Below are 57,671 nucleotides of genomic sequence, written 5' to 3' on the forward strand. Positions count from 1 at the left end.
ATGGCGCCTCGACTATAATGGAAGGTGATAGGCGTATTCCATCACCCCCGGAGGCCCGGCCCCATGGGTTTTGTCTTCAGACTCCTTCTGGGAAGTCTGCTCATCATCGCGAGGCTCTCAGCCGCGGACGCCCCCAAACCATCCCGACCCTATGCGGTCGACGATGAGAGCGCAGCTTTTCAAAAAAAGCAGATGCAGGAAGCGGAACGCCTCAAGGAAGCCAGCCCCAAACAGATTCGCCTCTTCCATGAAGTGCTCGACGAGCTCTTGAATGAATTCGCCTATGATGTGAAGAGCGGGCAAATATCGGGTCTGAAGAATCTTTCCATCCGCAAGGTCTCGGTCAGTGAAACCCTGCCCCGCACCTATGAAAACTATGTGGAGCTTCTGGTCGCCGAGCGCATCCGGGAAAACTCGAAGATCCGCATGATCAGCTGCCTTCCCTGCAAAACGAAAAACACCCGCATCGTCGATGATAAACTTCTGATCAGCTCGCCTACGACCAATACGGATGATATGAATCGAGCGGCCAATCAGCTCGGCATCGAAAACTTCATGGATGTGGTGCTGGTCTATCACACCACGCATATGGTGCTGGCACTGCAGATCTTTGAAAGCAGTAACAAGGAAATGGTCTGGACCCGCACCTATAACAGCGAAACCCTGAAGACCCGTTTTCAGAAGCTCGCCGTCGATTACAGCCAGATCGAAGCGGCCCGCACGGGTGATGAATATAAGCCGGATTTCCGTTACCTGATCGGCTTCGGTGGTGGTTCCATCCCGAATGTGGAGGCCGATGCTCGCGAAAAAAGCGTTCTGACCCTGCACGTGCGGGGCACCGAGAAATTCGATAACAGGCGCAACGAATTCGGCCTGCTGCTGACGCTGAACATGGCGGCCAGCGCCCTGCTCAGTGATTATCCTTCCGAAGGTCCTGAACCCACGGCCAGCGCCAGCACGGAGCCCACCGAACGCAAGGCCACGCCCTTCACCAATTCGCTGGGGCTCTTCGCGCTCTATGCTCACAATTTTCTGGGTACGCTCGAATCATACAATGATGTGCGTTACGGCGTGAACGTGGCCCTTGGACTTCATCTGGCTTCGGGCTACATGGCTCCGACGCTGCGCACGGGCCTTGATACCTACTTAGGGCGGCGCTTTTCAGTGAATACATCTTTGATCCTGGTGGGCCCGGCCAATATTCTTTTGGATGGCAAATTCACGAAAGTCTCGGGAGGAGTCGGCGCGGATGTGGCGGTCAGCTACAACATGTAAGGGGGCTCTGCCGCTCCTGGCCCTGCTGCTGACCCACTGTCGGCAGTCGAGTGATCAGTACCAAACGCTGGTCGAAGGCCAGATCTCGTATCCCTTTGCCGATCAAACCCGCCCCATCGGCAAGGACGCCGCCAGCGAGCGCTTCGTCATTCGTTCCATCAAAGGCGGGGCGGAATATATCGTGGAAATACCGCACGGCGCTGAAGACTATGATATCAGCATACCGATGACCTCCCTGCCCCAGGAAGAAGGCAAAATCAAAGTCCAAAATCCCCAGCTGACCGATCGTGAGCTGCTCGCGACCATGCCCGGCCCCAGCCAGGATCAGGAGCGTGATCGTTCCATGCTCGAAGACGCGATGGGCGTGGGAACGCCCGATGGCCCCGAACAGGGCCCCAGCTATTCACTCGGCCTGGCCAAGATCATGGAACTCTATAAAAAGCGGGACTATGAATACGCTCTGATTGAAGTCAATCAGCTTCTGGCCTATTACCCGAATGCGGCGCGGCTTTATAAAATGAAGGGCACGATACTTTTGAAAACCGGGGATTTGAAGCTGGCCGAGAAAGCCTGGCTTCGAGCTGCGGAACTCGATCCTGATGATCGGGGCATTCAGAAAGGCATCGAGCGTTTAAGAAAGCGGCAGGAGCTGCAGCAAAAAGCGGCTCCGGGCAAGCCGCAATCCAAAACGAAATCGAAGAAATCCATTACGGCCCAAACACCTGGCCGCATTCTCTTTTCGGGCGCAGGCCCTCGCAACGCTCTCTGACCACCGCTTTTTCATCTTCGCTCAAAACCTTGGCCGCATTCACCTGAAGCCGAAACCTGCTGCGGCCTTCCGGGACCATCTGCGCTTCCACTTCATAAAGCTTCCGGCCCGGTTCCCAGGCATTTTCCCGACCATAGAGACGAAGCTTCAAAGGTTCGCCCTTGGTCGTGAACTTTTGCCAATTTTGGGTGATCGCGTCCGGGGTGTAGATCTCGGGGCGATAGCCGACATCCGCTTCCGGTGTTTCAGCGAATTCCCAGTAATCGACGGATAAAGGATAATACGCAATCAGACGGGAATCACCCGGGATCGGTAGTTTCTGGCGAACAGCGGCTTCCACATCCTCGGTGCGACCAGGCTGCATCGGGCAGGAGTTCTGCAGGTGGAAGGTCACCACACTCGGCGTGTTATCCCCTTTTTTGTCGATGCGGCCGCGACCTGCGGTGCAGGGAAATCCCATCGCGGTCCAGCTGCTGCCGCGCTGAAATCCTTCGCTCCCGTCTTCGGTCTGGCAGGTTTTCAGAAAACCGATCACCACCACCGAGGCGCTGCTGATGTAGTAAGGCAGCTTGATACCCGCCGGCAGACTCTGGCAATCACTGCTGGGGTGTGGAATGGGAGCTTCACGCACAGCCTCGGCTGCGGGAGCGCCATTTTTAGGGGTATCCGACGCCGCGGACTTTTCCGGGCTTTGCGGAGATGCAGGTACGTCTTCCAAAGGCTTTTCCGAAACACACGATACGGCCACACAGCACAAAAGAACGAGCAACAACTTGGACATGAATCCTCCGCCTCCTTCAGGCCATTCCACTGCTGGTTCATTCTATCACCCGGTCCCAACCGAGTTGAAGCCGCAAATCGCGGAAGGTGACAGGGAGGAGATCCCCCCTGCCACTCCACAAACATCACAACTGACTGCCCTAAGACAATACAGCTTACTGTGCTTACAGAAGTTTGAGGGCCAGTTCAGGCACCGAGCTTGCCTGAGCCAAAACAGACGCTCCTGCCTGACCGAGGATACGGTTCTGCGTAAACTGCGCGGTGACTTCAGCAAAATCAACATCGCGGATACGGCTACGGCTTGTAGACATGTTCTCGATCTGAATACCAAGGTTATTGATCGAAGAGGTCAGACGGGACTGCTTGGCACCCAGAGTTGCACGGTTACCAGCCACAGTTTTGATCGCGTTATCAATCGTCGTCAGTTTTTCAGCGGCTGTTTCACGGCTGAAATCACCATCCGCTTCCATCGGACCAATTTCAGCTTCTGAATTCAAACCAAGGACCTCTTTGGCGTTCAGCTTGACGGAATCGATGTCAATGTCGATGGTGTCGGTGTTTTCCACAAGGCCATCACCCGCACCGACATGGATCGTGAGACTGCCGATGCCGTTGTTGGCATCCGAACCGCCGAGCAGGTTCAAACCGTTGAACTCTGTGGTGTTGGCAATACGATCGATCTCGTCCACCAGCTGCGTATATTCCTTGTTGGTGTAAGAGCGTTCCAGGTTGCCAATCGTATCGGAAGCGGACTGCGTAGCCAGCTCGCGCATACGGATCAGGATGTTGCTGATCTCGTTCATGCTGCCTTCAGCCACCTGAATCAGCGAGATACCATCATTGGCGTTGCGCTGGGCCTGGGACATCGAACGGATTTTGCCGGTCATGGTTTCCGAGATCGCAAGACCCGCGGCATCGTCAGCCGACTTATTGATGCGTTGGCCACTCGACAGCTTTTCCATGTTGGACTGCATGTCAGAAGTGGTGTTCGACAGGCGACGCTGAGCGGTAAGCGAAGGAACGTTGGTCTTGATGCGCAAACCCATGATAAAAACCTCCAGAAAGTCAGTGTGGATGATTGCGAAAATTCATAACCCTCCTATCGTCGACACCAAAATGTTTTTGAGTGATTCCCCAAATTCCGACTTGATTTTTCATCACGCTTGCATTGATGGAATTGAGAAAACAAAAAAAGTCCGCAGTGATTCCTGAGGCCTGAAAAAGTGGCTTTTTTAATCGGGAAGCTTGAAAATTATGGCAAAGGATTTCCTATTTTCATCAAAAGCGGGTCTGATGAATTCACAAGGAAATTTATTTGGAATCACAAAAAGAAAGGCATTAGTCTTCTATCTTAACGCCTTAAGGAAGCGGGTCAGACTCGGAATGCGGTCCAGGCGGGCGAGCAGGCTCAGAAGCATTTGATAGAAGGCCAGCATGCCCAAGGTCATGAGCACCGGCTCCCAAAGGATAAGGATGCGGGTGCCCTGCCAGAGCCTCTCTGCCGGCAGCGGCAGATAAATAAGGTCCATGATTCCAGCGCCCAAAGCGCTCAGGATGATCGCCAGCCCCACGAGGTTCACAAGCGGCCTGAGGTAAGGAAGCCAGCGCGAGCGCCATGTTAAAGCCAGAACCATCATCATGATACCCAGGCCCGAATCCCGATCCAAAGGACTCAGGAAGTCATGAATCCACATGCGGACAGCCGTTCCGCTGAGAGCTTGCAGCGGCAAGGGACCATATTTACGTAAAGCGAACTGCACGAGCAGGACGATCAAAAGAATAATGAAGCCAAGACCGGTGACGTTCTTCAAAGCCATCTGAAAGCGAGGCTGACCCACGAGGGTCCGAATGCCATCCGGCAAAGGCCGAAAGAGTCCACCCGACAAAGGCGCGTCGGGCGCAGGCCCAAGGGACAGATTCAAAAACTCGCCCCAGCGTTTCCAGAGTTTCACATCACGACTGATGGGTTCCACGGGCGCAGGCACACGCTCATGCTTGCGCCGCAGAATCGGACGCCAGGCCGCCAGGACCAAAGGCGGCGCAAATCCGATGAGCGCGGTCCCAGGATCCAAAGTCATCAGCGCGGCCACGATTCCATAGGATACGAGATAAACCCACCAGGATCCGGAGCGCAGCCAATGCCCGATGCACATGGCCCAGAATGCAAAACCCACGGCGATCATCGCATCCCCCGAGATCTGTCCATTCGCAGCGATCAAACGTCCGCGACTGAGCAGAGCCACGGCCACGATCAGGCCCACGACCCATGACCTCGCCATCACGCGGGTGAGCAGCACGCAGAAAACGAGGCAGGCTATCAAAAGCCCCTGGTTATAGCGCACGAATCCAGCTTCATGAAACACACCATTGCGGCAGCTGGCCAAAACCAGAGACTGGTAGAGTCGCGCATCGGCCCAGCCCGGCCGCTCCCAGCTTCCCTGCGTGGGTTTTTCCGGCCCCAGCTGTCTTAAACTGAAGGAACGTCGGCAGCTGACGCTCGTCTCGCTGCGATCAAAAGCATAACGATTTTGTGGAGCATAGGTGATGACATAGGATCGCAAATCCATCCAGACCAGCCGCAGAAGGATCATGCTGAGGAGAGTCACGATAAGAGCGCTTTTGAATTCCGACGCACGCATGCAGAGTTTCCCGCTGGAGTCCGAATCCCCTATCCTACCGGGGATAGCCGCTATCGTCCACGGGATCTTGGGATTTTCATGGACCTTTCTCAAGGGCCGAAGGTAACATGAGGAAAACAAATTTCATTCCTGGCGGAGACTGAACGTGACCCGAGCCCTCGTTTCTCTCTTTGCGGCTTTTGTGCCCCTTTTAGCCATCATGATGGGGCAAAGCCCTCTCCTGCAGATTCAGAGCCAGTTTCAGCAGGCCCGTTTTCAGTATGAGCAGGCCCTGCAAACGACGCGTCAGCAGCTGATGGAGTTGGGCCGCGAGCTGAAGGGCAATCCCGTGCTGACGCAGGATCTGAATGAGCAGGCATACAGTGCCGCCAGTCGCATCCTCGGCGGTTATGTCTCGCCTGGCCGCGCGGATCAGCTGGCCATTCTTGATCAGGACTGCAAATACCTCGCGCATTCGGAGCAGGGCGTGCTGCTCAGCACCGACTGCCCTTTGCAGGATCGAGGCCTGACCCAGGGCGCTTTTCAGTGGCGCATGACAGGTGAGCATCCCACTCTGGAATGGGTGATGCCGCTGGGCTCTTTTGGCGAGCGGCGCGCGTTCCTGCTCGTTTCCACGACGCTGAAGGAAAGCTGGATTTTTTCCATGAATGGTCTGCGCGAAAAATTCCGCAGCCTGGAGCTGGGCATCGGTGAACCGCGCTCTGGCCGGCCGTCCCGTGTGGTCTTTGAAGCGGGTCCGGCGACTCTTTATTCCCAGCATGTGCTTCTGCGCTTTTATCCGGCTGTCCTGCAGAAAGAGCCGGTCTCGCTCTTCAATGCCACGCTGGTGGCTTTTACGTTGGTGGTCCTGGCCTTCGGTCATGCGATCCGGCAACTGAAGCAGCGCGATGCCAGGATAAAAAAATCTGTCGCTGGTTTGAAACAGTGGGCCAAGGATCTGCAGGCGGAATCCGCGGATGATGAAGGCGGCGGTGAGTCCGATCCCATTCCTTCGATCCAGGAGAGTTTGAATCGCCTCGTGAGAAAAAATTATGATCAGTTGCAGGCCTGCCGTCAGCATAGCCACAGCCTTTCCCAGCAGATCGTAGGGCTCGAAGCGCGCCTCATGGATCAGCAGGTGGAACAGGCCTGGATGCAAAAGGCCCGTTCGCTGCATCAGCAGATGAATGGTTCCGCCCAGGCCCATCTGCAAAAGCTGCAGGACATTCATAGTCTCGGCGAGGATATTTCCCATCTTGCCGCCAAACAGCTCGTGCGTCCCGCGCAAAAACTTTTTGAGCTGGGTCAACGCTGGGCTGTGGAACTGCAGACGGTTTCCCCGCGAAAACTCGTGCGCTCCATGGCCGAGCGGGTCGATGCCCAGGGTGAGTCGGAGCTGGAAAAAACCGTGAGAACCCTGATCGAATCCAGCCACGAACTCAGCAACAGCGCGATCAACGTCACGCTCCTTTCCCAAACCATGCTGCAGCAACTCAAGGACAACGTTCAACTGGCCGAACACTGGCATCGCCTCATGGGCGGGGCGGACAAGGGCAGCAAGTCTTTGCATCAGCTGATCGTCGATAGCCAGGGCCTGATTCACATGCAGGAGAAAGATCTGCAGCTGCAGTATGAAAACCTGGTGGACGATCATGAGATGCATCATCTCAATATTCCCCAGAGCACACTGCATTCCGTCCTATATCACTGTCAGATGGCTTTGATCGAACTCGCCCGTGAACGCGGCTGGGCCAACCCCACCCTGCATTACCAGTGCAAGAAGCGGGATGATAAGATGATCCTCGTCCTCTCTTTGCGTGGGCCTCATGATGATGACACCATAACCCAGCAGCTGCCGCGGGCCGGTGAACAGCACCAGCACCTTGCCATCCAGCTTTTGCAGGGTTATGGGATGAAGATCACCCGACTGCCCGCTTTGCAGGGCATCCAGGCGATGGCTTTGATCTGGGACGATAAGCCCCTTGTGAAGCAGGATCAATCAGGGACGGACCGGACTGCGCACCAGATTTAAAAATTCCTGGCGTGTTTCATTCTTTTGAAAGACGCCCTGCATGCAGCTGGTGGTGGTGAAGCTCTCGCGTTTTTCCACCCCGCGCATCATCATGCAGAAGTGAAAAGCCTCGATCACCACGCCCACGCCCTGTGGCTCCAGAACAGTTTGAATGGACTCGGCGATCTGCCGGGTCATGCGTTCCTGGACCTGCAGGCGGCGGGCGTAAGCCTCCACCACGCGCGGGATCTTCGACAGTCCGACCACCTTTTTGGTGGGGATATAGCCGACGTGAACCTTGCCATAAAAAGGCAGAAGGTGATGTTCGCAGAGGCTATAGAATTCGATATTGCGGACGATGACCATATCCTGAAAATCGACATCGAAAAGAGCCTGTTTCAGAATCTTGGGCACATCCTTTTCATAACCGCTGGTCAGGAATTGAAAACTGCGCAAAAAGCGATGTGGAGTTTTCTGCAGTCCATCACGATCCGGATCCTCGCCGAGGTCGCGCAGAAGATGCCGCAGGGCTTCCTCATGCTTCGCGTCATTCATATTGCGTGTCATATCTATCCCACTTTACCAATGTCAGCCAGTACATCATCGAGTTGTACTTCATCCTCCTGGTCCGTGCCAACATCAATCGTCGGCATCGTCGTGGTGAAGCGTTCTTCAAGACCATCCAGAAGTTCGTGCTGATCCTCTTCCGTACTCACCGGCGAAGCTGGCTGGGGACTTTGCGTCGCTATCTTCAAAACCTTGATATTATGCGTGGCATCAGTGAATTCCGGATCGGCCTCGGCGGATTTTTCAAAGCACTTGAGGCCCTTGTCCGGCTTGCCGAATTTCACATAGCCGATGCCCATGTTGTAAAGAATGCGCGACACGAGTTTCGGTTTCTTGGCCAGGATCTGCAGCGCTTTCTGATAAAGCTCAAAGCCCGCATCATAACGCTTCTGGCGAATGGCGAGAATCGCGGCGGTATTGAACACCGCACTCAGTTCGCGGGGGCTGGCGAATTCGTTCAAAAGACCAAGCGCCTCGTTCACCTCGCCCATCAGCATCTTGCTCGTGCTCTTGCCGACCTTGGCTTCCTTCGAACCCGGGGCGAAACTCAGGACCTCCTCGAAGGTCGCTTCGGCTTCCTCGGGCTTGTCGATCTTCAGGAAAATATTCCCGAGTTCGATGAGGCGCTCGACGTTATAGGGGCTGATGAGCTGCGCGCCCTTCAGCGAGGCGATCGCGCCGTTGTGATCGCCGTTTTTCAGGCGGCAGCGCGCATAAAGATGCTTGATGCGCGCATAGCAGTCCTCGGTATTGATGTAGCGTTTCAAGAGCGTTTCCGCCCGGCCCCAATCGTTCTGCAGAATGTAGCATTCCGCCAGCTCCACGGCCACGCGCTGATTGTCGGGCTGCTTTTCGCTCAGGCGCTCCAGCATCTCAATCGCCTGCTGCACGTTATCGGTCTGCCGCGCGGATTCCACGGCCATCAGCATTTTCCGCACCGGCGAAACATGCTGGTAGTCCTTCACGAGGCCTTTGATCTGAGTGCGGATCGTATCCATGTTCACTTCACCGATGGCCACATACTGAACGAAAAATTCCCGGGCCATGGATACGATATTCTCGTCTTCATGGGCTGCAACCAGAAAGACGGGATGCGATTCCAGGCGGCTCTTCTTGCGATTGCCGCTCAGGATCGCGCTGATTTTATCGGGACCGTATTCCCAATCGAGCACGAGCATGCAGTAGCCGGTCTCTTCGAGCTTTTCGCTGCATTCCTTGTCCTCGGTGGTGGAGACGATGGAGCCGGGCTTGATGCCCTGGGCTTTGAATGCCTGGCGAACTGCATCGCGAATATCCGCACGCTTGGTCAGTATAATCGCGTTGACTTCTTCGTTGTTTTCCACGGGACTCTCCTTGCCGCCTGCGCCCAGTATCAAAGTATAAGTATACCGGAATTGTGGAAAGCAGCAAAACGCCCCGTTCGCTAAAGGAAGACTCCGGGCATCACCCGTGCTTTGGTCAGGATCTCGGCCAATTCCTCGGCCGGATCGCTGTGAATCACAAGGCCGCTGCCGGCTGCGAATTCCCATCGCTTCCGATGCACCGCCGTGCGAATCAGAATCGAGGAATCCAGAACTCCGGTCCACGCATCTTTATATACAATATTACCCATAAACAGGCCGCGAGGACGAGATTCTTTTTCGCGAATCGCAAGCATCACTTCACGTTTCGGAGCGCCTGTGATGGAACCGCCGGGGCATAAGGCTTTCAAAAGCTCGCCCATGGCAAGGCCGGGACGCAAAAGCCCCTGGATACGGGCAATGCGATGATGCACGTTGGAAAAGCTGTGCAAAGACCCGGGATCCAAAACCTTGACGCTGGATGCTTGACAAACGCGGAAAAGATCATTGCGCAGAAGATCGACGATCATATTGAGTTCCGCCGCATCCTTGCTGCTCGCCATGAGCGCTTCCTGCTGCTGACGATCTTCCCGAGGATCCTGGGACACGGGACGGGTGCCTTTGATCGGCTCGCTTTCGATGCGTGTTCCTGCCTCATCCGTGCTCAGGCGGAAAAAACGCTCGGGGCTGAAGGACACCAGCTTAAGATCCGGCAGATCCAAAAACGCGGAAAACGGCCCACCCATGTGCGCGAGCTGCTGGAGCCAGCGGGACCGCGGGATCTCAGCATCGGTTGACCAATAACGGAGCAGATTGATCTGATAATAGCGGCCGCGTCGGATATCCTCCAAAGCCCCGCGGACAGCATTTTGATATTCAGCATCCGTCCAGCTGCTTTGCCAACGCGGTGACGCAAGATCCTCAGGGGAAGGTCCGGGCCTCGTGCGGCTCAGGTCCACGTGATGGGCGCAGCCCTCCCAACCATCTTCCTCGTAAATCACAGCGTCCTTAGTCTCGTGATCAAAAATCAGAGTCCGCTTCATCCGAAAGGCGCGTGAAGCGGCGCCCTCGTCATCGTAAGCAACGACGGCCAGATGGCCTGTCGTCCATGTGTTTTCGGGCGAACGGCGCGGCGCTGATGGTGATTCCTGAAGGAAGCTTTCCCAGGGCACTTCATCCCAGCTCAAGGCCACCATGGATTGACGTGATCCGCGCCCACCAAGGACCAGAAGGTTCTGGTCAGGACTGAGCTGATCCAAGGCCGACCAGATCGTCCCGAGTCCCAGGTCGAAACCTGTGAATTTCCGCTTTTGAAGGGCCATGCGCAGAGCCTCCGCCATGAATTCAAGCGAGGAAACTTTGCCCAAGAGTCAGCCGGAAGTCGAGCAGGAAAAGCCGGGAAAAGAGCCTTAGTGGCGGGCTTCAGCTCGGCTTTGCATTTTCGCTTGCCCCGAGTATCATGAGGCCCTCGTGAATCCCCATTTTGTATAGGATTTTCTATGAGTATTGCAGGATTTGACAAGGTCGGCGTGATCGGCTCAGGTCAGATGGGCAGTGGCATCGCCCAGGTTTGCGCCATGAAGGGCCTTCAGGTGACCCTTATTGATATTAAAGAAGCGCAGCTCGAAGGCGCGAAAAAAGGCATTTCCAACTCCCTCAGCAAACTCGAAAGCAAGGGTCTGCTCGGCAGCGAGACAGCCAGTGCCGTGCTCGCCCGCCTCCAGTTTTCGACACAGATGCAAAGCCTGAAAGAGGCCGATATCGTGATCGAAGCCGTGAGCGAAAATGAAACTTTGAAAATGAAAATCTTTCGCGAATTGGATGAAATCACGCAAGAGCGCTGCGTTCTAGCCAGCAACACCTCGTCCATTCCCATCACGCGCCTCGCGACCGCCACCCGGCGGCCGGATAAAGTCATCGGCATGCATTTTATGAATCCCGTGCCGATCATGAAGCTGGTCGAGGTCATTCCCTCGATGACCAGTTCGGAAGAAACCATCAGCCGGGTTGTCAAACTTGCCGAGGGACTCGACAAGGACGTGACCCGCTCGCAGGATTATCCTGGATTCGTGATCAATCGCATCCTGATGCCGATGATCAATGAGGCCTTCACGGTTTTGATGGAAGGCATAGCGACCGCCGAGGACATCGACAAGGGCATGAAGCTCGGCACCAATCAGCCGATGGGTCCTCTCACTTTAGCGGATTTCATTGGCCTTGATACCTGCCTTGCGATTATCAAAGTCCTGCATGAAGGCCTGGGCGATCCACGCTATCGCCCGAGCCCCCTGCTCGTGAAATATGTGGAAGCAGGCTATCTGGGTCGTAAAGCCGGCCGCGGTGTTTACAACTATTCGCAGAAATAAGGAGCGCCCATGACTCAAGCTCAATTCGAGACCCTGCTGTGGTCCCGTGAAGGCGATGTCGCAACCGTCACGATCAATCGCCCGAAAGTTTTGAACGCACTCAACGCACAGGTGCTGCGTGAACTGAATCTGATTCTGGACAACCGTGAGCTTACCGCGGGCCTGCGCGCCCTGGTTCTGACGGGCGCAGGTGATAAAGCGTTTGTGGCTGGCGCGGACATCGCCGCCATGCGGGAAATGACGACTCAGGAAGCCCTGCAGTTTGGAAGATTGGGTCAGGACACGACCCGAAAATTCGAGGCCGCCCCTTATTTGACCATAGCGCGCGTGCAAGGTTTTGCTCTGGGTGGTGGCTGTGAATTGGCCATGGCGTGCGACATCATTGTCGCTTCGGAAAAAGCCCTGTTCGGCCAGCCAGAAGTGGACCTTGGTTTGATCCCAGGATTTGGCGGAACGCAGCGTCTTGCAAGGCGTGTGGGTCTTCCCCTCGCCCTGGAAATTTTATGCGCTGGTCGTAAATTGAACGGCCGCGAAGCCTTCCAATTGGGTCTTATTTCGAGCGTCGCAACGGCTGAAGAGCTGGATGCGACCCTTGCCCAGATTTTGAAGAATCTAGGCCGCGCGGCGCCCCTGGCTGTGGCGGAAACCAAAAAGCTGGCCCGGGCCTCGCTCGAGATTCCTTTGGAACATGGGCTTGCCGCCGAGGTCACAGCTTTTGCAAGCTGCTTCACCGGCCAGGAAGCCAAGGAAGGACTGAGTGCTTTCTTGGAGAAGCGCAAGGCCAATTTTTCCAGCTGACCTCTGGGGGGTGACGCCTTCATGAGCGCCGACTTTAACTGGAAATTTGCCGAACGCTCCTTTATGATACCGTGACTCCCGGATCTGATCTTCTGTATTCCTTGGCTGGATAGGCTGTACATGTGAAGCCAGATTCTCTGGGGCCCTTATTTACAGGCTCTTTTACAAGGACGATGGGTTATGAATGAGATACTCAATAAAGTTCAAGTCGATTTGAATAAGCTGCAGAAAACCCTGGAACGCGAAGGAGAAGTCTTGATCGGCAAAATCAAGGAAGCTGCCAACAAAGCCGCGACCAACAAAAATGTGGTGGAAAAAAAGAAAGAGTTCGAAAAGCTGGTTGACACGCAAATCAAAAAACTCGAACCAGCCTTCGACAAGTATTATAAAGAGCTGAAGATCGCTGCTGCCAAGTACGGTGTGAACCTGGACAAACTTGAAAAAAGCGTGAAGACGACCACCGAGAAAGCCACGAGTCGTCTGAACAGAAAAGACAAGTCGACCAAGGCGAAACCCAAGACCACGACCAGCTCCAGCACTCACACAGCCGCAGCTGAAAAGCCAGCGAGCGGTGCCAGCGCCAAGAAAAGCAGCACCGGCGCGCGGAAGAAAAAGGCCAGCAAGAAGGCCTAAGGATTTTATTCTTTGACAGCTTCGTCCAAAAAGGGCCAGCGCCTGAACGCCCCCGATGCAAGAATCGGGGACGTCCTGGTCACCTGGTACCAAAAAAATAAAAGATCCCTGCCCTGGCGTCAGCGCTTTCTTGAATCCGGCGATCCCTATGTGATCTGGATCAGTGAAATCATGCTGCAGCAGACCACCATTCAGGCCGTGCTGCCAGCTTACGAGCGTTTCCTCGGCGTTTTTCCCCAACTTAAAAACCTGGCCGCCGCCACCGAAGATGAAGTGCGCCTTGCATGCCGCGGACTCGGTTATTACCGACGTTTCCGTCTTATGCATGAGGCCGCGCAGGTCCTGGCCGCGCGCGAGCCCTTTCATTGGCCGCGCACCTACAAGGAATGGCGTGAACTGCCCGGCATCGGCGATTATACCGCTGCCGCAATCAGCAGCATTGCCTTCGGTGAAGCCAAGGCCGTGGTCGATGGCAACGTCGAGCGCGTCTTCTGCCGCCTGCTCGATCGCCGCGTGGTGCCGGATCAGAAATTGAAAAAAGAATTCCAGGCGATGGGTGACAGCATGATCCCGGCCTCAGCCCCTGCGGATTATAATCAGGGTGTGATGGAACTCGGACAGACGATCTGCATCAAGCAGAATCCTCGCTGCGCGATCTGTCCTGTGCAGGATTTCTGTGCGGCCTTTAAAAACGGCAGCCAGAATCTGGCCCCGGCTCCGAAAAAACCGATGGAGTATGAAGAGGTGCGGATGCATCTCTGGCTGCTCCTTCAAAACGGGAAAATCGGTCTGGTGCAGCGTTCCAAGGATGCGCGTTTTCTGGGTGGAACTCTCGGGCTGCCGACCGCCTGGGAAAAGGACGGTGAACTGCGATGGGAACAGGCGGGCCGCTGGGATTTTCAAACGGAAGCGTTTGGGAGCATCAAACACGGCATCACCAAACATCGCATCCAGGCCTTCGTTCATCGGAAGGATTGGAAGGGGAATTCCCCGGCCATGACCTGGGTCCCCTTGGAAGAAGCCGAGACGCAGCTGGTCAGTAACCTGGACCGCAAGGCGCTGCATCTCTTTCTCAAACTCGAAGCCAAACCCACGCTCTTTGATGATCAGAGCTTTCTGTAAACCAGATCCCCGTTGAAGAAATACGGCCGGTTCGTATCGGATGAACCCTGTCCATCGGCCGTAAAACGGGAATCAGTGATGGTATTATCCCGGACCAGGATGATGTCGTAAAGATTCATGGATCCCACTGTTCGATACCCATCATCAATTTCAGGACGCGGCTTGCAGCTCTTTCCGTTCACCGTTGTTTCAGCGTTCAGGGTGAAGGTATAGCCGGAGCAGAAGGCCGTCGTGCCCGCTGTCACGCCATTGAAAAGTCCATCCAGAGCTGCGCTGGTATGCACCGTATACTTCGTTGAAGTGTTCGCATAATTGATCTTATAGCCGCCTTCCACATAATCAAGCCCACCCGGGACGATATAGGTCCCCGAATAGGTTACGGTATAGGCTGGCGAACCGCTGCAATCCGCGCCCACATCGACCTTGGCGCTTTGCGTCCAGGTATTGCCACTGAAAGTGAAGGTTATAAGGCTTTCTTCAAAGCAGGCCTCCCATGATCCTGCCAGCTGCGTTCCCACGGTGTAGGAATTATTCGATATACTGCTGTAGCTAAAAATTCCGACGGAATAAATTTCACCCTCAGCAAACGAAGATGCGGGTTTCATCAGAACGGCTTCACCCGCACTTTTACCGACATCATAAGCCTTCATAGCGGAAAAGTGACCAAACGCAAGTCCTGTGAGGCTCATCGTCTCAGCGTCCGACTTCACCTCTTCCGTCCAACCCGTTCCCGGCTTCAGTGTATAATCACCATTGGCTGCAAGACAGCTCATGTTGATCGTTTCAACATTATCGCCGATCTTGTTTTTGAAGCCATCACAGACAGGCTCCGCTGTGAGTATGCCGTTCCAATGGTCCAGCTCCCGAGCCTGGATCACCCGGATCTTCAGCGAAGTCCTGGTGAAATCCATACTGAAAACACCAGCCTCATTCTGCTCCAAATTTTGCAACCAGCTTACTGTGCCTTCACCGCGGATGATTGCCACCAGACCGCTTTTGCAATCCTCGCTTTCAAAACCAAAGGTTTCGGCTTCGTAGCTTCCATTGCTCATGACAACGATTTTCCGCAGTTCCTTTGGATAGGATGCCGACGGATCCGCTGCCACGCATCCGCTGTAAAGATAATCATTAAGAGCAGGCTTCGCTTCAGCTTTACTTTCGCCTCCAGCTGTGGAAAGCGCAGTATCCTCTTTCTCTTCCGCTGGACCACAGGCCCACACATTCAAAAGCAAAAGGCCAGCCGAGACTTTCAGTAGGTAAGAATGTCTTTGCACTGTCATAGCACCTCCGTACCTTTTCAAGGTCGGCCGGAGGTGCCGCGCGGTGAGCTAAGAAATATTAACCGATGCAGCCTTCTTCATTTGCTTGGTTTTTCTTCGGAAATGCGCCCTGCGAAGCAGAACTCCCAGGCTCCAAAGAACGAAAGCGGCGGCGAAACATTTGATAGCAAAAATAAGCCCCACTCCAAAGCCCATCTGCAAACCGGCGGCACCCAAAAGAGCCATAAAACCAGGAATGCAGAGCGGGCACTTGGGAAGAAGGAAGGTCAGCGCTCCCACAAGGAACAGCCTGGGCGATGTCCCGGGCCCTGGGCTGTTCTCGGGTTCGCGGCAACAGCCTCTCATTTGGAATACTCGTTGTGACGTTTCACCCAGGCCGCTGGCCATTCGAGCTGCGCTTCATCCCGGCCCTTGGGCACAAGGTCCAGGAGTCCATAGGTGCCGTTCAACGACTCCAGCCCACGACCTGTGGTGAAATACGTTTGATAGACATCGTTCCCGTCCCGATAGAAAACGCTCAGTCCTGGCATCTCTCCATGCTCCGAATGCGTCACGCCAAGGTCGGAGTTGAAGTCAGAACCAGCCGAAGACACCCAATCAAAGGACCAGTCCATCTTCTTTTTCCATTCCATCAGAGCCTCGATCGGCGCCTTGGAGATAACCTTGAAACTCGCGTCGCGGGCCCCGAGGTGATAGCCTGGACCATGGAAGTGATCAGCCCAGAAGCTGCACACCTGACAAGGCTTGGCGTTTCCAGAGGCATACATCATGTGATAGACCACAAGCTGGCTTTTGCCTTCGAACAGATCCTTCAATTTCTTCGGACCGGATGCCGTTTGAAAGGTGTAATCCTTATCGATCTTGATCCAGGGCAGCTGGCGGATTTCGGCCGTGATCTTATCGCGCTGACGCGTCAGCTCCTTTTCCTTCCGCAGAGATTCCTGGCGCAATTCAAACCATTGTTCCCTTGAGACCAGTTCGTGTTTAAGCATCTTATTCTCCTTTCGTGAGCAGATGATTGAGATGACCCATGACCCGAGTCCAACCCTGATGATGAGCCGGCGCCGTCGTGGGACTGAGACGTTCATGCGTTAAAGTCAGATCCGTATGATCTCCACGCCCTTCCAACTCAACCGTAACCAGAGTGTCTTTGACCAGATGGGAATTCCAGGTGAAAACCAAAAGCCGGGGTGGAATGATTTTTTGATATTCACCGTAATGAAGGAGTTCACCTTGCATCACGATTTCATAGCGGCCACCCACGCGAAGATCGGCCTTGGCCTGCGACCGCACGTCCGCGTAATGATCGCAGGACCCATCCATCCATTTCTGCATCAAAGCAGGAGTGGTCCAGGCTTTGAAAACCACTTCCGGTTTTGCGGCAAAGCTGTAGCGGATTCGAACTGTTTCATGGACGGACATTACTTCTTCTCCTTGATTTCACCATGTTCATCGAGCTGACCAAGCAAGTCTTCCAATGCTTTGAAACGTCCGAGCCAGAAGGCGCGGCATGTTTCAGCCCATTGCGAAACTTCCTTAAGGGGTTCGGGATTTAAAAGGCAGCGTCGCTCGCGGCCCTGTTTATCCTGGGTCACAAGCCCGGAATCCTGCAGGATTCGCAGATGCCGCGACACAGCAGGCAATGAAATATCAAAGGGTTTGGCCAGATCACTGACGATCGTTGGGCCATGGGATAGCATACGCACCATTTCCCGACGCGTGGGGTCCGCGAGGGCGGCGAAGACTTTATCAAGATCAAGGGCTGCACTGCTCATGGTTCGTCCTCGGGATAGTTAACATAATTGTTAAGTATCACATGGAGAACTGTTCGGCAAGAAATAGTTAACAATTTAGTTAAATATTTAAGCCTATGATATTATTTTATTTTTAGGCGATGACTCAAAAAAATAGATCCCCAAACCCAGCCCGAAGAGGATTAGGCCCCCGACCACGGAAACCCCGGGCAGGCTGAACGCGACCGTTACGCAGGCGATCAGACCCAGGCCTGACATCCATCGTGGGTAGAGTCTTTGTTCTTTGCTCAAGGTCCAGGCGGCAATATTCGCGATTGCATAGTACGTGAGGATCGCAAAGGAACTGAATCCGATCGCCGAACGCAAATCGGCAAAGCTCACCACCGCTGCCACGATCAGACCTACCATCAGCTCGGCGCGATGCGGAACCTTATGAACGGGATGCACGGCGCTTAAAGCGTGAGGAAGATCACGGCCCGAGGCCATGGCAAACGTGGTGCGACTGATGCCAGCCATGAGTGAAAGGAGAACGCTTAACGATGCAAAGCACGCACCGATCCGCACAACAGGAGCAAGGGCATGGAATCGACCGGATTCCACAGCCAAACGCAAAGGGGCCTGCGATTGAGCCAGCTGATCTATATCCACAGTCAGCACCGCACTGCCGATAATAAGCAGATAAACCGCGAGCGTGATACCAAGGGCAATAAGTATAGAACGAGGGATGGTTGTCCTCGGCTCCACCACCTCCTCTCCCAAAGTCGCAATCCGCGCATATCCGGCAAAGGCAAAGAACATAAGCCCGGACGCCTGCAAAAGCCCAGGGAAACCTCCGCGATCCAGCCAACCCGTGAGACGTGCCGTATCCACAGCGCCTCCACCCAGGGCCGCAAACGCCACAAGGGCAAGAGAACTCAGCACCAGAATGACGAGAATCTTCGTAGCCTGCGCAGTCTTCTTCACACCCATATAATTGATAAGAGTCAAAACCAAAACGGCCGTCACCGCCAAAGGCCGCGCGTAATCAGGCGCTGCATAGTAAGCAAAAGTCAGCGCCATGGCCGTGCAGCTGGCCAGCTTTCCCACTACGAATCCCCAGCCCGCAAGAAAACCCCAAATGGGCCCGAGACGCTTCCGACCATAAACATAAGTCCCACCCGATTCCGGATAAAGCGCCGCAAGCTGGGCCATGGTGCTCGCATTCAGCCAGGCTATGCATCCTGCGATCACCACCGCCAGCAAAAGCCCGGTTCCCGCCGCAGCCGCAGCGGGTCCTGCCGCAGCAAAAATTCCCGCGCCTATCATGGAGCCCAGCCCCAAAATAACAGCGTCACCGGTATGAAGTCGTCGGGCCAATCGAGAGGGATCAAGCTGAGCGTCCATGAGACATCCTATGCGGGCTTGCGATAAATAGTGGTTCCTCTGATTAAAAATCAAGAAAAACATAGAACCTTTTCAAAAAAATTTTGCTGCATAAAACCTGGAAGCACAATACTCATGTGTAATATTGTTTCCGCCGCATTCAAAGCTCATCAGGAGTCCGACGTCAGTCACAACGAGGGGACCACCTCCATAACCATGTATGGATCGTCTGAAGTCATTTGGTGAAAGCTCCAGACGAATACGTGCAAGCTTCCTGGCACAATTGTGAGTGCCGCCCACATGCCATCAAGTACCTGAAATTAACTCTTTGCCGGATCTGATCAAAGTCATGAAACTCTTGAGATGGGACCGACAATAAGTTTCATTTACTTACATACATGAGTGGATTTATAACTTCGCATTAAGGTTTTTACGAGGATGTCCGATTTTTAACAATGAGAGCCATGGGGGACTTCAATGAGGCTTGTTCTATATCTTGCAATCTACTTGTCTATTTCTACGTGCAGTCGACACGACCTGCAAATTGGAAGGACTATCCATCACACTCAAACAAATTAACAACGAAACGGCTGAAGCTCGATACCCAGACGGAAGTGTATCAATTTTGAATTGTTCCTCAGTAACTCGCACCAATACAATGAAATCAACTTCGTGCCCACCCGTTAGTCAAGATAAAAATTTCCTTGCTGATGAATACTTTGATGAGAAACTCATCGGAGGCTGTTACAGAAGCGAAACCCGAACTTGTACAGTAGGGGCGATATAACAGAACTTAAAAGCCTACTGGATCGCCTTAAACAAACCTCTGTTCTACCCAACCCGATCCCTTCTCAAAATGCACCTTTGCCATCGCGCCGTTCACCAGAGTCATCTGGGGAACTGCATGACCAATATCGCAATCGTAGACGACAGGCAGATCCAGTTCAGCGAGTACGTCTTCAAGGACTTCTTCGTACTGCAGCTTTTCCGCTTCGAGCGGATTGGGTCCACCCGAACGGCCGAGAATTATTCCACGAATGCCTTCAAACCAACCCGCCATTTTCATGTTAAAAAGATGGCGATGGACTGAAGTAGGATTTTGTTTACAGTTTTCAAGGTAAATGATGACGCCATCGCCGTGGTGTCGGCGAATGAAGCCCGGGACATCTCCGAAGCGCGTACCTACGAGGAAACAAATCGTATCAAGACAGCCCCCTATTAGACGCCCGCTGAACGAAATAGGCCCGACCTTGTCAGTCCCAAGAACCTTCCACTCGGTCAGTTCCGTGAGATTATAAGCCACATCTGGCTCGACCTGGAAATCGCCCCACTTCTTCTGCCATTTTTGCGAAGCGTTCTGCCGATAGCTCTGGCCTTGACTCAATCGCAGAATATTCAGAGCCCCTTTTGTCAGGTCATCTATTTGAGACGGTACAAAATCGATCAGGTTGCAGCCGTGGGAAGTGGCAATATCCGTCAGCAGCGTGATCGGCATCATATAGGTGCTTGTGTCCGAATACCCTTGCACCCACGTCGGATTCTTTTTCAAGCTTTCAAAATCAATGAGAGGTAAAAGAGAGTGCGCGATCTCCCCTCCCCAAGGAGGAAAGATGAGATCAACTTTGGGGTCATTCCAGAAGCGCATAAACTCCGCAATCCGCTTTTCCTTCGGTCCACTGACATGCTTGTAATCGGACCTTAGACAGTCGCCCTCGATCAATTGAAAACCTTGGCTCCTAAGATGTGCGATCGCGATATCCAAGCGTTTGTGACAACCAGAGGAGACACCGCTCGAGGGCGCAGTAACCGCAATCGTTGAACCGGATTTCAAGGGGCCGGGATAGCGAATCATTTCAGCTCCAATGGCATAGGCTGAGCGAAAACCATGCTCACTATCTTTCTACATTTTTCTCAACCGGGCAAGCCTGTTTCGCTTATAGACATATCCGAAACCTGTTGAAATCTTAAGAAGGAGTTTTTAACCTTGGCGACTTCAACTGACCTTGTTGTGCTGTCTATCTGTTGCGGTTGACGTGGCGAAAAGTCTCGACCGATTTCAAATGCCCTATGAACTCTGGATTCGAATGGAATCGCTTCTGCTTGTTCGTCCTACCGATGCAAGCCCAGCACCATTCATGATTACTTTCAGGAGTGGGTGGAACTGGGTATCTGCGCGCGAATGCGGGAATTGACTCTGACGGAATACGCCCCTTGATTGTTCGTTCGAAGGCCTGAACCTTATTCATAAGGGCCTGGCTTAATCTAAAGGGACCGTCCATGAGGTAAACGGACGCTCCCCAGTCAAGGGCGGCCGTATCAGGTTCCAATCACACCACCGTCTTTTTTCGTGATCACAACAGTCGCTGAACGTGGGCGGGTGCGGCCGTCGCTCGCCGGGAAGCTCAGCACGGGATGCTGAATATTCACAAACATGGACGTGGATTCCGGGTTGAAGGCAATCCCTGTGATTTCACAGCCGCGCGGGCCCACCATAAAGCGGCGGATTTCGCGGGTGGCGGGATCAGCAGCCAGCATCTGATTCAAACCCAGCACCTGGTTTTCGGGCGCGGCATCATCATAATCGGTCTGTATCCAAAGGCGTCCGGAAGCATCAAAGGCTATTCCATCAGGACTACCAAACACATCACCTTTGATATTACCCTTCAGATTTTCTGTGGCTGCATTCGGATCACCACAGAGAACAAAAATATCCCAGCGGAAGGTCTTCGAACGTGGATTGCGACCATCCTCGGCCAGTTTCATGATATGACCGTAAAGGTTTTTCTCCCGGGGATTGGCTGCATTCAGCGCCTGGCGACCGGAATCCGTCCCACGATTTTTGTTGTTGGTCAGCGTCACAAAGATTTCACCCGTCTGGGGATGAATAGCCACCCACTCCGGACGATCCATAGGCGTGCCACCCACGTGATCAGCGGCCGCACGCGCATTGATCAGAACATCCGCCTGATCGACAAAGCCGTTCATGCGATTCAATCCGTTGCGTCCATGCGTCAGCTCCAGCCATTCCCCGTTGCCATCTTCATGAAAATACGCGACATAAAGCGTCCCGCTATCCAGAAGCTGCCGATTGGCTGCAGAGTTATTCGCTTCATAACGTCCGTTGGGAACGAATTTATAGAGATATTCCCCGCGCGAATCATCGCCCATGTAAAAGGCCATATGACCTTCGGCATCCTGATAGCATTCGCAATTTTCATGCGAGAAGCGGCCCATCGCCGTCCGCTTTACCGGCGTGAATGTGGGATCGAAAGGATCCACTTCCACCACCCAACCAAAGCGGTTGACCTCGTTCACATATCCGCCGTATTCCTGCTCACTCTTAAAGCCTACATCAAAACGTGGATCCGCCGTTTCCCATTTCAATTCCGATGCCGTAAGCACACCATAGCGCTGCTGCTCGCGGCGGGTTTTCAAATCATCGGCATTCGCGTTGGCGAAATAGTTTTGAAAGTTCTCTTCACAGGTCAGATAGGTGCCCCAAGGCGTGCGGCTGGCCGCGCAGTTATTCAGCGTACCGAGCACATTTTTGCCTGTAGGATCGGCGACTGTTTTCATGCGCGGATGCCCTGCGGCCGGTCCACTGATAAGCATAGGAGTATTCATATGAAGGCGGCGTCCCCACGGGGAGTTCGGCACGACTTCCCACGCACCCGCCATGGTCCGGCGAATTTCAATCACACTGACGCCGTGCGCGGCCTGTTCCTTCTGCACTTCAACCAAAAGGCGACGGCCTTCGGCATCGGCGGTCGGACCATTGGGATGCAGAGTCGCCGGCTCCACATATTCATGATTCATCACCAAAAGCCCATGATCCTTTTTCCCGGGAAAGGGATAAAAAATCATTCCATCATGGGATTGACCGGCCTGCTGCTCCTGCTCCAGCGCCGTATTGCTTCCATCGCTTTTCCACGACGCCGCGCCGGCAACCACAGGATCACCCCAGGCAAAGAGGGTCTGAGCCTGATAACCTTCGGCAACTTTGACCGCATCAAAGGTCGCATCAAAAATCGCCGGAACCGCGGCAAAGCCTAGAAGTGCCGCCGTGGGAGCCCCTGTTACGTTCTGACCGACGCGATCCGGTTCAGGTGCGGGCTTCGGATCCTTATCTCCGTTGGCCGAACCGCAGGCAGGGACCAGAGCCCCAAACACTCCAGCGGCGGCCATTCCCAATCCACCGGCCAAAAGGCGACGGCGGCCCATGGTGCTGTTGATTAGATCATGAAGGGTCGGACGTAACTCGTGGCTCGATGTCATAAGCAGTCTCCCATGAAGGTTCGCTGCCGTACTTTTAGTCGAGCCTCGTCCGGGAAGATTAAAAGTCCCATAAATATTTCATGAATGTTCCTCCTCATCCCCCGAGCGTCTGCTAGGCAAATTTACTCAAAGCAGCTAAACTTAAGGTCCTGACCCCCTCGTCAACGCCAGAATTGCAAGGATCGCAATGGATCTGCTCTTCAATGCCAAAGTGGATTTTATTCTTCTTCTCGGTCGATCCCTTCACGGCTGCGGAGCAGCAGCCCACCACCTGGAACGCGCCCTCACCAAGACCGCCTATAAACTGGAACTGCAGTGCGAACTGCTCGCGTTCCCGACCGGCATCCTGATCACACTGACCAAAGGCGAGCAGCAGAAAACGGTCGTGATCCGTACCGAGCCGGGGCAAATAGATCTTTCCAAATTAAGCCGTATTGATGAAGCCGCCGACCTTGTGATTGCCGGTAAACGCAGTCTTTTGGAAGGGACGCATACCATCGAAAGCATACACCTCGGCGGCCTGGATTTTCCGAAATGGCTGATGGTGATGAGTTACATGCTCGCATCGGGCGGAATGATCACGGCCTTGCGTGGATCATGGACTGACCTGGCGCTGGCCAGCATTATCGGTTTGATCGTCGGTGTGCTTGATATCTTCGGCAGTCGCTGGCTGCCCATGCGTCAGCTCTTTGGTGCGCTGGCGTCTTTCATTTCGGTTCTGCTCGCGAGTCTCGTCGCACCGCATTTTCCGAGTCTGTCCCAGGATAAAGTGATCCTGGCCGGCGTGATTGTTCTGCTTCCCGGTCTTGCCCTGGTCGTATCGTTCGTCGAACTTTCCACCAAAAATCTTCTTTCGGGCACCGCGCGTCTTGCCGGTGCAACGGGTGAACTTTTAAAGATCGTATTCACCGTGGCCTTGGCCAAGACCATACTCAAATCCTCGGAAACCGCAGTCTTCGATGCAACACTGGCCCCGCTTCCAGGGTGGACCGAAGTGCCCGGCGTCACGGCTCTGGCTATGGGTTTTCTCTTCCTCTTCCGCGTCCGGCCGCGCAACATGCCCTCGGCATTTATGGTCTCCGTCGCTTCCTATTCCATAGCGCGCATGGGCACGAATTATCTCGGCCAGGAGTTGACCTTCTTCGTCGCCGGCGCCTTTGTTGCGATGGTCAGCAATCTGCTGGCCCGTATTCTCAAGCGTCCAGGGATGATCACCATGCTTCCCGGCATCATTCTCATCGTTCCCGGCTCGATCAACTACAAGGGCTTTATTGCTATGTTTGAACGCGATGTGATGGATACAGTAACCACGGTATTCACCGTCGTGATCATTGCCGTCTCCATCGTAGCCGGCATGTTCTTCGGTAATACCGTGGTTCCGCCGCGCCGCAGTCTTTAAACGGGGCAGCGTCTCCAGTTGAGCTGCATCTTCAGGATGTTCGACTCCCAGTGCGAACCCAGCTCAAGAAATCCTCGGGCTTCAGGTTCAGGCGGGGAAACATTCGACTGAATGCGTACCAGAGTATTGATGTTCAGTTTTCTGGGCGCTGCACAGGTGGACCAGCTTTGAGCCGCTATCGAAAAGACGTCACGAAACCTGAAATCACTTTCAACCGGACCCTGGAATATTTGCGACAGTCGCTGTCCCGTGCCGCCCTCAAAAAAATACTGCAGCCCTACCTCAGCCCGCAGACCCGCATCGAGTTTCACGAAACCACTGTTTTCCCAGGACCCCAGGGAATATTGCCAGCCTTGCGGCACAGCGACATCCAAAGTGATGACGCAATTTTTTCGCGACAGAACCTTCGCGAGCCCTGGTCCCCATTCAACCAGCATGCTGGGAAGCATCATCACCAATTCATCCTGGTCCAGCACCACCCCAAGCTCAGGACTGGACGCCGGGCATCCCGAGCCCGAAGCTACGACAGAACGCAGGTAGGCGCCCTCCGGTGCCGCCTGCAGACCATGGGTCGCGATCAGCGTAAAAAAGACCAAGGTACCTTGAATCATTTTCATAGCAATTTCCTTAAGACAGGGCTGGTCCGAAAGAGACCATGATCCCATGATGGAAACGTACGAAGTCCGTTTTTGCGCCCAAAAAATGGCTCAATTCTCGCAGGCGTATACGCAGGAATACGAAGAAACCCGCGATGCGCTCGGGCAGGTCTTTGGGATGACCGAAGAAAGGTCATAACACCCACGCTGCCCCATGGAGAAAACCATGCCAGGATTTTTGACAAACGTGTCGAGAGCTTTGACAATTTTTGCGCTGGTCTCAGCCTGCCACTCGAAAACCGTCACAAGGTCCGGAGAAACCCTAACGGCCGGATCTGTCAGCGGTAACAGCGAGCAGGCCGCCAGCGCCGACGGCATGGCCTTTCCCTCCATGCCGAACCGAACGAGTGAACAGGTTCCTCCCACGCGTGGGCCCGAAGCTCACATGGAACGGAGTCTCAACTGGAGGACCATCGAGACCACTCCGTTTTCCACCGTTTCCATAGACGTCGACACGGCATCCTATGCCCGCAGTCGGGCCATGATACGATCGGGTGGATTGCCCAGTCCCGATCGCGTGCGTCCCGAGGATTTTTTGAATTACTTCCCCTATTCCTATAGCGCACCCACCGATGACCGCATGGTGCAGGTGCATCAGCAGCTCGTCGCTTCGCCCTGGACGCCCGGCGCGCAGGTGCTGGCCATTGGTTTGAAGGCAAAGGATTTAGGAATCGTCGATCCACCCAAAAATCTTGTATTCCTGGTCGACGTTTCGGGTTCGATGGCTGATGAAGATAAATTGCCGTTGGTGAAGTCCTCGCTGGTAAAACTCACTGACAGTCTGCGTCCCGAAGATCGCATCGCGCTCGTGACCTATGCAGGCTATACGGAAGTCGTTCTCGATTCCACCCTGGGATCCGAGAAAGATAAAATAAAACAGGCCATCGCAAAACTCGGCGCAGGCGGTGGGACCAATGGTGGAGCCGGCATCAATCTCGCTTATGAGATCGCACAGAAACAATTCGTCGCTCAAGCGGTGAACCGCGTGATCCTGACAACCGACGGTGATTTCAACCTCGGTATCACGAATACGAATGAACTCATTGCCCTGATTCGTAGCAAGGCCGAATCCGGAATTTTTCTGAGCATTCTCGGCTTCGGCATGAGCGGCAATGATCCTCTGATGGAAGAGGTCGCACGTGATGCCAATGGCAACTATTTCTTCATAGATAGCACCAAGGAAATCGACAAGGTCTTTGGCTCCGATCTGAAAGGCAACATCGTGACCGTGGCCAAGGATGTGAAGATTCAGATCGAGTTCAACCCGCGCCTTGTCAAATCCTATCGACTCATCGGCTATGCCGAGCGGCAGCTGCGGGATGATGAATTCAATAAGGACTCGCGTGATGCCGGGGACATGGGATCGGGACAAACTGTGACCTATCTCTACGAAATCACTCCAAGACCAGCGGGTGAAGCCTTCACGGGAACGTATCAGCCAGCTGCAGGCGTGGATCCATTAATCTATCAAACAGCAGGCGCTTTGAATGAAGCTGCTGCGCGCGAAGAAATCGGGACCTTTAAATTGCGCTATAAAACGCCGGAAGCAGCCCTAAGTCAAAAACAGGATGAAGCGCTTTCGAATACTCTGGTAGCGACTCCATCCGTCGATGTTCAATGGCAGCTTGCTGTCGCTGAAACGGCTGTTCTCCTCGGGAAAATCAATGGGCTGGAAGGCAACCTTGCAGCTGCAAAGGCCCGCGCGGAAGCCGCGATCGGCGCTGATACCCTGGGTCTTCGCAGTGAGTTTATCAGTCTTCTCAACTCGCTGGCCGGCCGCCTTCCGAGTGTTCGTTAGGCTACTGCGATAGGATTTTCTGCAAAAGAAACGCCCGATCGTCATCTGTCAGAGAACGACTTCGTGGAGGCATCTGACCCGAGTCTGTTCTCTGCAGCCGATCCTTCAGCTTATCTCGATCCGTAATCCAGAGCCGGGAAACGTCCGCGTAAGCCGGCTGTCGCGACCCCGTGCTGTGACAGCTGGCTCCGTTACAGCTTTGCTGCAGAATCGGTCGCATGCTGGCCCAATCCTGTGCGCTTAGGTCCTGAATCATACCCCCATCTATATTTCCAGCCAGGGCCTGCTTCAGTTCCTCCGATGCGATCAAAGTGTGAATCAAATGCCCCGGACCTTCCGCGACCCAATTTCGAACTCTTGATTTGATGGCCTCGTCCGTCTGCGCCCAGGGCTGACCACTGAAATCCTCCCAGGCCCGACGAGCCATGCAATCTTCGAAACCGGGGCCACGCTCCACGAAGCTTCGCATTAAAAATGCGGGACCTTCCCCCGTTTCCCCAAAAGCATGCGCCCGCGAAGAAATCCTCGGTTGATAAACGCCGCGATCCGTCCACGGCATCACCGCACCGCCCAGATTATCCAATGCATAGTGACAGCTGGAACAATCGGCCTTTTCACCATGCGCCCGATCAGTCGGTTTCAAACTGGGATTCACAAACGTTTGAATACCATCGGTATTCAGCGTGGGATTCATATCCTGGCAAAGAAAAGAACGCGTCAGCCCCGCAATTCGCGAGCGGAAATTATTATACTGCACAAGAAAGCCCGGCGCGGTCGCGATTCCGGAACGCTCGGCCCCAGCGGGATATGGCCGGACTTCTGGTTTATCGAGGGGCAGGCTGCGCAGAGTCCGCAGCGTCTCCTCTTGAAAAGCGGCGGGCGCAAACTGGGATTGATTTTGAAGGTAGAGCCAGTAAAGGCGCCTCGTTCCATAGAATTCAGGAGCCGCGAGCAGATCGAGCCAGCTTTGATTTTTTTCATAGACCTGCAGGGCTCGTTCCGCAAATTCACGCTGCACTTCCTGCAACAACCGATTGGCTTCCTCACCCGCAATACACTGGATGCGATCTGGACCGCAGCCGCAGGCGGGATTTAAAAATCCATTCTGTCCCGCTTTCGTGCAGTCCAGGGTTTTGCCGCCCACTTCAGGAGTCAGCTCGGTCGGCAGTAAATTTGGACAGAAACGGGCCTTCACCCCTTCCGGCAACCACCAGGCCTCAGCGTTTACAGCCTCGGCCGATGCGCAGCCGCCTTTTTTGGGCGAAAAATAAACGCCGTCCGGGGTTTTGTTCAAACGGGCGTTCGGCCCCAAAAGAATGAGCGCATCGCGATAGCCCATCATATCATCAAAGTATCGCAGCATCCGGTCGCGATGTGCAGCGCTTGCCAACCACTCCTTCTGCAGATCCTCCAAGGACATTGTGCCTTGCAGCAGAGCATTGATTTCTTCGGGTTTGGGACCGTGATCCCGAATCAAGAACGAATAGGCCCGCGCGTCCTGCAGGACTTGAGTCGGGCTTGTCTCCGCGAAACGAGCATGAGGCTTCGCTTCCAGACAGCTCGATATCGCAAGGATAAAGACGCTCCACGAAAAGATACCCCACTTAAATAAAAAGTCCATGGACAGCCTCCTTGCCGAGTGTGGACTGCGCATCAGGAAAACCAAGGCCCAGGAGCACGGCCCCGGCGAATGCTTCGTGAGTCAGAGCATTGTCCGCTGTTCGCGGCACCGCTTTTTGATTGTCCCAGCCCAGGGCATGCGCGGCCGCATCGGTTTGCCCAAGGATCGTATTATCGCGCACCTTTTTTCCCATCAGGATGGCCGATGCGGATTTCCAATGATCGGTGCCTTGGGCATCATTGAATTTCGGAGTGCGGACGAATTCGGAGCCGATAAGAAGAGTCGTGGTATCAGCCAGACTCAGGTCCGGCCGCTGCGGATCGGGCGTTTGCCGCAGATCCTGAACCAGGACCAGAAGGGCCTCAGCAAAGGCCAGCTGCAGGGGCTTCTGAACCGTCAGCTCCTGATTATGGGAGTCAAACCCTTTTAAAAGAACAGTCACATAAGGGGAAAGACCGGATCGCAAAAGCTGATAGCCTCCTAAAACCATCGCCGCGTTATCCCTGGAATCTTTCACACCATAACGTGTGAGGCGATCGGGATCAGCGCCAAGTCCCTGATCCAGACGTTTATCATAAATGCCATTCAAAGATGCTTGCAGTCGCATCCAGGAATCCATCTGGGGCTGCCGGTGCGCTGCCGCCTGCAATCGTTCGAGCTTATTGAAATCCTGAAGCATCCCTCTCAGGACCTGAGTTTGCTCCACATTCCATCCGGCCTCTAGACCAGGTTCAGCCATCATGCCTCGCATTCCATCCATGTCGTTGGAACCGAGAGGCGGCGTCATCACCGCGGTTTCGCCCAAAGGAATACGCCCGCCGAGGACGAGGTGGGAAGGAAAATTCGCGCTGCTCGCTCCCATAAGTGCGGCCAGAGCCGGATATTCACGACCGCGACTCAAACTCATGCGACCGGAAAGGGCATAAAGTTCCGCCAAAGGATGTGCCGTCACGTCCACGTAAAGGCCATTGATAAAGGCGGTGGGCAAGGCCGCAAAGGCAGGAAGAGCAGGCAAAAGTCCTGATCCAACCTGGAGTTTATCCTTGCCAGGAACAGCGCGGATCTCTTCACGCAAATAAATGGATTCATAGGCCCCTGAGTTTCTCTTCTCTCCCAGGACAGGATCCGTGGCCAGAGTGGAATCCCAGCCGCCTCGCAAAAAAATATGCAGAAAACGGTGGGGATCACGGCTCTGAGCCCACGCACGTTCTTCAAATTCGCCTTCGGTCAGAAGTTTAAGACCCCCGAGCTGACTCAGGATAAAAGTGCTCAAGGAATAGCGCAGTAAATGGCGTCGGGACATGGGTGAATGTTTCATAGCGTCCAGAACTCCACAGAAGCCAGCAGGATGTAAACCACAGCGGTCCAGGTCTGCGAGGGGGTGACATTGCGTTCAAGAAGCTTGCGGAAGCGTTCTTCAAGAAAGGTAAACTCGGGGTCCGTGGGGGGACGGCTGTGAATGCGCAGAAAAAAATCCTGAAGTCTAACCTTCCATTCCGGCTGATCCGGGGTCGGTGCGGCTTTGTTCTTTTCCTTATCCATAATATAAAGAGCCGCTTCCCAGGAGATGGCCTGCGCGGCCAGAAGATTCTGGACCTTGATCTGACGATCCCGTTCATAAACAGTGTCGTGATCCAATCCACCCAAAGGCAGGGTATAACGCTGTAGAGCTGGGCTACGCCCTTGATAGGGCTTGGAGAGATCAAGACCAAACTGCGTTTGAATGTGCTTGACGAACTGTTCGGGCGTGACAAGACGCGCCGATGCCGTTGAAGTAGGCATAAGAATCCTCCAGATTGAACTGGAGCTTTAGACGAAGGAACGAACGGTGAGGTTCAAAAAATTTTTGAGGGTTGGTTTTGACTTAGCGAAAAGTCGTCTTGCAGCGAGACCATGCAAAAGCTCAGGTATGAGGGAAGCTATTGAACCTTGAGCTTTGCTCATAGGCTCGAGGCCTGAAGCTTCGAGCCTGGCGGTGGATTATTTCTGACCGATTGCTTCCACTGAATATAATTGTACGATCACGAAATTCCGCATTGTCAGGCGGGTTGTCACGTTCTTGGCTGCGCCCTGGGCAGCCAGCTTACCAACCGCTTCACGCTCAAGGCTGTCAGCCGAAGGAACGGTGAGAGCAAGGAAACCAATGCCCGAGCTTTCGGCCCGAAGACTTGATTTGGCATCGCCGCTGACGACATCAGAAACACCTACGCTCGACAGTCCAATGCAACCAGTCAAGAGAGGAGAAAGACACAGCGAGAGCAGAAGCTTTTTCATGATTCATTCCTTTTCAGAGTTGCTTGAACTTAAAAGCATAAGTCCTCCGGCATAACATTTCAATAATATTGTGAAGATATCAGTGCCAACGGCAAACCATTCAATGATCGCCTCGCTGAATGGAGCCAGCTCGTACAGATGATCAATGACTGGGATAAGGGGCATCGCTCAATTGTTCGGCAGCGCTTGGGAGGGGGGGCGGTCCAATCCAGGGGAAATCGCGCGAAGATGGCAAAACTTGGGTATGAATTTTTATAAACCCCGCGCGAGACGCGGGGTCCACCGCTATCAGGACAGGAACATTTCCGCAGCACCGACCAGGGCCCGCACACCGAAGGCGCTGCCGCCATTGGTATGATAGCCAGTCGCACCACAGGCCCATGCAGTCCCTGCAATATCAATATGCGCCCATTCGCAGTTGGAATCCTTCACGAACTCACGCAGGAAGAGCCCACCCATGATCGGTCCAGCTTTGACGCTCGGCTTCGCGATATTCTTATAATCCGCCAGCTGGCTGTTCACTTCCGATTCCAGTTCCGGCCACAGCGGGAGTTGCCACAGAGGCTCGCCCACGCGCTCGCTCACCTTCTTCAGGAAGTCCGCAGTTTTCTGCTCTTTCACCATGATCCCGGCACCAACGTGTCCAAGGCCCATGATCACAGCGCCGGTCAGCGTTGCGATATCCAGAACGAGTTCCGGTTTGAATTTATCGCAGACATAAGACAGCACATCCGCAAGGACGAGGCGGCCTTCGGCATCCGTATTCAGAATCTCAATCGTCTTGCCATTGAACGCGGTCACGACATCACCCGGCTTGGTCGCTTTCGGACCGAGCATGTTTTCCACCGCACCCAAAGCGCAGATCACGTTCACCGGCGGCTGCACGGCGGTGAAATACATCGCTGCGCCCAGAACGGCCGCGGCCCCCGACATATCGAATTTCATTTCTTCCAGGCCAGCGGATGGCTTGATGTTGATGCCACCGGCATCGAAGGTCACGCCTTTGCCGACGAGGGCCACAGTTTTCGCAGGGTTTTTCCCGGTGATTTTGATCGCAACGAGGCGCGGATCGGTGTGCGCGCCGTGCGCCACGCTCAGGAACGAACCCATACCGAGCTGTTCCATTTCCTTGCGACCCAGCACCACCAGCTCAGCCGCGGACTTCTCGAACAGATCTTTCGAAATCGCAGCGAACTGATCGGGATTGATGAAATTGCTGGGTGCATCCTGCAGCCACTTGGTGAAAAGAAGGGCTTTCGCCATTTCCACGCGCTTGTTCAATTCCGTGGCATCCTTGGCCGCGACGGAAACTTTTTTAGGGAATTCCGTGTTCGACTTGGATTTGAAAGCCGCGCCATCATCCTGCCCGATCAGGAAACCTTCCAGGACGTCCAAAGCCTTCAGGCTGTCGGTATCGGCAATGCAAAGCTCCTTCGCCTTGCTCTTGGCCAAGGCAGCGGCGGTATCCAAACCCAACTGCCGCGCCACCTGCACGGGATTGGTCTTGATACCCGACTGGGCGACCAATAAAAATTTCTTTCCATCGAGCTGAATGCGGATCTGCTTTTCGCCCGGTGTCCAACCCTGGGCTTCCACTTCCTTCAGAAGACGCTCGGTCGTCTGGGTGTCGAGCAAACTGTTATTGAGAGAAAGCTTATCGCCTTCGCTGCGCACGGCAACGAGGTTCCATGCGTCAGCGGCAAGGGCATTGGCGGTTTCGACTTTAAGCTGGCTCAACCACTGAAAAGATTTGGGCAAATAATCTTTCCAGGAGGTGTACTTTAGCATACGGAATCCTTTCTTTTCTCGACTCCAGCTTTTTGGCTGGACACTCGCGGAATAGGGAAGCAGATTTCTTGCTTGCGTGCCTTGGAGAGGTCAGAACTAGCATAGTTTTGCGCGTGGTGTCCACGAGACAAAGCTACACGCGCGGAGGATTCGGCTGCATCCACGCACAGGACACAGTTTGGTCCTGAGCGTACGAACAGTCCCTTTCAAAGACTTGCGTTTCGAATGGGGAAGGGCCAGAATACTCACCGCATAGGCCCTCAATTGGCCTCAATTCAGGACTGCTCTTGATTTTCAAGGGATTCGCCTGTTCGCATCACAGGAGCTACAACATGAGTGTTATTTCGTATGTAAACGCCCGTGAAATTATCGACTCCCGCGGCAATCCGACCGTCGAAGTCGAAGTCATGACCGAGTCCGGGTATTTCGGACGCGCAGCAGTGCCCTCAGGCGCATCGACCGGTCAATATGAAGCTTGCGAACTCCGTGACGGCGACAAGCAAAGATACGGCGGCAAAGGCGTTTTGAAGGCGATCGGCAACGTCAAGGACCGCATCGCTCCCAAGCTTTTGGGTATCGACGTCTGCTCGCAAACCGAGATCGATCATCTTCTTATCGAACTCGACGGCACTCCCAACAAAACCAATCTCGGCGCCAACGCGATCCTCGGCGTGTCCCTCGCTGTGGCCAAGGCCGCTGCGGAATCCGTGGGCCTGCCCCTTTACCGCTACCTCGGCGGCGTGCATGCCAACCGACTGCCCGTCCCCATGATGAACGTCATCAACGGCGGCGCTCATGCTGATAACAACGTCGACTTCCAGGAATTCATGATCGTGCCCTTCGGCGCGCCCACCTTCCGCGAAAGTCTGCGCTATGGCGTGGAAGTGTTCCACTCCCTGAAGTCCGTTCTGAAAGACAAAAAACTGAACACCGCTGTCGGTGATGAAGGCGGCTTCGCTCCTGACCTCGTCTCGAACAAAGCGGCTCTCGATATTCTGATGGAAGCCATTCAAAAGGCTGGTTTCAAGCCTGGTGAAGATATCGGCATCGCGCTCGACGTGGCCGCTTCCGAATTCTGGAAAAACGGCGAATACTATCTGGAAGGCGAAAAACGCGGCTTTGATCGCGAAGGCATGGTGAAATTCCTGGCCGGTCTCGCCCGTGATTATCCCATCATGTCGATCGAAGACGGCCTCGATGAAAACGACTGGGAAGGTTTCCGCCTTCTGACCGCGGAAATCGGTGAGCAGGTTCAGATCGTCGGTGACGACCTCTTCGTGACCAACTCGAACCGTCTGCAGCAGGGCATCGAGCAGGGCGCGGCCAACGCGATCCTGGTGAAATTGAATCAGATCGGTACACTGACCGAAACCCTCGACGCCATCACCCTGGCGACACGCTCGGGTTACAATAGCATCATCTCGCACCGTTCTGGCGAAACAGAAGACTCCACCATCGCTGACCTCGCGGTCGCTGTGGGCTGCGGTCAGATCAAAACCGGCTCGGCTTCGCGTACGGATCGTATCTGTAAGTACAACCAGCTCCTCCGCATTGAAGAGGAACTGGGTTCGACCGCTCGTTTTGGTTGATTTCTCGTTTATGGATGAGGCCCGCTTCGTTTCGAGGCGGGCTTTTTCTCGTCATTTATTTGGAGTCACTGTGAAGCTCAAAGCTCGGGTCTGGATCATTGTTGCCGTTTTCCTGACGGTGCTGGCCGGTTTTGCCTATAAGATCGCGCGTGCCAAAAAGGCTGCCGTTTTTGCCGCGGCCACTCCCTATCAGCGCGGCTGGATGCTCATCGAAGACAAAGGCTGCGTGGCCTGTCATCAGCAGTCCTCGGGTTTCCGGGCTCCGGTCCTGAATAATCTCCTGGGCCGGACTGTCAAACTCGCGGATGGCAGCGAGATTACGGCCGATGCCGCCTATATCAAGGAATCCATTATCGCGCCCATGACCAAGGTCGTGGCCGGTTACCAGCCAGTTATGCCAAATTATCAGGGACAGTTCACCGATGAAGAAATGGAGGCTCTGATAGCCGCCATGAAGCCCGAGGCAAACCCTGCGGAATAGGCTTGACCTGGATGACTCCAGAGGCTTAGCTACGAGGGACTTTCCACCCCCTAGTATCTTCGATCAGGAGTCAATTATGGATTTTCGTTCCAGCACCCAAGGACTGCTGAGTCTTTGTCTGGCTTTCGGCCTGATGCCCAAGGCCATACTTGCAGCTCCCGCCACGCCAGCCGCCGCCGTAACCACGGCAGCATCGGAACAGAGCAATTGGAATCTGAAGGCTTTGTTCGCCGACCAGGCCGCCTGGGATGCTGCCGCCCAATCCATTGAAAAATCCCTGCCCAAACTTACCGCCTGCAAAGGCAAGCTGGCCCGCAGCGCCGAGCAGCTGGCGGAATGTCTGTCGACGGCCTATGAACTCAATAAGCAGTTCGCCCGCGTATCAGGTTACGCGAGCCGCATGAATGATGCTGATGGCTCGGATCCCAAAGGCCAGGAACTCGTGGGCCGCGTGGCGAAACTCGGCAGCAAGCTGTCGGAAGCTGCGAGTTTCATCAATCCTGAAATCATCGCGATTCCCCCCGCGCGTTTGAAAAAACTGCAGGCCGATAAGGCTCTCGCTCCCTATCGCTTCGCACTCGATAACATCGTGCGCCTGCGTGCTCACAGCCTCAGCACCCGGGAAGCGGAAATCGCCGCCCAGGCCAGCCAGATGGCGTCCGCACCGAATAAGCTTTATGGGACCTTTTCCACGCTGAATCATCCCTTCCCCAAGGTGAAACTGAAAAACGGTGAGGAAGTGGAGCTGACCCACGCGGCTTATACCAAATACCGCACCGCGACGGATGCCGAGGATCGCGAAAAGGTCTTCAAGGAATTCTTCGGCTCCTTTAAAAAAACCCGCGAAACCTATGCCGGTCTCTTCGAAGCGGCGATCAACCGCGATCATTTCTTCGCCCGTCTGCAAAACTATGACAGCGATATGGAAGCGTCCCTGAGCGCGACCAATGTACCACTGCCTGTTTACAGCACGATGCTCGATCAGATCAAAGAGCATAAGGACCTTCTCTGGCGTTATCTGAAGCTCAAGCAGAAAATGCTGGGTCTTAAGGAGCTGAAGTATTCCGATCTTTATCTGCCGCTGACCCGTGCGGATGCTCCTCAGTACACGTTCGATGAAGCCAAAAAACTCGCCTATGAGACGCTGCAGCCGCTCGGCAGTGACTACGTGAAGATTCTGGACAAGGCGCTGGCGGAGCGCTGGATGGACATCTATCCGAAAAAAGGCAAGCGTTCCGGCGCGTATATGGATGGTTCCGCTTATGAAGTGCATCCCTATGTGCTGATGAACTATAACAATGATTATGAAAGCGTCTCGACCTTCCTGCATGAGTTCGGCCATGCGGGTCACAGCTTCCTCGCGAACAGCACGCAGCCTTATCAGTACGCGGATTATCCTATTTTCGTCGCTGAAGTCGCCTCGACCTTCAATGAAGCCCTGCTTCACCATCAGCTGCTGAAGGACAGCAAGGATGACAAGACCCGCCTCTTCCTTTTGGGCCAGTACCTGGAAAGCTGGAGAACGACGGTCTTCCGCCAGGCTCTTTTTGCTGACTTCGAAGCCCAGATCCACCGGATGTCGGCCGAAGGGAAAACCCTGACCGCGGACACTCTGGAAAGCACCTACCTGAAACTTCTGCGGGAATACTACGGCGAGGCCGAAGGCGTGGTGAAGGTGGATCCTATCTATGGCATGGAATGGGCCTATGTGGGCCACTTCTTCAATAGCTTTTATATGTTCCAGTACACCACCAGCTTCATCGCTTCGACCGCTCTTGCGGAAAAAGTTCAAAGCGGCGAAGCCGGAGCGCGGGACAACTATCTGAAGATGCTGAAAGCCGGCGGCTCGGCTTATCCGATTGACCTTCTGAAGATGGGCGGTGTGGATATGAGCACGGCCGCGCCTTACAATGTCGCCTTCAAATCCATGAAGGATGCTCTCGACAAGGCCGAGAAACTGGTTCTGGGTCAGACCACCAGCTGACTAAGATTCGTCCGTCTGGTGGCTTGAAGACATCAAGCCACCAGAATCGGCTTCACATTCCGTCTAAATCGTGGAACCTGCTGGACTCAGACATGCCCTGTTCGGAAGGGAAGGCTCCCGACCATTCAGGATACGCAGGCAATAATCCGGCAGGGCGACAATCGCGTTATCTTTGCAGATATAGCCGTCAAATCCCAAGGGCTTGTAATCACTTTCCGCCCACTTTCTTGTGTGCCCTGTAAAGGCAATGATCGTCCTCGCAAAACCTTTCTTGCGCAGGGCCGCGGTCGCTTCCGTCCCACTCATCTTCGGCATCTCGATATCCATAATGATGATATCGAAGCCGGCTTCGCTGCTCACCTTCGTCAAGGCGTCTTCACCATTCTCCGCTGTCACCACCTGCGCCCCGCGTGCCGTCAGCAAATGTTCGAACAAGGCCCTTACATCCTCCGAATCATCGACGATCAAAATCCTTCGCCCGGCCAGGTTTTCCAGGATAGCCGGCTGCAGAGTCAAGTGAAACGTGGATCCCTGGCCCGGGGATGAATCGGCCCAAATACGGCCCTGATGATTTTCCATGATCTTAAAGCAGATCGCCAGTCCCAGGCCTGAACCGGAATATTGATCATGGGAATGCAGCCGCTGAAACATGAGGAAAATATTCTGAGCATGCTTCGGCTCGAAGCCGATCCCATTGTCCTGCACCGAGATCTGCCATGCTCCATCCAGGCGCTTCGACCGGATCTGAATCCGCGGCGTCTCACCGGGCTTGCGAAATTTGATGGCATTGCTCAGAAGGTTCTGGAAGAGCTGAGTGAGCTGCGACTTATCGCCTTGCACAAGCGGCAAGACCTCATGTTCAATGACAGCTCCGGACTCACGGACGGCTTCCTGCAAATTTTCAAGGGCCAGATCGAGGGCATCCTGAAGGTCGACCGGCACCAGAGTGAACTCCGCACCCGCTATCCTTGAGAAACTGAGAAGGTCGTTCGTCAGCGTCTTCATGCGTCCCGAGCATTTTATCGCGATATCCATGTACTTTTTCGCCTGCAACGAACACTGATTCTGAAGCTCGTTCCGCAGAAGATACAGGTAGCTCTCGATGGTGCGGATGGGTTCTTTCAGATCGTGGGACGCGATGCTGGCGAACTGCTCCAGCTCCCTATTGACTTTGATCAGCGCCGAGTGACGAACGCGCAGCTGTTCCAGGGCACGCCTTTCCTTGAAGTCGCGACAGGCTGTGATCCGATATTTGCGTTCTCCATCATCCAGCCATTTGCTTTGAAATTCCAGCTGCAGCTTTTCCCCGTCCCGGCGGATGCCATAGCTTTCGAAAGGGCTTTCATCATCCGACTTGATCTTGGATTGAAAGAACCCGCGTTCATTGTCCTGAATCAATTCCAGGATGTTCCGGCCTAGAAGCTCCGCGACTTGGAGTTGAAAGAAATTCGCGAAGCTCAGATTGCAATCAACGATGTTCTCGCCTTCATGAACCACGATGCCTTCAAAGGTGCTGTTCGCCAGCTTATGGTAGCGCGCCTCGCTGCGACGGGCTGCAGTTTCGGCCGCGGATCGAGCAACGACAGCTTCCTGCAGGCGCTTGTTCACATCCAAAAGATCGGTCGTTCGCTGCTTCACCAATTCGTCCAGCAATTCGATGGATCGACGCGGCGGCAGGTCCGCTCGTCCCTTTCCCCAAGCCTTCAGCATGAACTGCCAGACGGAAACACCCCCCTTTGAATCACCAGCTCTCGCATGATGGAACACAACGATGGGCGCCTGCCTGGCACGTGCGCGAATCCTGTCCAGCATGATCTCGTCCCAATGATCCAGGCCATCGGCATCCAAAAGAACAAGATCGAATTCGTCCTTTTCCAAAACCTTGATCGCATCCTCAGGCGCCTCGCGACAGGCGACGGCCAGGCCCAGCGTCCTGGCTTTCTGCCGAAAATCGTCCGAGGACGACGGTTCATGGGAGTCCTTGGAAACAACGAGTAGATTCAGGGTCCGCGCTCCGCCCTGATCGGCCGGACCTGTGCCATGAGCCTTGGAATCGGTTTCCGAGGGCAAGGATCCGAAGCGCAGCCAGAAGTCCCTGATAACTCCGACCGCGTTCTCAAACTCCTGGTACTCATGCGGCTTCGATACATAGCAATTGGCGCCTAGACTATAGCACAGGGAAATATCCGCCTGGGCATTGGACGTTGTGAACACCACGACTGGAATATCCCTTAGTTCCTCATCTGACTTCAATTCCCGCAAAAGCTCCCGTCCATCGATCTTCGGAAGATTGAGATCAAGAATGACAAGGTCTGGTCGTCTGGCTCCATTCACCTTGACTTGACCAAAAAAATATTTCATCGCTTCCGCCCCGTCCTCGATCACTGTCAGGCGGTTGTTCCGAGAATCCTTCTGAAATATTTCCCGCGTGAGATCCGAATCACCCAGATCATCTTCTATGAGCAAAATTTCTGCATGCTGTGCGGCCATCGAACCATCCCTTATTGCTGCGCATTCCATAGCACCATCTGTGCTGGAAACAAGACGTGAACCCAAGACCCAAGGCCTACGACTGACTCCATCCGCATCCTTCCGCCGTGCCTTTCCATTATTTTTCTACATATCGCAAGCCCCAGGCCGGCTCCAGGGTACTTCGTTTGCGTATGAAGCCGCTTAAACGGAACAAAGACCTGCTCCAGATATTGGCTTTCAATACCGATCCCATTATCCTGGACAGTCAAGTCCAAATCACCTTCGTTTGATTTCACAGCATATACGCTGATCTGCAGAGGAACGTCCTCCCGTCTAAATTTCACCGCATTGGCGATGACATTGCTAAAGATCTGGTAGAGTTCACTGCGCGGCATCTTAACCTTGGGCAGGGCCTGGACGTTCAGGTGCGCTGCCGCCGATGAAATCGAAGCCGCCTGGTCGTTCAACACGTCGTCCAAAATCATCGACATGTCCAGCGTCTGACTCTCCAGATTCTCATGACCAACCCGCGAGAGATTGAGAAGCCCCTGGATCAAATCACGCATCCGACGCGATCCCTCGACTATTTGATCCAGATACCTGCGTCCCGACTCATCAACCAGATCCCGATACCTGGCCGTGAAGACGCCGACGTAGTTCATGATCTTACGCAAGGGTTCCTGCAGATCGTGCGAGGCGACGAAGGCGAATTGAGCCAGTTCATCATTGGACCGGGCCAGTTCCTGCTCGATGCACTTTTGCTCATGAATATCCGTGCCGGTGCAGATCCATTGCAGAGCCCCACCTCTTCTGCTCGTCACCGGAAGGCCTTGGATCAGATGCCAGCGATAGAGCTTCGAGGCAGCCGCGAGAAGCCTGCATTCCATGTGGAAGGGCCGAGGATCATGCACAAGACTGGTCCAAAGAGTATCGTATGAAGGCAGATCATTGCTGTGAATAATGGCGGCCATATCGCAGTCGTTCTCCGAATCCTTCTCGGGAACTCGACCATTGAATTCATACCAGCGCCGATTGAAATACGTGGCATGACCCCGCGCATCCGTCGTCCAGACGATATGGGGCATGGAATCCGCCAGGATCTGAAACCACTCCCTGCTTTCACGAAGAGCTTCGAGGTTCTTCTTTTGCGGTCTGAGGTCAGTGATGATCAGGCAGATCAAAGCCCGCTGACTGGTCGGCATCGAATTGAAGGAGACGAGGGTATCGATCCGATCACCCGCGGGGCCTTTCAGTCCCAGCTCAGCGCTGCTTGGGGTCACGCTGGCTTTGAGGCTCAGCTCCCGATAGCTGTCTCTGTCCGATTCACATACGAATCCTTCCAAATCCTTGCCCATGATGGTTTGAATGGGAAGTCCGAGCAGGCCTGCGAAGCTGGAGTTGCAGTATGTGATCATTCCAGCAAGCCCCAGAACGACAGCTCCTTGCTCCATCGAATTCAAAAAGACCCTGTAAACCTCATCCGCGCCACTCAGCGTGAAAATCTTCTCGCCATCTTCTGTATTGACGACCAGGGCGTCCACCTCGCCCGCTTGAATTGCGTGCAGCAGTTCTTCAGCCTCCTGCAGCCGCTGCTGCAGGACTGCGACCTCCTGTGCACTCTCGTCAGACAGATTCAATTCGGAGGACTTTTCCATGTCCGCTCCTGCTGTCGCATGCCGACAGAAATCAAAATCCCCTGCTTCTTGGACATATCCCCAATATAACGCCGCATGGGAGATGGCAAGGTACGCACCAGCGTAGGGACAGCGACGATCTGCGCGGCTTTCGCGAGAGCTGGCTGCTGATAGATATCCACGATCTCAAGCTCGTAACGACCCTTAAGAAAGCTTTCGCAGGTGGCTTTGATTTCCTCGATCGCTCGCTGAGACCTCACCGATAATCCTGCCACGTAAAGGCAGAAGACATACTGCATCGGGACGCCATCAGCGATCACGCTTGTTGTCGCGCTCATCATCAGCCTCCTTTACCGGCCGGATATCGAGACCGACCAGGACCTTCTCCGTATTGGAAAGGTCCCCAATGATGCGTTTCAGCGGAGGCGGAAGGCGTCGTATCAATGTCGGCACCGCAACGATTTGATCTCCTTTCGCCAGCTGCGGCTGTTCCCATAGGTCGATCAGCTGCACCTCGTACTGGTAGCCCTCCAGGTGGTGCCTGCAGATCTCCTGGAGATTGTCGATCGCGGCGAGGCACTTGGGCGTTTGTCCGGCTACGTAGAGCCTCAGGATAATGCGTTTCTTCTCGTCCTGCGGGGATGGGTTCGTCATAGTTTTCATATCTAATCTCAATCAACCATTGGACCAGTCCAATCGCAACCGATCCTGAGCCTGTTGCATCATGCGAGCTGATCCTGTCAGAATACCATTTGGACCAAAATAGACGTCGACGAGGTCGATTCCCTGTGAAGTGAGCAGCAGTTCTCGGATCCGATTGGAATGGTCCATTCCCCGGGACTTCAGGATCTGAATCGTGCGATTCCTTTCGCCGTTACTTTCCACGGATTGCATCTTGATCCATGTATCAATTAAAGACGAGATCCCTACATCACTGCTGTCCAATTCCCCAGGGCCGCGGGCCAGGCCCAGCAGCAGGATTGTAATATGCTTTTCCTTGAGCAAATCCAGAAGCCGCAGGAGCATCATGTGAACGTCCAGTATCCCGCCACTGATCAGAAAGCTCGTCACCGGATCGATCACCAGGACCTCAGGTTTGAACTCTTCGGTATGCTTGTGTATCGAAACAAGATGCCTTTCCAGTCCAAACAAGGAAGGTCGGGACGGCACGATCTTTAAAAGCCCGCTCTCGCGATAAGGACCAAGCTCCATACCGATGGAACGCATATTCCGTAAGAGCTGTTCGGGGGTTTCTTCGAAACAAAACATCAGCGATTTTTTTCCACGGCGGCATGTCGCTGCGACGAGACTTGAGCCCAGGCTGGTCTTGCCTGTCCCTGCCGATCCCGACACCAATATGCAGCTGCCGCGATAGTAACCCTGGCCTCCGAGCATCTGATCAAGCTTGGGAATGCCGCTCGGGATGCGTTCGCTTGATGCAGGGTAATCCAGGTTGAGCGTTGTCGACGGCAGCACGGAAAACCCGTTCTGATCGATGAGAAAGGGATATTCATTGGTGCCGTGGGCCGATCCTCGGTATTTAACGACGCGAAGCCGACGGGTGGAAACCTGATTGTCCACGCGGTGATCGAGAAAGACCACACAGTCTGACACATACTCTTCGAGACCATGCCGCGTTAAAGTGTTGGCGCCCTTCTCGGCCGTGATAATGGCTGTCACTTTCTTTTCCTTCAGCCAGCGAAATAAGCGGTTGAGTTCGGCTCGAATAATCGTCGTATCCTTCAGAGCACCGAAGAGAAACTCGATGGTATCCAGGACCACCCGTTTCGCGCCGACCTGAGAGATGGCGTAATCAAGGCGGACGAAAATCGCTTCCAAATCATACTCACCCGTTTCCTCAATCTCCGAGCGCTGGATACTGACAAAGTCAATAGCCAACTTTCCATCCTTGACGAGTTGACGCAAGTTAAAGCCCAGGGAGGAAACATTGACAGCCAGATCGTCTTCCGTTTCTTCGAAACACATGAAGACGCCGTTCTCATGATATTGGTTCACTCCGGAAACCAGAAATTCAATGCCAAACAGAGTTTTTCCACTACCTGCTGATCCGGTCACCAGAGTTGGCCGCCCTGCTGGCAAACCACCGTACGTGATTTCATCAAAGCCTTTGATTCCGGTCGGAACCTTCTGAAGAGCCGGCAGAGCTGCTTCATCGGAGCTCATAAGGGAGTCCTAGTAGAAAGGATCAATCGGCAGGTTCGCGCGCTTTCTATTATGCGTACGAAGCCCCCACGACTCGCGCTAGAATAGAAAGTATTTCGTATTTCCGCAAGCAGAAGACGTGGCGTCGCCTGCTTCGGTTGAGCCTGCTTCATGGACGATCAAGGTTCGCAACGGGCTCAGGAGGGGATGCAGGATTCCCGTGGCTATGATACAAAGCATGAGCAATTGCTTGCAAAGATTGAACTGAGAGTTTGCCATGGCCTGGATCAATTACCATCATCTCTACTATTTCTACCTGATCGCTCGGGAGGGCAGCATGGCGAAGGCGGCTCGTCGCTTGCGGTTGAGCCAGTCCACCTTGAGCATCCAGCTGCGCCAACTGGAAGAGCTGATGGGGCAAAAGCTTTTCGATCGCAGCAAGCAAAACCTGATGCTGACTGGAACCGGGCGGGTGGTCTATGACTATGCGTCCGAGATCTTCCGACTTGGAAACGAAATGCTCGAAGCGGTCAAAAGCGGCAAGGGTGCCGGACCTTTGCGGGTCAATCTCGGGATACTGGATAGCATTCCGAAGAGTATCGCGCATGAACTTGTTATCGCCGCCTATGCGATCGACGACTGCTTTGTTTCGGTCATGGAAGCTGGAAGTGAAGAGCTGCTCGGTGACCTGAAATCGCATCGCCTGGATCTGGTCCTCACCAACTCGCATGCTCCCCTGACATCAAAATCCGGGCTTTTCAGCCGCTGTGTCGCGGATCTGCCCGTCGTCGTCTATGGTTCGAAGAAGTATGCGCCTCTCCGCAAGAATTTTCCTGACTCGATCAACGGTCAGCCATTCATCCTGCCGAGCTTTCACAGCAAGCTGCGGCACGATCTGGAGCATCTTTTCAAAAGGAATCGCCTGACGCCGCGGGTGATCGGCGAAAGCCAGGAAATCGAGCTCGACAAGCGACTCGCGCTGTCAGGACACGCGCTCATCGCTATGTCGAGCTATAGAACAGAGCCTTTCGTAGAGGACGGTAAACTCATTAAAATCGGCGTATTCGAAGCTCTTCGCGAGCAGATCTGGCTTACAGGGGTGAAGATGCATGTCGTCAACCCCATAGCCGCTCAGCTACTGGAGACATTCTCCCTCGTCGAGCACGCCTAGCCGATTTTAATTCAGCTCTGGATTCAGACCTTCACATGGCGACCGCACTTTCAGTTTCCTTCTCCACACGCACCACCCGAAGGTTTTTGGTGCGACCGTTCGGGAGAGGCCAGGCAATTTCCTGGCCCACTCCCAAACCAAGAAGCGCACTTCCTAGAGGCGCCAGCACGGACACCTTGCCTTCATCAATATTGGAATCCCAAGGATAAGTGACCTGCACCCCGAGGACTTCACCTGATTCCATATCCACAAAGCGCACGTTGGAATTCATGGCCACGACTTCGGGCGGCATATTCCCCGATTCCACGATTTCCGCGCGCAGCATTTCCTCTTCCAGGAAAGACGCTTTCCTGAAGTCAGATGTGCTCAAAGATTCCAGCATATTCACAAGATCGTTGTAGTCTCTTTCGGAAATGATTATGGAGTTGTTGGTCTTCATAAAATGTTTCCTTTCCTTGACTTAGAGATCCGCATCATCGTTGCAACATCAGCGCGAGGTATGACGGATGGAGGTGGAAAAGGCAGCGAGTGACGGGACTGGTAGGCGATAACATGCGAATCTCCTTTCTTTTGCCACTGTTGGTTGCGATATCCCTTGGTCTTCTTTGTAGAGCTTTTCCCGGACGCTGGCCAATATATAAAATCAAAGGGTCCCTTCGATATTATGAAAAGCCCTTAAAATCCTTGGATATGCTATAGATGCTTCAATATCAAAACCCAAGAGGTGGAGGATTCATGAAACGTCTTTCTATCCATGATTTTGATGGACTCATCAAAGCGCAAGGTTACCCCTGTCTCTCCCTTTACGTGGACCTCAGCATCAAACTCCAGGGTCACGTCAACATCTATCACAGACTGCGGTCGCAGTTGGATGATATGGAGAAGAGCCTTTCCTATGTCTGCAGCGCGGATGAGAGGCAAACCCTCATGAAACCACTGCGGCAAGGGGTTGGAGCGCTCTATTTCACGCCTCATCGGGCCGAGGGCCTCGCCTTGTTCTCGTCCTTTGACGTCAACGGATTTTTCCCGACATCCATTCCTGTGAAGGACTATGTGTCCATCAGCGATAGTTTCCACCTGAAACCGATCCTGCCGATGATACAAAAGCAGACTGTCTTCCATGTGGTGACTCTGACCCGAAACCAGCTGATTCTCTTCATCGGCGATTCATCCGGTCTCAAAGAATGGAAACGCTACGCCGAGCCTCCGGCCGATGAAGCGGAAACCGTCACGACTTTTCCGACACCGGCGCGCCTTCGTCGATTCTTCAATGAATGCAAGGCGGACATCTGCAAACTGATCCGGGGCAGCCAGGGACCTGTCATCACAGTGGGCTCGCTTCCCTTGCGTAAACTTTTTGCTGCTTGCAGCAGCAGGATCCCCTACCTTTTGAAGGAAGGGATCAATTTCCGCTATAGCGAGGGGAATTCATCCGTCCTGCATCGACTCGCATTGGAGATTGCGGAGAACTTTTTCAAGACGCGCTCTCTGGTTCTCGCCAACCAGTATCTCGCGCTGCAATCCAAGGGCAAAGCCTCGCAGCATCTGCCCGAGATCGCCGAGTCGATTTTTTTAGGGCGCGTGGCCCATATCCTGGTTTCGAAAGATCAGATGCTCTATGGGCGGCTGGACCGGGGCAGCGGAAAGGTGATCCGCCTGAAGCAAAAGACCGACCCCATCGGCGACGACGTCTTATGTGATCTGGCCCAGGAGGTCATCCTGCGCGGAGGCAACGCTCACGTGCTGCCCCAGAACATGATGCCAACCCCGTCACCGGTCGCCGCCCTCTATCGTTGGTAGGATTGGTGCGAGCCTTCGGCTCCTGTCGAGCTGAAGGCTCATTTCTTCTTTAAAAGGGCGAATCTCCGATCGAACTCTTCGAACAGCCGCATTGACCAAAGCACAGCGCCGATCCGATTTGAAAATCCTTTCCATCACAGCCAGGCAGGGCGCAAAGATTGATGCCGCGCGCCAGCGGTCCGGGAATGCCATCGAAGTAAACATCCGATTGCGTGCGCATCCATTCCGGGGACTCCGGGGTATTCTTCAGTTCCACCAGATTTTTCCAGGTTTGCATGCGAAGGTCCCGCGATCCGGGATTGCGATAATCCTCGAAATAAAGACAGCTGCCGGACCCACCCGAGTCATGATAAGACCCGTGGGAATTCTTGCCGACATAGGCCACAGGATGCGTGCCGTCGACGAATTCCAGTTCCCCCGGCGTTCTTGTGTAATGCCCACCATGCTGATAGAACTGCACGCGTTCCACACGATTGTTGCGAATCTTCACCGCTACGCGTTCCCAGTCGGCATCATGGGATCCCAGGCTTCCTGTGCAGGTGTCCTGATAGCCATAGAAAAACCAGTACATGATAACGGTCGTATCCAGGCTGCAATCCTGATAGGCGTAGTAGATCGGAACGCGACCATTTTCAACCGAGCTGGTGTCGGTGTTGCACACCCGTTCTTTCGAACCAGATTTGCGCAGCTCATAGTAATCTCCAGCATCACCCGGCAGACATTTATCCGTCGCGCCTTGAACCTGATCAAAACGCAGGAGTGGCGCAAATCGCTGGGCCTGCTCCGCGCGACAGGCTTCATCTGTGCATGCTGGTCGTGCCGTCTGGCAAATGTAAGGTTCCACCTCATCACAGTAACGGCCCCGGCAGCGCACGCCTTTCAAATAGGTCCCGCTGCCAAAATCCATGGTGCCGCCATCCTCTTCCGACAGGGAGGGGGCCCAGTAGCAACGATCAGGATTCAACTGGGGGGCCGCAGCACAGCGAACGGAAACGTTATCGCAGTAACGTCCGCTGCATCGCACGCCATCCACCCATTGGCCGCTTGGGCATAGTGCCTCGCCGCCTTCGTCCGAAACGTAACCCGTCCAGCTGCGTTCGCCGACCATCGCATCGCTGCTGCATTTTAAAGCAAGATTATCGCAGTACCGTCCTGTGCAGCGAAGACCCGAGACAAAGCCCGAGGCGCAAAGGGCCGGCGAGGCATCGCCCTCTTCTTCCGAAGTGAACGGGGTCCAAACATCCGCGTGGAGTGGCTTACCGAAGTTTTGCAGGAGCAGCAAACTTACCATAAGGACCCAGCCTGGCCAAAAACGGCGGGTCTTACCCTTGATCACTGTCATCGTCGTCCCCCTTTTTGAACACGAGAAAAGCCCGCAACACAATACCTGGCAGGCATTCGCAGTCTTTCCGCATCCAAGTTTTCATCAAGAATGAAATGAAAAATTTGTTCTTACCCAAGCCTATAACAAGGTCTCTGGGAAACGACAAGTTGATGTGGGCGACGAACACGGCCGTAAATTTCGCTCAAAGCCGCTCTGCGCCGAAAGCCGCGAAACGGCTGAAAATTGTGAAGCCGACCGAACCGGACAGCACGAAATCCCTCAATTTCGAATTACGAAAGCTCGTGATGCGTCTCAGCTTGTCTCAAGTCAGCCTTTCAAAGTCAGACAGGGCATACTTTTGCGCCGGCGTTCGCGTCGAACGAAAGGGTTAAGAAAAATTTACTGACGGTCCTTACCCTGTGATTTTGCCGATAAGCCTTTCGATGTTTATCTCGCAAAGCCATGATGCACTTATGTTGCCAAGGAATGAACGCAGCAAAAGGGAGCACGGCCAGCGTTTATGATTGCTACAATCTGTCTAGTAGGGGCCCTGACAAAGAAAGGCCTGTGATATAAAGGGCCTGGCAAAGCCTCAAATCTGAGATATTACTATCTTATGGATGGAGGCCTAAAAGCGATGAGGAAGACCGTGCGTCGTCTGGAGTACGTTTTCGATGCCCCCGCGTCCTGGCACTTTGCCACCCGGTTTTACTGTGTCATCAGGAGTAAGGAAAACGGTCATGTCAGCTAAAAGCATATGGATTCTGGAAGACGATCTGCAGATGCAGGCCATCTACGAAGATATGCTCAGCCGTCACTATAAGCTGACCCTTTTCTCCAGCCTCCAGGAATTCCGCGACGGACTGAAAAGCCTCCCTCTTCCTGATCTGATGATACTCGACCTCATGTGTCCCGATGGAAGCCTTCACTCGATTTTTGATGATCTGGCGCCCAGACTGCAGGAAACGCCATTTCTGATCGTCAGTGGTCTGGATGAGCAGGACGCCATCCGCAGTAGCTTCAAGGTCGGCGCTCTTGATTTCATCTCCAAGCCCTTCAGCAAATCGGAGCTGCAGGTCAAGATTGATATCTTCCTGAATCGCCTTGCCAGTCAGGACGCCTGCATTTCGGCAGTGAAGCTCGACCCTTTAAGCATGACCCTTTTCACCAAGAGCGCGCGTTCGAGTGAGCTGACAGCCAAGGAATATCGCATTTTGAGCCTTTTTTTACAGGCTCCCGAGCAGATCGTGCCCCGGAAGCATTTGGTGATGACGCTCTGGAAGGATATCAACGTTTCCGAGAAGACCCTGGATGTGCACCTCAGCAACATTCGCCGGAAAATAGCTGCGCTGGGCCTGACCGTCGTCTGCACCGATGCGGGCTACGAACTGCAGCCAGCAGGCCATCCGTCCGCCTCCACGTAAGGCAGCCGCAGCCCCGCGGTAAATCCTTTTGAATCCCCAGCCATGGGTGTATCCTGGTAAGAGATTTTTCTGCCAAAGGATAGACCCATATGCAGTCAGCCGAGCCGACCAAAGTCCTCGCGATTGATGACGATCCCGATATTTGCTTTTACATCCAGGAAATCCTGGAGCGGAACAATTGCGTCGTGACGCTGACCGAACGCGGTCGCGAGGCCCTGCGCCTCCTGGCCACCGAAACCTTCGATATCGTCCTGGCCGATGTCCGCCTGCCGGATCTGGATGGCGTCAGTATACTCGAACACGTTCGACTCTCGGGCTCCGAGATTCCCTTCGTCCTGATCACAGGCTTTTCCGAGAACGACCCCATCATCTCCAGCTTAAGGCTCGGTGCTGTTGACTATTTAACCAAGCCCTTCACCCCATCCGACCTGGAAAAATCTCTGCGCCGCGCTCTTGATCGCAAAAAGCGCCAGGACTGGAGTCGTCATCTGTATCAGATTTCCGAAAATGCGGATCTCACGCTGCACGAAAAAATCCAAAAGATCCTGCTCCTGACCGCTGACATGCTCGCTATGGATTTCGGCTGCATCGTCCGCAGCAGCGCCGGGTCTCATGGCCTCAGTTTTACCTCGGGCCAAACCGAGGACGAGCTTGATGCGATCAACGAGATCTATCAAAACCATATGCTAACCCACCTTCCAGGCATTCAGGCCAACCGCGAACCGTCCTCGGGTGAATCCCAAGGCGTGGCCTGGGCCGCCGTTCCTTTGCGCATGAATCAGGATATCCAGGGCGCCTTCTGCTTCTTTAAAAGGGGTCAGAAACCTGCGCTGGGACAGGACACGCTGCGCTCTGTCCTGCAGCTGACTGAAATTTCCGTCAGCCGTCTTTTGGAAGCCGAGGAAAACGCGCTCATCATAGCCAATCAGAAAAACATGATCATGGCCGCGCAGAATCTTTCCAGCCTCGGCGCCCTGGCCAATAGCCTTGTCATCCAGATCGAAAGTGATCTGACCGATATCGCCGGCAGGACTGTGATGGTGGAAAAACTTTTGGAAAGCAAAGACGCCAGCAGCACGCCCAGTATTCAAGGCGTCCTCGATTCCATCGGCACGGATGTCAAACGCATGGGCCGCATCGTGAAAAGCGTGCGAAGCATTGCCGAAGGCAAAGGCGAATCCCGGCAACTGTTCGCCATTCATGCCGTGCTTGAAGAGGCTCTGGAACTCTTCCGCTGCAAAATTCAGGCGCGCCCCCTGCGTTTAACCGTTGGCGCTCTTCCGCAGGATCTTTACATCCAGGGTGATTCCGCTCAGATCCTTCAGGTTTTTCTGATTCTTTTGAGCAACAGCCTCGATGCCATCGAAGACCTGCGTGACGAATGGATAACGATCGAACCCAAAAGGACTGGCAAAACCCTGCAGATCAGCTTCACCGACAGCGGACGCAATCTGCCCGTGCATCTGCATGAGCAGGTTTTCCACCCTTTCGTGAATGCACCCGAAGGCGTTCGCGATCCAGGCCTCGGACTGGGCCTTGCCCGGCACTATACGGAAGCGCATCACGGCACATTGGGGATGGATCCCGCGAGTCCGAACACCCGTTTCGTTTTGCAATTTCATAAGTTGCGCGATGCCGCGGGACAGCCGCTCTAGTTCACCCTTCGAAGCAAATCACTTGCCACCCAGGGCGGGCTCAGTTTAAAAAGCTGGACAAGACCCACCCTGTGGAGGCGCTGCATGCGTTCCTTATTTTCTTTCTTTTTTCTAGGCGTGCTCGCGATGCCCCAGGCCTGGGGCTATGATCGCGTCACGGGACTGCCTCATGCCAGTCGTTCGGAAGTCATAGCCCAGCATGGTATGGCCGCTACGAGTCAACCCCTTGCCACTCAAGTCGCCCTGGATATTTTAAAGGCCGGTGGTTCGGCCGTTGATGCGGCCATTGCCGCCAATGCAATGCTGGGACTCACAGAACCGACAGGCTCAGGGATCGGTGGTGATATCTTTGCTCTGGTTTGGGATGCCAAACAGAAAAAGTTATTCGGTTTGAATGGCAGCGGCCGCTCACCCAGGACCCTGACCCTCGCCGAACTGCAGAAGCGTGGATTGAAAAAGATCCCAGCTCTGGGTCCTTTGTCGGTCAGTGTACCCGGCTGCGTCGATGGCTGGACGGAGCTGCATAAAAAATTCGGGCGCCTGCCCCTGGCCCAGGTGCTTCAGCCGACGATACAGTATGCGCGCCAGGGTTTTCCCGTAACCGAGGTCATCGCCTACTATTGGAAACGCAACGCGGAAAAGCTGAAGGACTTCGAAGGATTTTCCGCCATCTATCAACCTGGTGGCAAGGCCCCAGCCGCGGGCGAGATCTTTAAAAATCCTGCTTTGGCACGCACGCTGGAAATTATTGCTGCCAAGGGGCGCGATGGTTTTTATACCGGACCGGTGGCTCAAGCTATTGCGGATTATATGAAAAAACAGGGCGGCTATCTCAGTTATGAAGACCTCGCGTCGCACCGTTCGGAATGGGTGGAACCGATCAGCACCCGCTATCGCGGCCATGATGTATGGCAGCTGCCTCCCAATGGACAGGGCCTCGCCACTCTTCAGATTCTGAATCTTCTGGAACACTATGACATCAAAGCCATGGGTTTTGACAGTCCTGCCTATGTGCATACGCTCGTCGAAAGTATCAAGCTGGCCTTTGCCGATCGCGCTGCGTATTACGCGGATCCGGCTTTCGTCAAACAACCGATTGAGCAGCTCGCATCGAAAACCTATGCGGCTTCTCGTAAGAAACTCATAGATCCCAACAAGGCTGCGCTGGAAGTGGCTCCAGGGGAAGCGATTCTGCATCAGGGTGATACCGTTTATCTCACCACGGCGGATAAAGACGGGAATATGGTTTCGCTCATTCAAAGCAATTTCCGTGGCATGGGTTCCGGCATGACTCCGGGTGGCCTTGGTTTCGTGCTGCAGGATCGCGGCGAACTCTTCAGCCTGGATCCTCAGCATGCCAATGTCTATGCCCCTGGCAAACGACCCTTCCATACTATAATTCCAGGCTTTGTGACGAAAAAAGGCGAACCCTGGCTCAGCTTCGGCGTGATGGGTGGGTCCATGCAGCCCCAGGGTCAGGTGCAAATTCTGGTGAATATGATCGACTTTGGAATGAATCTTCAGGAAGCCGGCGACGCGAGTCGGATCTATGTCTCAGGCACCAGCGAGCCTACAGGTGAAGTGATGAAGGATGGAGGCCAAGTCGCTCTTGAATCCGGCTTTTCCCTAAAAACCCAGGACGCCTTGACCCGCATGGGCCACAAGCTGGTTCCGGGTCGGGGTGAATTCGGCGGCTACCAGGCGATACTTTGGGACCCGGTTCAACGCGTGTACCGGGCTGCGAGTGAATCTCGAAAGGACGGGCATGCGGCAGGTTATTAGTAACGCCGGCCCCATTTAAACATGGCCACGCCCTTGCTCTGATGCGTTTCCTCGTCCGTCTCGGCCCCTGTTTCAAACGACCAGTTCTCGGTCAATCGTTTGCGCAGGGTCAGAGACTGACGGGCGCCGCCCAGATCCGATCCCACCGTCAAGGAAAGTCCCTGAGCCACCCGCACACGCGCACGGAAAAGACCCGTGTATGGATTGTAGCCCACGCTATCAATCGGCGTGGACGCAAGGTAATACATGGACAGGAGTCCGATGGCGCCATCGACCATCGCGGCCCTGGTTTCATCCACGGAACGCAGGTTCTCTTCATCCAAGGCATCCGGATCGCCTCCATAAAGGACGATCGAAAGAAGCTCGGTCGGGGACCTTGGTGGCACGCTTTCCAGCTCATAGAACGGCTGATCAACGCTGCCAGACAGTTTCAAATTGATTTTGACGTCCGGGTCCTGAAACACCACAAGGCCATCGAGCAAAGGCTGCTCTTCGTCGGGAGCCAGAATCAAGCGGATATGATCCACGAAAGCCTTCTTCTTCAAAAAGCTGACGCGATACTGATTGATTCCTATGGAACCGATGGGATCCACGCGATCCCCTTTCAGAGTCAAATCAATGCTGATCGGCACCGGCGTGGGCTGAAGGCTTGTGATCAAAGTCAAAGGCCTTTCGGGAGGCGTACTGATCCGAATATCCAAGGTCACCGGCAGGGCGTCATCCGTCTTGCCATCCGCCTTGGCTCTTTCCGCAGCGGTCATGATCCTTTTATCCGGAAAAATCTGGGGCACGGTTCCGTTCAGAGCCAGCTTCGGCAATTCAAAGGTGAGTTTATTCAGACCGATCGCCAGCCGAATGACCGGCTTTTGATCGGTGGTTTTCTCGATAGTCCCCAGCGCCTTGATATACATGGACTGCGTCGCCGATGACAGTTCGGTGCCGCAATCGAGAGGCAGATTCATCACCGCACCCATCTTCTGAATGCGTCCTTCGATGATGCAGTAGATGCGGCCATCCAGGGTATTGAACGGGGCCGGTATCGAAAAATCCGTGTCCTGGAATTTCTTCACGATCGGCTGGAACCTTTGGAAGACCAGCTGCGAGCTGACGTCAATTTCTGCATTCAATCCCTGCGTGCCTTCCAGTACCTTGCCGCTGAAATTGATCGAGGTCTGACCGCGCAGCGTATAGAATTCGCTTAAAAGCGGAGTCAGAGATATCTTCATGGGAGCTTCGAACACGGGATTCTTATCCCAGTTCGCAATGGTCACCGGTCCCTGCACCAAAAATTGAAAGTGCTTGGGCAGCATATCCTGGAAGGGTTTTTCTTCGGGTGCCGGCATTCGGGTCAAAGCCACCTTGCAGTTCAAATTCGACTGCAGGAAGGGTTTGCCCTGACGCCGAATATCCCCGCTCCAGGCGCAGCCATTCAGCTCAACTTTCTGCAGCATATCCACAGGATGCGCGGCCGAACCGCTGACGTTCAGCGCAAACTTTTCCTTGTTCAAACTGCCGTTGGCCCGCATCTCCTGGCGTTTGCCTTCAAAGCTTGAAATCAGATTGAGCCGCACCTGGCCCACATCCTCGGCCTCCATGCGACCATCACCCGTGAGCTGCGCGCTGCCCAGCTTGCCCAGGTCTGCCCGGCCTTTCACGTTCGCAGCAAGGGGAAGAAGATCCGGTCCTTCCGGCAAATCCACATTCAGATCAAAGTTCGCTCTTCGCGCCGGAAGCCCTTTGACCCGATCGGCTCTGATACTAAAATTCCACTTGTTCCCGGCCTGCCTTTGCAGATTGGCCAGAAGCTGGCCTTCGATCGTGGGTTCACCCGGCCGCTCGACCACAAGGCTCTTCAGTTCGATCCGCATCGGTTCGAATTTCATCTGCCGCAGACGATCCAGCCATGGCTCATAATCAAAAGGTTCCGCTTCCTTCTCTTTTCCTTTGTTCCGAACTTTCTTCGGATCCTCTTTGGCCAGTTTCAAAGCGAGGCGCGCGTTGGATATCGCGACAGGCCCGATGCCTTTGATTCCATAACGATCGGGATGATGATTCAGAAGGATCTGCGCCTCAAGACCCGGGACCTGCGTCTTTAAAAACTCAGGAACGATCACGTCCAAGTCCTCACCCGTGACCACCAGACGATTCAGGTTGGGGTCGTTCCCAGCTTCCTGGGCGAGGCTCGCATCGATTCGATTGGTTACCACCTTGAGCCCATCCGGCCGCTGCACGCTCAGACTCTTCAGCCCCAGTTGGATCGGCTCCACACGGGTGTCCTTGAACGGCTGCAGAAGAGCCTTGATATCCAAGGGTTCGGATTTTTTCCTGGGATTCGGTTTTTCCAGCTGCACGGCAACGCTGGCGTCGGCGACGCTGATAGGACCGAGAACCTTTAATCCGTACTGATCGGGATGGTGATTCACCAGCAGCTGCATATCGAGGTTCGGGACATAAACCGACAGAAGGTCCGGCATGACCACATCCAGGCCCTCGCCACTCACCACCAGCCTGCTCAGATAGGGATCATTTTCGTTATCCTGCTGCAGAGTTGCATCCAGGACAGGCGAAAAGATTTTAAGACCGTCGGGCCTTTCGATAAGAAGGCTGGCAAGGCCGACATGAATAGGCTCGATTTTCACATCCCGCAGTTTCTCCATCCAGGACTTCATATCGAAAGGCTCGGATTTTTTCCGCGGATCAGGTCGATCCAGCTTCACAGCCAGGGTGGTTTCAGCCAAATCAATGGGACCTATGCGTTTCAGCCCCAAACGCTGGGGATGAAGATTCATGACCAGCTCCAGGTCCAAAAAAGGAATCTGGGCTTTTAAAAAGTCGGGCATGGTCACATCCAGCCCTTCGCTGCTGACGATGAGCTGCCGTTCATACCAGTCGTTTTCATTCGTCTGAACGACGCGAGCTTCCAGATTCTTGAACGTCACATTGATGTCCATGGGCTCCAGGATATTCGCCGCGACCCAGCGCAGGGATTTTTCGGGGATGGTAAAATCGGGCCAGTTCAGCACATAATAAAGGCCGCCCAGAGCCAATCCCACAAGGACCGCAGCGGTGATCAAAAGGCCCAGCATCACTTTTAGAAGAGCTCTTAGGATTCTCATTAGAATTGCTCCCCGATACTTGCATAGAATTGTAGCGCTTCAAGTTCCTTGTATTGCTCCTGCCCTTCACCCGAAACAAAACCATGACCCAGCATGAAGCGCAGAACGCCGATAGGCGAACCCCAGCGCACGCCAAGTCCTGGTGACCAGAAAAGCGTGGGATCAAGATCCAGGGCTTTCTGCCCCAATTTCCCCCAGTCGGCAAAGACAAAGGGCTGCAGATGATACGGCAGGCTATTATTCAGCCGCAATTCGCTTCCCAAATAGGCCTTGGTCAAAGCGCCTGAACCCTCTGTGGGCAGGGCCTTGCGTCCAAAACCGCGCAGATCCTCGGAACCACCCAATGCATATTTGAAAGAAGGGGGAAGATCATTATAATTCGTGTCCCGACCGGCCCGCGTCGTGGCAAAACTGCCGCGAATTCCAAAGATCCAGATCTCCGGCTCCAGGCTCAGGAGGTTCCAAAGCCTTGTAAAATCCAAGGTGTAAGTCGTTGCTGACACGTTCGATGCCACGCCTTTGTCACTGGTGCTGGCGAAAAGGCTGAATTCATATCCGGATTGCGGGGCCGCCAGGTAATTGAAATACTCATAGGGGTGCGACTGACCAGCGATTCCAACATCCACCGTCAAAAGCCTTGCGTTCGCGGGTCCTTCACCACGGATGGTATTCTCAAAAAGAAGCGAAGGGCCCAGATAAATATCCCCGCGTATGCCCCAGATGTCACCGGCGAAGGCAGGCGCCATCGACGCTTTGATGGAACGCGCTTCATAGCGCTTTTCGAATTCCCTTTGCACGCGTGCATAGGTCTTCAGGTAATGATGCGAAGGGACAGGCAGATAATACCAGTCAAAGGTGGTCAGGAATTTCTGCTGATGATAGGACGCCGTCGCCGACACATCAAGCATCGAGGCGGTTTCCGACCAACGGCTGTTCCGCCAGCCCGCGCGGATCAGAAATAGGTTTTCCGAATCAAAGCCGATCCCAAAACTTACGAGCCGCGGTTTCCCGGCCAGCGTCCTTTGTTCGACAACGCCTGGCTCGCCTTTGCAGTTGGGGCGATAGTTGGCGTTCACCACGACTTCGGAGGCCTTCAGACGCTCTGCGGAAATATCGAGCAGCATGGAATTATAGCGATCACCGATATCAAAGGCGCGATAGCGATCGAGCATGCCGCCGCGCACGCCGGGAATAGGATTCGATTCGATTTCCTTGATGGTCCAGAGCGGGCCTTTGTCGATAAGGATTTCAACCTCTCCCGTTTTGGGATCGCCGCGGGTTTGCACCGAGGCGCAGGGATAACCTTCGCGTCCGAGCTTCGCGCTCGCCCACTGCTCGATCGCGTTCAATTCATCGGGATTCAAAGGACGCCCACGGGGCAACCAGAAATTCTGCACCTCCAGTTCGGGAATCTCAGGAACGAGGCGCAGGGATTTAATCAGTGTGGGCAGGCCGGGCTTCACATAGAGCTTGTTATCCACGACGCGGAATTCCGGGTCATGGTAGCCCCGGGCTGCAAGGAAATTCATCATGTGAAACTGCGCCTGGCGCAGAGGAATATTTTCCCAGGACTGCACGCCGGGGCTGCCGCAGACAAGGCGCCGCTCAGTGGCCGTGAACGTCATATCAAAATCAAATTCAAGGACGACGTTATCGCAAAGTTCCCTTTGCTCTGCAGGATCCTCCTCCTTGGTTTCAGAGAGCCCCAAAGTTGAGCCTAAAAGGATACCTGTCACTAAAAAAATCAGGCTGACTGCCGTTCCATTCATCATGCGCTTCCCAGGGTCGGTCCATCCGAATATAGGACGCGAGCTTAGCCTCTCCGCTGCTTCCATCCAAGCCTCCATTTCGAAGACCCTTTTGCAAAAATAGCGCCGATTGAGACAGGACTGTCGGGAAGTATGAAGCACGCGAGGGAGCCTTGAAGGTCATAATGGCGGTAACAGGAGTCATACAACCGTCTCCTTTTAAGGAGACGGTCGTCTGGGGAGTTCAATCAAAGAGCCTGTTTCCAATAAGCCCCAAGAGTTGCCTGACCCTTTTGACTAGGATGGAAACAGTCAAAGGCCAGTTCCTCCTTGGTAATCGTCCAGTCCAAAACACCCGCAGCCAGGGAAACCTTGGCACCCTTGGCTTTCTCGGCCTCGAACGCTGCCTGAATGCCCTGATTAATACCTTCCAGTCGGGCCTGCGCATCGGCTTCATAAACACGCTTGCAGGCCTGCTCACGGAATTTCTTGCAGCTCAGCTCCTCCCCTGTAATCTGACTGATGGCGGGTCCATAAGTAAAATCAATAGCCGCCAGCTGATAAACAGGAGGCGCGGGCGAGATGATCAGCTGCGCATCAGGCGCCGATTTTTGAATCGCATCAATCTGCTCGGCAAACGTACGGGAAATATCCTCGACCGGCATATCCGAACAGAAATCATTCCCACCCAGCGCTACCAGAATATAATCGGGTTTTCTCTTGATGGTGTTTGCTTCCTCCTGATTCCAACGCGCGAGCATCTCAGGAATATCAACAGCCTTTGCACCGAATTTCGCAAAGCTCACAACGCCCACATCAGCAGGTGCTACACCAGCTTTGGC

The 57,671-nt window shown here is 54.2% G+C and carries 47 protein-coding genes (1 of these 47 running past the window's edge); 18 read left to right on the forward strand and 29 right to left on the reverse strand.

Annotated elements, in window-relative coordinates; translation table 11 throughout:
* The first annotated feature begins 63 nt into the window (after positions 1 to 63).
* Together VFO10_RS23845 and VFO10_RS23850 are read left to right on the forward strand one after the other, a co-directional pair.
* Positions 64 to 1,275, forward strand: coding sequence for a hypothetical protein (locus tag VFO10_RS23845; RefSeq protein WP_325144501.1), 1,212 nt, complete (start codon positions 64 to 66; stop codon positions 1,273 to 1,275).
* Positions 1,250 to 2,044: a hypothetical protein gene (locus VFO10_RS23850; RefSeq protein ID WP_325144502.1), complete on the forward strand. Its 795-nt coding sequence runs from the start codon at positions 1,250 to 1,252 to the stop codon at positions 2,042 to 2,044. Before VFO10_RS23845 ends, VFO10_RS23850 begins: the two co-directional genes overlap by 26 nt.
* On the opposite strand, the gene VFO10_RS23855 is transcribed toward VFO10_RS23850, so the two are convergent.
* The 3 genes from VFO10_RS23855 to VFO10_RS23865 form a co-directional block, all read right to left on the reverse strand.
* The gene (locus VFO10_RS23855) at positions 1,983 to 2,825 is read right to left on the reverse strand and encodes a hypothetical protein (protein WP_325144503.1); all 843 of its coding nucleotides are present in this window, start codon (positions 2,823 to 2,825) and stop codon (positions 1,983 to 1,985) included. The two genes, VFO10_RS23850 and VFO10_RS23855, sit on opposite strands and share 62 nt — an antisense overlap.
* Positions 2,826 to 2,988: 163 nt before the next feature.
* Positions 2,989 to 3,870 carry a flagellin gene (locus tag VFO10_RS23860; protein WP_325144504.1) on the reverse strand — a complete coding sequence of 294 codons (882 nt, stop codon included), beginning with the start codon at positions 3,868 to 3,870 and terminating at the stop codon, positions 2,989 to 2,991.
* A gap of 300 nt (positions 3,871 to 4,170) precedes the next feature.
* Entirely contained in the window at positions 4,171 to 5,463 is a 1,293-nt protein-coding gene (locus VFO10_RS23865; protein ID WP_325144505.1) for a hypothetical protein, read from the reverse strand.
* A 145-nt stretch (positions 5,464 to 5,608) separates the two neighbouring features.
* Here VFO10_RS23865 and VFO10_RS23870 point away from each other — a divergent pair, with 145 nt between their 5' ends.
* Complete coding sequence (locus VFO10_RS23870; protein ID WP_325144506.1) at positions 5,609 to 7,474, forward strand: hypothetical protein; 1,866 nt, start codon at positions 5,609 to 5,611, stop codon at positions 7,472 to 7,474.
* Here VFO10_RS23870 and folE read toward each other — a convergent pair.
* From folE to VFO10_RS23885, 3 genes are all read right to left on the reverse strand, one after another.
* Positions 7,442 to 8,020, reverse strand: a complete 579-nt coding sequence (folE, locus tag VFO10_RS23875) for a GTP cyclohydrolase I FolE (protein WP_325144507.1) — start codon at positions 8,018 to 8,020, stop codon at positions 7,442 to 7,444. The genes VFO10_RS23870 and folE overlap by 33 nt on opposite strands.
* A 2-nt stretch (positions 8,021 to 8,022) precedes the next feature.
* Positions 8,023 to 9,363 (reverse strand): tetratricopeptide repeat protein, encoded by a 1,341-nt coding sequence (locus tag VFO10_RS23880; protein ID WP_325144508.1) that lies wholly within the window; start codon positions 9,361 to 9,363, stop codon positions 8,023 to 8,025.
* 80 nt (positions 9,364 to 9,443) lie between these two features.
* Positions 9,444 to 10,682, reverse strand: coding sequence for a chorismate-binding protein (locus VFO10_RS23885; RefSeq protein ID WP_325144509.1), 1,239 nt, complete (start codon positions 10,680 to 10,682; stop codon positions 9,444 to 9,446).
* Between the two features lie 177 nt (positions 10,683 to 10,859).
* On the opposite strand from VFO10_RS23885, the gene VFO10_RS23890 reads away from it, so the two are divergent.
* The 4 genes from VFO10_RS23890 to VFO10_RS23905 all read left to right on the forward strand — a co-directional run bounded on the left by VFO10_RS23890 (position 10,860) and on the right by VFO10_RS23905 (position 14,279).
* Positions 10,860 to 11,726 carry a 3-hydroxybutyryl-CoA dehydrogenase gene (locus VFO10_RS23890; RefSeq protein ID WP_325144510.1) on the forward strand — a complete coding sequence of 289 codons (867 nt, stop codon included), beginning with the start codon at positions 10,860 to 10,862 and terminating at the stop codon, positions 11,724 to 11,726.
* 9 nt (positions 11,727 to 11,735) lie between these two features.
* Positions 11,736 to 12,524, forward strand: a complete 789-nt coding sequence (locus VFO10_RS23895) for an enoyl-CoA hydratase-related protein (RefSeq protein ID WP_325144511.1) — start codon at positions 11,736 to 11,738, stop codon at positions 12,522 to 12,524.
* A gap of 180 nt (positions 12,525 to 12,704) precedes the next feature.
* Positions 12,705 to 13,157, forward strand: coding sequence for a hypothetical protein (locus VFO10_RS23900; RefSeq protein ID WP_325144512.1), 453 nt, complete (start codon positions 12,705 to 12,707; stop codon positions 13,155 to 13,157).
* A 12-nt stretch (positions 13,158 to 13,169) separates the two neighbouring features.
* Positions 13,170 to 14,279: an A/G-specific adenine glycosylase gene (locus VFO10_RS23905; protein WP_325144513.1), complete on the forward strand. Its 1,110-nt coding sequence runs from the start codon at positions 13,170 to 13,172 to the stop codon at positions 14,277 to 14,279.
* Here VFO10_RS23905 and VFO10_RS23910 read toward each other — a convergent pair.
* From VFO10_RS23910 to VFO10_RS23940, 7 genes are all read right to left on the reverse strand, one after another.
* A complete protein-coding gene (locus VFO10_RS23910; protein ID WP_325144514.1) occupies positions 14,264 to 15,559 on the reverse strand; it encodes a hypothetical protein in 1,296 nt (431 codons plus the stop codon). The two genes, VFO10_RS23905 and VFO10_RS23910, sit on opposite strands and share 16 nt — an antisense overlap.
* Positions 15,560 to 15,900: 341 nt before the next feature.
* A complete protein-coding gene (locus VFO10_RS23915; protein WP_325144515.1) occupies positions 15,901 to 16,551 on the reverse strand; it encodes a DUF899 domain-containing protein in 651 nt (216 codons plus the stop codon).
* Position 16,552: 1 nt separating this feature from the next.
* Positions 16,553 to 16,981, reverse strand: coding sequence for an SRPBCC domain-containing protein (locus VFO10_RS23920; RefSeq protein ID WP_325144516.1), 429 nt, complete (start codon positions 16,979 to 16,981; stop codon positions 16,553 to 16,555).
* The gene (locus tag VFO10_RS23925) at positions 16,981 to 17,334 is read right to left on the reverse strand and encodes a metalloregulator ArsR/SmtB family transcription factor (protein WP_325144517.1); all 354 of its coding nucleotides are present in this window, start codon (positions 17,332 to 17,334) and stop codon (positions 16,981 to 16,983) included. The genes VFO10_RS23920 and VFO10_RS23925 overlap by 1 nt, the downstream gene beginning before the upstream one ends.
* Positions 17,335 to 17,427: 93 nt before the next feature.
* Entirely contained in the window at positions 17,428 to 18,696 is a 1,269-nt protein-coding gene (locus tag VFO10_RS23930; protein ID WP_325144518.1) for an APC family permease, read from the reverse strand.
* A gap of 793 nt (positions 18,697 to 19,489) precedes the next feature.
* Positions 19,490 to 20,527: a S66 peptidase family protein gene (locus tag VFO10_RS23935; RefSeq protein WP_325144519.1), complete on the reverse strand. Its 1,038-nt coding sequence runs from the start codon at positions 20,525 to 20,527 to the stop codon at positions 19,490 to 19,492.
* Positions 20,528 to 20,991: 464 nt separating this feature from the next.
* Positions 20,992 to 22,950 (reverse strand): PhoX family phosphatase, encoded by a 1,959-nt coding sequence (locus VFO10_RS23940; protein ID WP_325144520.1) that lies wholly within the window; start codon positions 22,948 to 22,950, stop codon positions 20,992 to 20,994.
* Between the two features lie 187 nt (positions 22,951 to 23,137).
* On the opposite strand from VFO10_RS23940, the gene VFO10_RS23945 reads away from it, so the two are divergent.
* On the forward strand, positions 23,138 to 24,349 hold the full coding sequence (locus VFO10_RS23945; protein WP_325144521.1) for a threonine/serine ThrE exporter family protein: 1,212 nt from the start codon (positions 23,138 to 23,140) through the stop codon (positions 24,347 to 24,349).
* On the opposite strand, the gene VFO10_RS23950 is transcribed toward VFO10_RS23945, so the two are convergent.
* Positions 24,346 to 24,966 carry a DUF4360 domain-containing protein gene (locus VFO10_RS23950; protein WP_325144522.1) on the reverse strand — a complete coding sequence of 207 codons (621 nt, stop codon included), beginning with the start codon at positions 24,964 to 24,966 and terminating at the stop codon, positions 24,346 to 24,348. The genes VFO10_RS23945 and VFO10_RS23950 overlap by 4 nt on opposite strands.
* 46 nt (positions 24,967 to 25,012) lie before the next feature.
* On the opposite strand from VFO10_RS23950, the gene VFO10_RS23955 reads away from it, so the two are divergent.
* Both VFO10_RS23955 and VFO10_RS23960 read left to right on the forward strand, forming a co-directional pair.
* Positions 25,013 to 25,144 (forward strand): hypothetical protein, encoded by a 132-nt coding sequence (locus VFO10_RS23955; protein WP_325144523.1) that lies wholly within the window; start codon positions 25,013 to 25,015, stop codon positions 25,142 to 25,144.
* A gap of 27 nt (positions 25,145 to 25,171) precedes the next feature.
* A complete protein-coding gene (locus tag VFO10_RS23960) occupies positions 25,172 to 26,803 on the forward strand; it encodes a vWA domain-containing protein (protein ID WP_325144524.1) in 1,632 nt (543 codons plus the stop codon).
* Between the two features lies 1 nt (position 26,804).
* Here the strand turns inward: VFO10_RS23960 and VFO10_RS23965 are convergent, their stop codons facing one another.
* The 5 genes from VFO10_RS23965 to VFO10_RS23985 form a co-directional block, all read right to left on the reverse strand.
* On the reverse strand, positions 26,805 to 28,424 hold the full coding sequence (locus VFO10_RS23965) for a hypothetical protein (RefSeq protein ID WP_325144525.1): 1,620 nt from the start codon (positions 28,422 to 28,424) through the stop codon (positions 26,805 to 26,807).
* The gene (locus tag VFO10_RS23970; RefSeq protein ID WP_325144526.1) at positions 28,408 to 29,742 is read right to left on the reverse strand and encodes a DUF1501 domain-containing protein; all 1,335 of its coding nucleotides are present in this window, start codon (positions 29,740 to 29,742) and stop codon (positions 28,408 to 28,410) included. Before VFO10_RS23970 ends, VFO10_RS23965 begins: the two co-directional genes overlap by 17 nt.
* Positions 29,739 to 30,206 (reverse strand): hypothetical protein, encoded by a 468-nt coding sequence (locus VFO10_RS23975; protein WP_325144527.1) that lies wholly within the window; start codon positions 30,204 to 30,206, stop codon positions 29,739 to 29,741. Before VFO10_RS23975 ends, VFO10_RS23970 begins: the two co-directional genes overlap by 4 nt.
* A gap of 198 nt (positions 30,207 to 30,404) precedes the next feature.
* On the reverse strand, positions 30,405 to 30,698 hold the full coding sequence (locus VFO10_RS23980; RefSeq protein WP_325144528.1) for a hypothetical protein: 294 nt from the start codon (positions 30,696 to 30,698) through the stop codon (positions 30,405 to 30,407).
* Between the two features lie 288 nt (positions 30,699 to 30,986).
* Positions 30,987 to 32,486 carry a M17 family metallopeptidase gene (locus tag VFO10_RS23985; protein ID WP_325144529.1) on the reverse strand — a complete coding sequence of 500 codons (1,500 nt, stop codon included), beginning with the start codon at positions 32,484 to 32,486 and terminating at the stop codon, positions 30,987 to 30,989.
* Between the two features lie 332 nt (positions 32,487 to 32,818).
* On the opposite strand from VFO10_RS23985, the gene eno reads away from it, so the two are divergent.
* The 3 genes from eno to pepF all read left to right on the forward strand — a co-directional run bounded on the left by eno (position 32,819) and on the right by pepF (position 36,540).
* The gene (eno, locus tag VFO10_RS23990; protein ID WP_325144530.1) at positions 32,819 to 34,075 is read left to right on the forward strand and encodes a phosphopyruvate hydratase; all 1,257 of its coding nucleotides are present in this window, start codon (positions 32,819 to 32,821) and stop codon (positions 34,073 to 34,075) included.
* A 70-nt stretch (positions 34,076 to 34,145) separates the two neighbouring features.
* Positions 34,146 to 34,556, forward strand: a complete 411-nt coding sequence (locus tag VFO10_RS23995) for a cytochrome c (protein WP_325144531.1) — start codon at positions 34,146 to 34,148, stop codon at positions 34,554 to 34,556.
* A gap of 76 nt (positions 34,557 to 34,632) precedes the next feature.
* On the forward strand, positions 34,633 to 36,540 hold the full coding sequence (pepF, locus tag VFO10_RS24000; RefSeq protein WP_325144532.1) for an oligoendopeptidase F: 1,908 nt from the start codon (positions 34,633 to 34,635) through the stop codon (positions 36,538 to 36,540).
* A gap of 63 nt (positions 36,541 to 36,603) precedes the next feature.
* Here pepF and VFO10_RS24005 read toward each other — a convergent pair whose 3' ends face one another.
* The 5 genes from VFO10_RS24005 to kaiC are packed head-to-tail and all read right to left on the reverse strand — an operon-like array spanning position 36,604 to position 42,830.
* A complete protein-coding gene (locus VFO10_RS24005) occupies positions 36,604 to 39,030 on the reverse strand; it encodes a response regulator (RefSeq protein ID WP_325144533.1) in 2,427 nt (808 codons plus the stop codon).
* Between the two features lie 11 nt (positions 39,031 to 39,041).
* Entirely contained in the window at positions 39,042 to 40,667 is a 1,626-nt protein-coding gene (locus VFO10_RS24010; RefSeq protein ID WP_325144534.1) for an ATP-binding protein, read from the reverse strand.
* A complete protein-coding gene (locus VFO10_RS24015; protein WP_325144535.1) occupies positions 40,646 to 40,984 on the reverse strand; it encodes a circadian clock KaiB family protein in 339 nt (112 codons plus the stop codon). Before VFO10_RS24015 ends, VFO10_RS24010 begins: the two co-directional genes overlap by 22 nt.
* On the reverse strand, positions 40,956 to 41,309 hold the full coding sequence (locus VFO10_RS24020) for a circadian clock KaiB family protein (RefSeq protein ID WP_325144536.1): 354 nt from the start codon (positions 41,307 to 41,309) through the stop codon (positions 40,956 to 40,958). Before VFO10_RS24020 ends, VFO10_RS24015 begins: the two co-directional genes overlap by 29 nt.
* A gap of 12 nt (positions 41,310 to 41,321) precedes the next feature.
* Positions 41,322 to 42,830, reverse strand: a complete 1,509-nt coding sequence (gene kaiC, locus VFO10_RS24025) for a circadian clock protein KaiC (protein ID WP_325144537.1) — start codon at positions 42,828 to 42,830, stop codon at positions 41,322 to 41,324.
* A 256-nt stretch (positions 42,831 to 43,086) separates the two neighbouring features.
* Between kaiC and VFO10_RS24030 the strand changes: the two genes are divergently transcribed.
* The gene (locus VFO10_RS24030) at positions 43,087 to 43,980 is read left to right on the forward strand and encodes a LysR family transcriptional regulator (protein WP_325144538.1); all 894 of its coding nucleotides are present in this window, start codon (positions 43,087 to 43,089) and stop codon (positions 43,978 to 43,980) included.
* 31 nt (positions 43,981 to 44,011) lie between these two features.
* On the opposite strand, the gene rnk is transcribed toward VFO10_RS24030, so the two are convergent.
* Complete coding sequence (rnk, locus tag VFO10_RS24035) at positions 44,012 to 44,419, reverse strand: nucleoside diphosphate kinase regulator (protein WP_325144539.1); 408 nt, start codon at positions 44,417 to 44,419, stop codon at positions 44,012 to 44,014.
* Between the two features lie 296 nt (positions 44,420 to 44,715).
* Between rnk and VFO10_RS24040 the strand changes: the two genes are divergently transcribed.
* Entirely contained in the window at positions 44,716 to 45,780 is a 1,065-nt protein-coding gene (locus tag VFO10_RS24040; RefSeq protein WP_325144540.1) for a hypothetical protein, read from the forward strand.
* 49 nt (positions 45,781 to 45,829) lie between these two features.
* Here VFO10_RS24040 and VFO10_RS24045 read toward each other — a convergent pair whose 3' ends face one another.
* Entirely contained in the window at positions 45,830 to 47,122 is a 1,293-nt protein-coding gene (locus VFO10_RS24045; RefSeq protein ID WP_325144541.1) for a Vps62-related protein, read from the reverse strand.
* A gap of 722 nt (positions 47,123 to 47,844) precedes the next feature.
* Between VFO10_RS24045 and VFO10_RS24050 the strand changes: the two genes are divergently transcribed.
* The 3 genes from VFO10_RS24050 (at position 47,845) to ggt (ending at position 51,965) form a co-directional block, all read left to right on the forward strand.
* Positions 47,845 to 48,528 (forward strand): response regulator transcription factor, encoded by a 684-nt coding sequence (locus VFO10_RS24050; protein ID WP_325144542.1) that lies wholly within the window; start codon positions 47,845 to 47,847, stop codon positions 48,526 to 48,528.
* Positions 48,529 to 48,617: 89 nt separating this feature from the next.
* Positions 48,618 to 50,183, forward strand: a complete 1,566-nt coding sequence (locus tag VFO10_RS24055; RefSeq protein WP_325144543.1) for a hybrid sensor histidine kinase/response regulator — start codon at positions 48,618 to 48,620, stop codon at positions 50,181 to 50,183.
* An 84-nt stretch (positions 50,184 to 50,267) separates the two neighbouring features.
* Positions 50,268 to 51,965 carry a gamma-glutamyltransferase gene (ggt, locus tag VFO10_RS24060; protein ID WP_325144544.1) on the forward strand — a complete coding sequence of 566 codons (1,698 nt, stop codon included), beginning with the start codon at positions 50,268 to 50,270 and terminating at the stop codon, positions 51,963 to 51,965.
* Here the strand turns inward: ggt and VFO10_RS24065 are convergent.
* The 3 genes from VFO10_RS24065 to VFO10_RS24075 form a co-directional block, all read right to left on the reverse strand.
* Positions 51,962 to 55,081, reverse strand: coding sequence for a translocation/assembly module TamB domain-containing protein (locus tag VFO10_RS24065; RefSeq protein ID WP_325144545.1), 3,120 nt, complete (start codon positions 55,079 to 55,081; stop codon positions 51,962 to 51,964). The genes ggt and VFO10_RS24065 overlap by 4 nt on opposite strands.
* Positions 55,081 to 56,916, reverse strand: coding sequence for an autotransporter assembly complex protein TamA (locus tag VFO10_RS24070; protein WP_325144546.1), 1,836 nt, complete (start codon positions 56,914 to 56,916; stop codon positions 55,081 to 55,083). The genes VFO10_RS24065 and VFO10_RS24070 overlap by 1 nt, the downstream gene beginning before the upstream one ends.
* A gap of 161 nt (positions 56,917 to 57,077) precedes the next feature.
* Positions 57,078 to 57,671 carry the 3' portion of an SGNH/GDSL hydrolase family protein gene (locus VFO10_RS24075; RefSeq protein WP_325144547.1) on the reverse strand. Its footprint extends 390 nt past the window's final position, so only the last 594 of its 984 coding nucleotides appear in the window; its start codon lies beyond the right edge, outside the window; the stop codon is at positions 57,078 to 57,080.

Source organism: Oligoflexus sp. (genome assembly GCF_035712445.1).
Lineage (GTDB): Bacteria > Bdellovibrionota_B > Oligoflexia > Oligoflexales > Oligoflexaceae > Oligoflexus.

Coding starts and splice junctions, on each gene's coding strand:
- VFO10_RS23845 (WP_325144501.1), top strand. CDS start 64: ATGGGTTTTGTCTTCAGACTCCTTCTGGGAAGTCTGCTCATCATCGCG.
- VFO10_RS23850 (WP_325144502.1), top strand. CDS start 1,250: ATGTGGCGGTCAGCTACAACATGTAAGGGGGCTCTGCCGCTCCTGGCC.
- VFO10_RS23855 (WP_325144503.1), bottom strand. CDS start 2,825: ATGTCCAAGTTGTTGCTCGTTCTTTTGTGCTGTGTGGCCGTATCGTGT.
- VFO10_RS23860 (WP_325144504.1), bottom strand. CDS start 3,870: ATGGGTTTGCGCATCAAGACCAACGTTCCTTCGCTTACCGCTCAGCGT.
- VFO10_RS23865 (WP_325144505.1), bottom strand. CDS start 5,463: ATGCGTGCGTCGGAATTCAAAAGCGCTCTTATCGTGACTCTCCTCAGC.
- folE (WP_325144507.1), bottom strand. CDS start 8,020: ATGACACGCAATATGAATGACGCGAAGCATGAGGAAGCCCTGCGGCAT.
- VFO10_RS23885 (WP_325144509.1), bottom strand. CDS start 10,682: ATGGCCCTTCAAAAGCGGAAATTCACAGGTTTCGACCTGGGACTCGGG.
- VFO10_RS23890 (WP_325144510.1), top strand. CDS start 10,860: ATGAGTATTGCAGGATTTGACAAGGTCGGCGTGATCGGCTCAGGTCAG.
- VFO10_RS23895 (WP_325144511.1), top strand. CDS start 11,736: ATGACTCAAGCTCAATTCGAGACCCTGCTGTGGTCCCGTGAAGGCGAT.
- VFO10_RS23900 (WP_325144512.1), top strand. CDS start 12,705: ATGAATGAGATACTCAATAAAGTTCAAGTCGATTTGAATAAGCTGCAG.
- VFO10_RS23910 (WP_325144514.1), bottom strand. CDS start 15,559: ATGACAGTGCAAAGACATTCTTACCTACTGAAAGTCTCGGCTGGCCTT.
- VFO10_RS23915 (WP_325144515.1), bottom strand. CDS start 16,551: ATGCTTAAACACGAACTGGTCTCAAGGGAACAATGGTTTGAATTGCGC.
- VFO10_RS23920 (WP_325144516.1), bottom strand. CDS start 16,981: ATGTCCGTCCATGAAACAGTTCGAATCCGCTACAGCTTTGCCGCAAAA.
- VFO10_RS23925 (WP_325144517.1), bottom strand. CDS start 17,334: ATGAGCAGTGCAGCCCTTGATCTTGATAAAGTCTTCGCCGCCCTCGCG.
- VFO10_RS23930 (WP_325144518.1), bottom strand. CDS start 18,696: ATGGACGCTCAGCTTGATCCCTCTCGATTGGCCCGACGACTTCATACC.
- VFO10_RS23935 (WP_325144519.1), bottom strand. CDS start 20,527: ATGATTCGCTATCCCGGCCCCTTGAAATCCGGTTCAACGATTGCGGTT.
- VFO10_RS23940 (WP_325144520.1), bottom strand. CDS start 22,950: ATGACATCGAGCCACGAGTTACGTCCGACCCTTCATGATCTAATCAAC.
- VFO10_RS23945 (WP_325144521.1), top strand. CDS start 23,138: ATGGATCTGCTCTTCAATGCCAAAGTGGATTTTATTCTTCTTCTCGGT.
- VFO10_RS23950 (WP_325144522.1), bottom strand. CDS start 24,966: ATGAAAATGATTCAAGGTACCTTGGTCTTTTTTACGCTGATCGCGACC.
- VFO10_RS23955 (WP_325144523.1), top strand. CDS start 25,013: ATGATGGAAACGTACGAAGTCCGTTTTTGCGCCCAAAAAATGGCTCAA.
- VFO10_RS23960 (WP_325144524.1), top strand. CDS start 25,172: ATGCCAGGATTTTTGACAAACGTGTCGAGAGCTTTGACAATTTTTGCG.
- VFO10_RS23965 (WP_325144525.1), bottom strand. CDS start 28,424: ATGGACTTTTTATTTAAGTGGGGTATCTTTTCGTGGAGCGTCTTTATC.
- VFO10_RS23970 (WP_325144526.1), bottom strand. CDS start 29,742: ATGAAACATTCACCCATGTCCCGACGCCATTTACTGCGCTATTCCTTG.
- VFO10_RS23975 (WP_325144527.1), bottom strand. CDS start 30,206: ATGCCTACTTCAACGGCATCGGCGCGTCTTGTCACGCCCGAACAGTTC.
- VFO10_RS23980 (WP_325144528.1), bottom strand. CDS start 30,698: ATGAAAAAGCTTCTGCTCTCGCTGTGTCTTTCTCCTCTCTTGACTGGT.
- VFO10_RS23985 (WP_325144529.1), bottom strand. CDS start 32,486: ATGCTAAAGTACACCTCCTGGAAAGATTATTTGCCCAAATCTTTTCAG.
- eno (WP_325144530.1), top strand. CDS start 32,819: ATGAGTGTTATTTCGTATGTAAACGCCCGTGAAATTATCGACTCCCGC.
- pepF (WP_325144532.1), top strand. CDS start 34,633: ATGGATTTTCGTTCCAGCACCCAAGGACTGCTGAGTCTTTGTCTGGCT.
- VFO10_RS24005 (WP_325144533.1), bottom strand. CDS start 39,030: ATGGCCGCACAGCATGCAGAAATTTTGCTCATAGAAGATGATCTGGGT.
- VFO10_RS24010 (WP_325144534.1), bottom strand. CDS start 40,667: ATGGAAAAGTCCTCCGAATTGAATCTGTCTGACGAGAGTGCACAGGAG.
- VFO10_RS24015 (WP_325144535.1), bottom strand. CDS start 40,984: ATGAGCGCGACAACAAGCGTGATCGCTGATGGCGTCCCGATGCAGTAT.
- VFO10_RS24020 (WP_325144536.1), bottom strand. CDS start 41,309: ATGAAAACTATGACGAACCCATCCCCGCAGGACGAGAAGAAACGCATT.
- kaiC (WP_325144537.1), bottom strand. CDS start 42,830: ATGAGCTCCGATGAAGCAGCTCTGCCGGCTCTTCAGAAGGTTCCGACC.
- VFO10_RS24030 (WP_325144538.1), top strand. CDS start 43,087: ATGGCCTGGATCAATTACCATCATCTCTACTATTTCTACCTGATCGCT.
- rnk (WP_325144539.1), bottom strand. CDS start 44,419: ATGAAGACCAACAACTCCATAATCATTTCCGAAAGAGACTACAACGAT.
- VFO10_RS24040 (WP_325144540.1), top strand. CDS start 44,716: ATGAAACGTCTTTCTATCCATGATTTTGATGGACTCATCAAAGCGCAA.
- VFO10_RS24045 (WP_325144541.1), bottom strand. CDS start 47,122: ATGACAGTGATCAAGGGTAAGACCCGCCGTTTTTGGCCAGGCTGGGTC.
- VFO10_RS24050 (WP_325144542.1), top strand. CDS start 47,845: ATGTCAGCTAAAAGCATATGGATTCTGGAAGACGATCTGCAGATGCAG.
- VFO10_RS24055 (WP_325144543.1), top strand. CDS start 48,618: ATGCAGTCAGCCGAGCCGACCAAAGTCCTCGCGATTGATGACGATCCC.
- ggt (WP_325144544.1), top strand. CDS start 50,268: ATGCGTTCCTTATTTTCTTTCTTTTTTCTAGGCGTGCTCGCGATGCCC.
- VFO10_RS24065 (WP_325144545.1), bottom strand. CDS start 55,081: ATGAGAATCCTAAGAGCTCTTCTAAAAGTGATGCTGGGCCTTTTGATC.
- VFO10_RS24070 (WP_325144546.1), bottom strand. CDS start 56,916: ATGGAAGCAGCGGAGAGGCTAAGCTCGCGTCCTATATTCGGATGGACC.